At 38.3% G+C, this 46,615-nt stretch carries 40 protein-coding genes and 4 pseudogenes; 10 read left to right on the top strand and 34 right to left on the bottom strand.

Annotated elements, in window-relative coordinates:
- Positions 1-1,162: pseudogene (locus EWZ81_RS08080) on the top strand (outer membrane protein); the annotation flags it as partial.
- A 139-nt stretch (positions 1,163-1,301) separates the two neighbouring features.
- Here the strand turns inward: EWZ81_RS08080 and EWZ81_RS08085 are convergent.
- From EWZ81_RS08085 to EWZ81_RS08205, 24 genes and pseudogenes are all read right to left on the bottom strand, one after another.
- Entirely contained in the window at positions 1,302-2,030 is a 729-nt protein-coding gene (locus EWZ81_RS08085; protein WP_165549612.1) for a TerC family protein, read from the bottom strand.
- 6 nt (positions 2,031-2,036) lie between these two features.
- Positions 2,037-2,993, bottom strand: coding sequence for a magnesium/cobalt transporter CorA (corA, locus tag EWZ81_RS08090; RefSeq protein ID WP_000248511.1), 957 nt, complete (start codon positions 2,991-2,993; stop codon positions 2,037-2,039).
- 15 nt (positions 2,994-3,008) lie between these two features.
- A complete protein-coding gene (locus EWZ81_RS08095) occupies positions 3,009-4,217 on the bottom strand; it encodes a phosphoglycerate kinase (protein WP_000880031.1) in 1,209 nt (402 codons plus the stop codon).
- A 15-nt stretch (positions 4,218-4,232) separates the two neighbouring features.
- Positions 4,233-5,225, bottom strand: a complete 993-nt coding sequence (gene gap, locus EWZ81_RS08100; protein WP_165549613.1) for a type I glyceraldehyde-3-phosphate dehydrogenase — start codon at positions 5,223-5,225, stop codon at positions 4,233-4,235.
- A gap of 87 nt (positions 5,226-5,312) precedes the next feature.
- Complete coding sequence (ung, locus tag EWZ81_RS08105) at positions 5,313-6,014, bottom strand: uracil-DNA glycosylase (RefSeq protein ID WP_165549614.1); 702 nt, start codon at positions 6,012-6,014, stop codon at positions 5,313-5,315.
- Positions 6,011-6,724, bottom strand: coding sequence for a 1-acyl-sn-glycerol-3-phosphate acyltransferase (locus tag EWZ81_RS08110; protein ID WP_000841247.1), 714 nt, complete (start codon positions 6,722-6,724; stop codon positions 6,011-6,013). Before EWZ81_RS08110 ends, ung begins: the two co-directional genes overlap by 4 nt.
- Entirely contained in the window at positions 6,711-7,874 is a 1,164-nt protein-coding gene (locus tag EWZ81_RS08115) for an SH3 domain-containing protein (RefSeq protein WP_165549615.1), read from the bottom strand. The genes EWZ81_RS08110 and EWZ81_RS08115 overlap by 14 nt, the downstream gene beginning before the upstream one ends.
- 6 nt (positions 7,875-7,880) lie before the next feature.
- A complete protein-coding gene (locus EWZ81_RS08120) occupies positions 7,881-9,245 on the bottom strand; it encodes a S41 family peptidase (protein WP_165549616.1) in 1,365 nt (454 codons plus the stop codon).
- 110 nt (positions 9,246-9,355) lie between these two features.
- Positions 9,356-9,718 carry an adenine specific DNA methyltransferase 2 domain protein gene (locus EWZ81_RS08125; protein ID WP_165549617.1) on the bottom strand — a complete coding sequence of 121 codons (363 nt, stop codon included), beginning with the start codon at positions 9,716-9,718 and terminating at the stop codon, positions 9,356-9,358.
- 31 nt (positions 9,719-9,749) lie between these two features.
- Positions 9,750-10,274: pseudogene (locus tag EWZ81_RS08130) on the bottom strand (type ISP restriction/modification enzyme); the annotation flags it as partial.
- Between the two features lie 25 nt (positions 10,275-10,299).
- A complete protein-coding gene (gene nadC, locus EWZ81_RS08135) occupies positions 10,300-11,121 on the bottom strand; it encodes a carboxylating nicotinate-nucleotide diphosphorylase (RefSeq protein WP_165549618.1) in 822 nt (273 codons plus the stop codon).
- Positions 11,121-12,131 carry a quinolinate synthase NadA gene (gene nadA / locus EWZ81_RS08140; protein WP_165549619.1) on the bottom strand — a complete coding sequence of 337 codons (1,011 nt, stop codon included), beginning with the start codon at positions 12,129-12,131 and terminating at the stop codon, positions 11,121-11,123. The genes nadC and nadA overlap by 1 nt, the downstream gene beginning before the upstream one ends.
- A complete protein-coding gene (locus EWZ81_RS08145) occupies positions 12,121-12,924 on the bottom strand; it encodes a phosphatidylserine decarboxylase (protein WP_165549620.1) in 804 nt (267 codons plus the stop codon). Before EWZ81_RS08145 ends, nadA begins: the two co-directional genes overlap by 11 nt.
- Positions 12,918-13,424 carry a DUF6115 domain-containing protein gene (locus EWZ81_RS08150; protein ID WP_165549621.1) on the bottom strand — a complete coding sequence of 169 codons (507 nt, stop codon included), beginning with the start codon at positions 13,422-13,424 and terminating at the stop codon, positions 12,918-12,920. Before EWZ81_RS08150 ends, EWZ81_RS08145 begins: the two co-directional genes overlap by 7 nt.
- A 12-nt stretch (positions 13,425-13,436) precedes the next feature.
- The gene (locus EWZ81_RS08155; protein ID WP_205250261.1) at positions 13,437-13,931 is read right to left on the bottom strand and encodes a hypothetical protein; all 495 of its coding nucleotides are present in this window, start codon (positions 13,929-13,931) and stop codon (positions 13,437-13,439) included.
- Complete coding sequence (gene mqnP / locus EWZ81_RS08160; protein ID WP_240146762.1) at positions 13,924-14,766, bottom strand: menaquinone biosynthesis prenyltransferase MqnP; 843 nt, start codon at positions 14,764-14,766, stop codon at positions 13,924-13,926. The genes EWZ81_RS08155 and mqnP overlap by 8 nt, the downstream gene beginning before the upstream one ends.
- A gap of 70 nt (positions 14,767-14,836) precedes the next feature.
- Positions 14,837-16,150, bottom strand: a complete 1,314-nt coding sequence (locus tag EWZ81_RS08165; protein ID WP_165549623.1) for a ComEC/Rec2 family competence protein — start codon at positions 16,148-16,150, stop codon at positions 14,837-14,839.
- The gene (locus tag EWZ81_RS08170) at positions 16,147-17,607 is read right to left on the bottom strand and encodes a replicative DNA helicase (protein ID WP_000349728.1); all 1,461 of its coding nucleotides are present in this window, start codon (positions 17,605-17,607) and stop codon (positions 16,147-16,149) included. The genes EWZ81_RS08165 and EWZ81_RS08170 overlap by 4 nt, the downstream gene beginning before the upstream one ends.
- A 10-nt stretch (positions 17,608-17,617) precedes the next feature.
- Positions 17,618-19,012: an NAD(P)H-hydrate dehydratase gene (locus EWZ81_RS08175; RefSeq protein WP_165549624.1), complete on the bottom strand. Its 1,395-nt coding sequence runs from the start codon at positions 19,010-19,012 to the stop codon at positions 17,618-17,620.
- Between the two features lie 2 nt (positions 19,013-19,014).
- Positions 19,015-20,217 (bottom strand): copper-sensing histidine kinase CrdS, encoded by a 1,203-nt coding sequence (gene crdS, locus EWZ81_RS08180; protein WP_165549637.1) that lies wholly within the window; start codon positions 20,215-20,217, stop codon positions 19,015-19,017.
- A complete protein-coding gene (crdR, locus tag EWZ81_RS08185; RefSeq protein WP_165549625.1) occupies positions 20,183-20,824 on the bottom strand; it encodes a copper response regulator transcription factor CrdR in 642 nt (213 codons plus the stop codon). The genes crdS and crdR overlap by 35 nt, the downstream gene beginning before the upstream one ends.
- Before the next feature lie 86 nt (positions 20,825-20,910).
- A pseudogene (locus EWZ81_RS08560) lies at positions 20,911-22,182 on the bottom strand (restriction endonuclease subunit R).
- Between the two features lie 15 nt (positions 22,183-22,197).
- Positions 22,198-22,979, bottom strand: a pseudogene (locus EWZ81_RS08710) (DNA-methyltransferase).
- Positions 22,966-23,571: a DNA methyltransferase gene (locus tag EWZ81_RS08205; RefSeq protein WP_341846701.1), complete on the bottom strand. Its 606-nt coding sequence runs from the start codon at positions 23,569-23,571 to the stop codon at positions 22,966-22,968. The pseudogene EWZ81_RS08710 and the gene EWZ81_RS08205 overlap by 14 nt, the downstream one beginning before the upstream one ends.
- A gap of 176 nt (positions 23,572-23,747) precedes the next feature.
- Here EWZ81_RS08205 and EWZ81_RS08635 point away from each other — a divergent pair, with 176 nt between their 5' ends.
- From EWZ81_RS08635 to EWZ81_RS08220, 3 genes are read left to right on the top strand one after another with little or no spacing between them, the layout of a single operon-like run.
- Entirely contained in the window at positions 23,748-25,163 is a 1,416-nt protein-coding gene (locus EWZ81_RS08635) for a DNA methyltransferase (RefSeq protein ID WP_165549639.1), read from the top strand.
- Positions 25,147-26,382, top strand: coding sequence for a DNA methyltransferase (locus EWZ81_RS08640; RefSeq protein ID WP_341846699.1), 1,236 nt, complete (start codon positions 25,147-25,149; stop codon positions 26,380-26,382). Before EWZ81_RS08635 ends, EWZ81_RS08640 begins: the two co-directional genes overlap by 17 nt.
- 10 nt (positions 26,383-26,392) lie before the next feature.
- A complete protein-coding gene (locus EWZ81_RS08220; protein WP_165549626.1) occupies positions 26,393-29,308 on the top strand; it encodes a DEAD/DEAH box helicase family protein in 2,916 nt (971 codons plus the stop codon).
- Between the two features lie 54 nt (positions 29,309-29,362).
- Here the strand turns inward: EWZ81_RS08220 and mreC are convergent, their stop codons facing one another.
- From mreC to fabZ, 5 genes are read right to left on the bottom strand one after another with little or no spacing between them, the layout of a single operon-like run.
- Complete coding sequence (mreC, locus tag EWZ81_RS08225; protein WP_165549627.1) at positions 29,363-30,109, bottom strand: rod shape-determining protein MreC; 747 nt, start codon at positions 30,107-30,109, stop codon at positions 29,363-29,365.
- Positions 30,110-30,112: 3 nt separating this feature from the next.
- Positions 30,113-31,156 carry a rod shape-determining protein gene (locus EWZ81_RS08230; RefSeq protein ID WP_000577744.1) on the bottom strand — a complete coding sequence of 348 codons (1,044 nt, stop codon included), beginning with the start codon at positions 31,154-31,156 and terminating at the stop codon, positions 30,113-30,115.
- A 42-nt stretch (positions 31,157-31,198) separates the two neighbouring features.
- Entirely contained in the window at positions 31,199-32,539 is a 1,341-nt protein-coding gene (gene clpX / locus EWZ81_RS08235) for an ATP-dependent protease ATP-binding subunit ClpX (protein WP_001006283.1), read from the bottom strand.
- Position 32,540: 1 nt separating this feature from the next.
- The gene (gene lpxA, locus EWZ81_RS08240; protein WP_165549628.1) at positions 32,541-33,353 is read right to left on the bottom strand and encodes an acyl-ACP--UDP-N-acetylglucosamine O-acyltransferase; all 813 of its coding nucleotides are present in this window, start codon (positions 33,351-33,353) and stop codon (positions 32,541-32,543) included.
- Positions 33,354-33,355: 2 nt separating this feature from the next.
- Positions 33,356-33,835, bottom strand: coding sequence for a 3-hydroxyacyl-ACP dehydratase FabZ (fabZ, locus tag EWZ81_RS08245; protein WP_165549629.1), 480 nt, complete (start codon positions 33,833-33,835; stop codon positions 33,356-33,358).
- 46 nt (positions 33,836-33,881) lie between these two features.
- On the opposite strand from fabZ, the gene EWZ81_RS08715 reads away from it, so the two are divergent.
- Positions 33,882-34,055, top strand: coding sequence for a flavoprotein oxidoreductase (locus EWZ81_RS08715; protein WP_341846700.1), 174 nt, complete (start codon positions 33,882-33,884; stop codon positions 34,053-34,055).
- Here EWZ81_RS08715 and fliW read toward each other — a convergent pair.
- Positions 34,016-34,405: a flagellar assembly protein FliW gene (fliW, locus tag EWZ81_RS08250; RefSeq protein ID WP_001894961.1), complete on the bottom strand. Its 390-nt coding sequence runs from the start codon at positions 34,403-34,405 to the stop codon at positions 34,016-34,018. The two genes, EWZ81_RS08715 and fliW, sit on opposite strands and share 40 nt — an antisense overlap.
- Before the next feature lie 411 nt (positions 34,406-34,816).
- Here fliW and bamD point away from each other — a divergent pair, with 411 nt between their 5' ends.
- Genes bamD through EWZ81_RS08265 form a run of 3 tightly spaced genes read left to right on the top strand, consistent with a single transcriptional unit; the run spans position 34,817 to position 38,840 of the window.
- On the top strand, positions 34,817-35,479 hold the full coding sequence (gene bamD / locus EWZ81_RS08255; RefSeq protein ID WP_120884274.1) for an outer membrane protein assembly factor BamD: 663 nt from the start codon (positions 34,817-34,819) through the stop codon (positions 35,477-35,479).
- 42 nt (positions 35,480-35,521) lie between these two features.
- The gene (gene lon, locus EWZ81_RS08260) at positions 35,522-38,011 is read left to right on the top strand and encodes an endopeptidase La (protein WP_165549630.1); all 2,490 of its coding nucleotides are present in this window, start codon (positions 35,522-35,524) and stop codon (positions 38,009-38,011) included.
- Position 38,012: 1 nt separating this feature from the next.
- Positions 38,013-38,840 carry a prephenate dehydrogenase gene (locus EWZ81_RS08265; RefSeq protein ID WP_165549631.1) on the top strand — a complete coding sequence of 276 codons (828 nt, stop codon included), beginning with the start codon at positions 38,013-38,015 and terminating at the stop codon, positions 38,838-38,840.
- Positions 38,841-39,122: 282 nt separating this feature from the next.
- Here the strand turns inward: EWZ81_RS08265 and EWZ81_RS08270 are convergent, their stop codons facing one another.
- The 4 genes from EWZ81_RS08270 to EWZ81_RS08575 all read right to left on the bottom strand — a co-directional run bounded on the left by EWZ81_RS08270 (position 39,123) and on the right by EWZ81_RS08575 (position 44,601).
- Positions 39,123-39,971, bottom strand: coding sequence for a DNA/RNA non-specific endonuclease (locus EWZ81_RS08270; RefSeq protein WP_165549632.1), 849 nt, complete (start codon positions 39,969-39,971; stop codon positions 39,123-39,125).
- A gap of 280 nt (positions 39,972-40,251) precedes the next feature.
- The gene (locus EWZ81_RS08275) at positions 40,252-41,964 is read right to left on the bottom strand and encodes a site-specific DNA-methyltransferase (RefSeq protein ID WP_165549633.1); all 1,713 of its coding nucleotides are present in this window, start codon (positions 41,962-41,964) and stop codon (positions 40,252-40,254) included.
- A complete protein-coding gene (locus tag EWZ81_RS08280) occupies positions 41,958-44,516 on the bottom strand; it encodes a DEAD/DEAH box helicase family protein (RefSeq protein ID WP_341846702.1) in 2,559 nt (852 codons plus the stop codon). The genes EWZ81_RS08275 and EWZ81_RS08280 overlap by 7 nt, the downstream gene beginning before the upstream one ends.
- Complete coding sequence (locus tag EWZ81_RS08575) at positions 44,443-44,601, bottom strand: type III restriction endonuclease subunit R (RefSeq protein ID WP_240146763.1); 159 nt, start codon at positions 44,599-44,601, stop codon at positions 44,443-44,445. Before EWZ81_RS08575 ends, EWZ81_RS08280 begins: the two co-directional genes overlap by 74 nt.
- A 116-nt stretch (positions 44,602-44,717) precedes the next feature.
- Here EWZ81_RS08575 and EWZ81_RS08285 point away from each other — a divergent pair, with 116 nt between their 5' ends.
- Together EWZ81_RS08285 and EWZ81_RS08290 are read left to right on the top strand one after the other, a co-directional pair.
- A complete protein-coding gene (locus EWZ81_RS08285; protein WP_165549634.1) occupies positions 44,718-45,566 on the top strand; it encodes a biotin synthase in 849 nt (282 codons plus the stop codon).
- Complete coding sequence (locus EWZ81_RS08290; RefSeq protein ID WP_165549635.1) at positions 45,566-46,444, top strand: YihY/virulence factor BrkB family protein; 879 nt, start codon at positions 45,566-45,568, stop codon at positions 46,442-46,444. Before EWZ81_RS08285 ends, EWZ81_RS08290 begins: the two co-directional genes overlap by 1 nt.
- Positions 46,445-46,615 lie beyond the last annotated feature (171 nt).

Consider the following 46,615-nt stretch of genomic DNA (forward strand, 5'->3'; position numbering starts at 1 on the left):
AAAAACGCTCAAGCCGTTTTAGAAAAAACCAAACAGCTCAACGCTAATGAAAACACCCAAATCACGCAACCAGACAATTTCAATCCCTACACTTCTAAAAACAAGCAATTCGCTCAAGAAATGCTCAATAGGGCTAACGCTCAAGCAGAGATTTTAAATTTAGCTAAGCAAGTAGCGAACAATTTCCACAGCATTCAAGGGCCTATCCAAGGGGATTTGGAAGAATGTAAAGCAGGATCGGCTGGCGTGATCACTAATAACACTTGGGGTTCAGGTTGCGCGTTTGTGAAGGAAACTTTAAACTCTTTGGAGCAACACACCGCTTATTATGGCAACCAGGTCAATCAGGATAGGGCTTTATCTCAAACCATTTTGAATTTTAAAGAAGCCCTTAACACCCTGAATAAAGACTCTACAGCGATTAATAATGGTATCTCTCACTTGCCTAACGCTAAGCCTCTTCAAAACATGACGCATTCCACTCAAAACCCTAATTCCCCAGAAGGTTTGCTCACTTATTCTTTGGATACCAACAAATACAACCAGCTCCAAACCACCGCGCAAGAATTGGGCAAAAACCCTTTCAGGCGCTTTGGCATGATCAGTTCTCAAACCAATAACGGCGCAATGAATGGGATCGGCGTGCAAATGGGTTACAAACAATTCTTTGGCAAAAAAAGGAATTGGGGGTTAAGGTATTACGGCTTTTTTGACTATAACCATGCATTCATCAAATCCAGCTTTTTCAACTCCGCTTCTGATGTTTGGACTTATGGGGTGGGAATGGATGCGCTTTATAACTTCATTAACGATAAAAACACCAACTTTTTAGGCAAGAATAATAAGCTCTCCGTAGGGCTTTTTGGCGGGATTGCGTTAGCGGGGACTTCGTGGCTTAATTCTGAATTTGTGAATTTGAATGTGGTGTAATATCTATAGCGCTAAAATGAATGTGGCGAATTTCCAATTTTTATTCAATTTAGGCTTGAGAATGAATCTCGCTAGGTCTAAGAAAAAAGACAGCGATCATACCGCTCAGCATGGTATGGAATTGGGCGTGAAAATCCCTACCATTAACACGGATTATTATTCTTTCATGGGCGCTGAACTCAAATACAGAAGGCTCTATAGCGTGTATTTGAATTATGTGTTTGCTTACTAAGTGGCGCAAATCCTCTTTTTAAGGGGGTTTCATTGCGAAATGCCCCTATGCGCTTATGAATTTTGATTAAAATTTAGTTACCGGCACTTAAAAAAAGCACAAAAACCTTTTATAAACAATTCATTCAATCTTAAAAGACCTAGCTTTTTTTCATTTTCTTTTCTATGAAAATGTTCAAGCATTCTATGAGCAAGGCAAAACCAATACCCGCATACAAATAATTTTTATCAACATGCAAATGCAAGCCTTCTAAAAACAAAAACACGCCCACAACGAGCAAAAACACAAAGGCTAAAGTTTTGATGCGATAATGCCTTTCAATAAAATTGCCAACGATTTTGGAAAAAAACATCATCACGATTACAGATAAAATAATAGCAAGCGCCATGACTTCTAAGTGTTTAGCGATCCCAATAGCCGTGATCACGGAGTCTAAAGAAAAGACAATGTCTAAAAACATGATCTCTATTAAAGTGATGAAAAAGCCAAACGCTTTTTCTTGGTGTTTTTCTTTAGGGTAGATCTGCTCTTTTAATTCCACTAACGCTTTAAAAGCCAAAAACGCCCCCCCTACAAGCAACACCACATCACGCCATGAAAAGCTCATGCCCGCTATAGTGAATAAAGGCTTTTGCAAATGGCTGATAAAAAACAAGCTCCCTAAAAGCCCTATACGAGCGATCATCGCTAATCCCAAGCCTAAAATCATGACCCTATTTTGCTGGTGTTTGGGGAGTTTATAGACCATCACCGTGATAAAAATGATATTATCAATCCCTAGAACGATCTCTAAAAGCGTGAGCGTAGCCAAGGAGACTATGCCATGCGGTGTAGAAAGAGCGTCTAAGAGTGAGGATAAAAATTCCATAAAAGGCTACAACCAGCCTTTCTTTTTAAAATAGAGCACAGGCAAAATCGTAGAAATCGCCATGACAATCAACGCAAAAAGATACCCGTATTGCCATTCTAACTCCGGCATGAATTTAAAATTCATGCCATAAATCGTGCCAATCAATGTGGGGGGCATCATCGCCATAGTCGCCACAGTGAAGAGTTTGATGATTTTATTTTGCTCCACATTGACTTGAGAAGCGAACAGGTTTTGAATGTTATCTAGGGAGTTGAGATTGACCGTTGTAGACTCCACCAAAGAGCTAAAATCGGTTAAAATGATATTTAAATTATTTTTAGTATCGCTATCCACTTTATTGCTCCTTAGTAATGCGGTGATAATGCGCCGTTTGTCAAAAAAAGAATCCCTTAAAGCCACATTAAATTCTTGCAAATTGGACAAGCGCACTAAAATATCATCATGCGTAGAAGTTTCTTTGAAAATGATGTTTTTGCGCAACAGGCTCGTTTGTTTGTTGATCCACTCCAAACATTCCACGCCTTTTTCAAAATACACTTCAAAGATTTTGGTTAGAATATCAAACCCGTCTTCAAATTTTTTAGGGCTAGCCAAAACCTTTTTTTGGATAGAATCAAAGATTTCTAAAGTCCCATAATAGATCGTGAAAAGAATGTTATTAGACAAAATAAAGGTCGCCATTTCCGTGTGGAAAGTCTCATTTTCATCCTGGTTGGTGAAAAAGGCGTTGATCGTAACGCTGGAGCTGTCTTCCCAATATTTGGTTACTGATGAGACTCGTTGGGAATGATCCGTGTTGTAGTGGATAGCGTATTCTTGGCTTAGAGTGGCCAATTCATTGGGCGTGGGGTTGATTAATTCAAACCATAAAACTTCATTTTCCTCTATATCAAAACCATTAAAATCATTAAAGCGTTTTTTAATGACAAATTTTTGCTGTTTGAAAAACACGTTCACCATAAGCGATCCTTAGAGTTAATGGCGTTTATCCAAAACCTCAAAACAAGGTAAAATTTTGCCCTCTAACAATTCCAAACTCGCCCCCCCACCGGTAGAAATGAAACTCATGTTATCCTTTTCGCCCGCGCGGTTGATCGCATCAATGGTATCGCCCCCCCCAATGAGCGAGAAAGCGTAAGTGTTAGCGATTTTGTGGGCTAAAAAGGTTGTGCCTCTGGCAAATTCTTGTTTTTCATGCACGCCTAAGGGGCCATTCCATAAAATGGTGGGTGCGCTCTCTATGACTTCAGAAAATAATTTCAAGCTCGCAGGCCCTATATCAGCGATCTTGTGCTTAGGCTCAATGTCTTGGACGGGTGAAATTTTAATGTGTTTGGGGTTAAGAATGTCATCAGTGGTTACAGCGTCTATAGGCAAATAGACTTTGACTTTTTTTTCTTTCGCGCTTTGTAATAATTCTAGGGCGTCATTGATTAGAGCGTCTTCCACAGAAGAATCTTGCACATCATAGCCTAAGGCTTTTAAGAAGGTGTTACTCATGGCTCCGGCAATGATGAGCTTGTCGATGAGATCTAAAATGTTTTTTAATAAGGTGAGTTTGGAGCTGACTTTAGCCCCCCCTACAATCAACAATAAAGGGCGTAAAGGGTGGTTAAACGCTTGATAAAACGAATCAATTTCTTTTTTGAGTAAAAACCCGCTCACTTTTATAGGGGCGAATTGTGCCGTGCCATAAGTGCTGGCATGTTTTCTGTGGCTCGTGCCAAAAGCGTCATTCACAAACACATCGCACAAGCTCGCTAAATCTTTAGCCAGATTTTCATCATTTTCTTCTTCGCCTTTTAAAAAGCGGATGTTTTCTAAAAGAAAAATCCTTGTGGGCGCGTTTTCGTTTAAAGCCTGCTTGAGTTGCGCGATATTTTGAGAAAAAACCACTTCATGATTTAAAAGTCTTTCAAGGCGTTTTAAAAAGGGTTTCAAGCTCAATTTTTCTTCAACCCCTTTAGGGCGGCCCAAATGGCTCACTAAAATAATATCTTTAGCCTTATTATCAATACAAAATTGGATGGTGGGCAAGCTCTCTCTAATGCGCGTATCATCGGTAATATTCAAATTTTCATCTAAAGGCACATTAAAATCCACTCTAATAAGCACCCTTTTATGGCTCACTTCCACTTCTTGAATGTTTTTAACGTTTTGCATAAACGACATTTTAGCTAACATGAAAAATCCTTTCTTTTAATTTTGTGCTATATATTGCGCCATGTCTATCAAGCGCTCGCTATAACCCATCTCATTATCATACCATGCCAATACTTTAGCATTTTTTTCGCCTATTGTCATGATTTGATCATCAATCACAATCGCGCTAAAAGGCGAAGAAATAAAATCGCTTGAAACAAGCCTTTCTTCATCAATGCTTACAACCCCTTTAAAGGCATGCTTACTGGCATCTTTAAGTGCATGCTGAACGCTTGCTTTACTCACGGATTTTTTAAAATTTAAAGATAGATCCACTAAGCTCACATTAGGGGTAGGCACTCTAATAGCAAGGCCTGTGATCTTAGAGCCTAAATGCGGTAAGACTAACGAAATGGCTTTGCTCACGCCGGTGCTTGTGGGGATGAGATTAAGACCGGCCGCTCTAGTGCGGCGGATGTCTTTGTGCTTGGTGTCTAAAAGGTTTTGATCGTTAGTGTAGCTGTGGATGGTGGTTAAAAGCGCGTTTTCTACTTTAAAGGCTTCATCTAAGATTTTTAATAAAGGAGTGGTAGCATTAGTCGTGCAAGAAGCGTTAGAAATCACGCTTTCGTTATGATAATTCTTATGATTCACCCCATAGACAAAGGTAGGCGTATTTTGTGCGGGAGCGGAGATGATGACTTTTTTCACGCTGTTTTTAAGATGAGCGCTTGAAGCTTCTAAGGAATTGAATTTCCCGGTGCATTCTATGATGATTTCTGCGTTAGCGACAGAAAAATCAAGCTTGTTAATGTCTCGCTCGCTCAACACTAAAATGTTTTTACTATGCCCGATATTTAGGGTTCTATTGGCGTTTAATTTGGCTTCAAAATGCCCATGCACGCTGTCATGGCGGATCAAATGCAAAAGAGTTTCTAATTCAGCGGTAGAATTGATGGCTACGATTTCTATATCTTTTCTTTGACTAGCGACTCTTATAGTGCACAAACCGATGCGCCCGGTCCCATTGATAGCGATTCTAATTGGCATGTTTTCCCTTTATTTAAAAATTAGCATTTTATCACAAATGCTCTTAAATCAAGGCATTTCAAGGGGTTCTGCCTCATTAAGCATCAATCACAAACTAAAATCAAAATCCTTGCGATAAACCTCTCTATAAGCTTTTTGAACGCTTGTAAAAACTCCGCTCCCTAAAAACCCCCTAGATAATGGGCTGGGGTGAGGGGCTGTGATGATGATGTGTTTGTTTTTAGGGATTAGCGCGATCTTTTTTTGGGCGACTTTCCCTAATAGCACCACGATTAAAGGGGAGATCGTTTCAAAAAGGCGAATCAGTATTTGATCGCTAAAAGCTTCCCAGCCAATATGCTTGTGCGAAGCGGCTTGGTTTTTTTCCACGCTTAAAATGGCGTTCAATAAGAGCATGCCCCTTTTAGCCCATGCGCTCAAATCCCCACAACAAGGCACAGGCACGCCCAAATTCGCATGCAATTCTTTAAAAATGTTTTTTAAGCTTGGGGGAATGGGGGCGTTTTTTTCCACGCTAAAGCTTAAGCCCATCGCCACCGGCAATTCTTGCTCATTTTCTAGGTAGGTGGAATGGTAGGGGTCTTGCCCTAAAAGAATGATTTTAACCGCGCTAGGGGGCGTTAGATTGAGCGCGCAAAACAGATTAGAGCTTTTAGGGAAAATGGTTTTAGGGCTTTTTAGGGCTTCTAGGTAGCGTTTTTCTATTTCTAAGAAATAAGGCTTTTTAAATTCGCTTTGCAAAAACTCCCGCCAAACCAAACTCAAAGGAGCGTAGTCAAAAAGCTTCATGCGTTTAATTCATGGTAGTGTTTTAAATACTCTTTTTGCATGCGTTCTTGTAATTCTTCATACCAGGTGGGCGAGCTAAAATCAGGCGTATAGCTTTCTAGCATGACCAAACGGGTGCGCGCTTTATAGGCTTCTAAGGGCTTGGAATTAAAGATTTTAATGGAATTGATTAACACCATGGGCTGGATTTTGAGCTGGAATTTTTCAGCGATAATCTTAGCCCCTTGCTTGAAAGGGAGGAATTTTTCTCCTCCTTTGCCTCTAGTGCCTTCAGGGAAAATCACTAAAGGGCGGTTTTGATCTAGCTTTTCTTTACACGCTTTCAAAAGGCTCACGATCCCCTTTTTATCCTCTCTGTCAATTAAGATCATTCCGGTATCGGTTAAGGCATGCCCATAAAAAGGGATTTCGCCCAGCTCTTTTTTAGCGATCCAGCAAATATTGCTGGGGTGGTAGGCTTCTAAATAAATAATGTCTAGTAAGCTTTGGTGGTTTAAAACAATGAGTTTAGCGCTCGTGTCAAAGGAACCTATTTTTTCTAAATTAACCCCGGTGAGAGAAAAAAAGCACGAACAAGCCCTACGGCTGGAGCGGGCGTTATTGTTTTTGCGGTTAAAGTAATTGAAAACAATGATAACGGCTAAGCCTATAGCGATCACTAAAGCCCTATAAATCGCTCTTAAATGATTGGACTTTTTATTTGACTTCATCTTTTTTGACCCATCCTATTTGTTCATGCGGGGTTAGGATTTTATAATAATCATCATGCGAGCCTAAGATTTTAATGGGCATTTCATCTTTAGAAAGCCCTAAAATGGTGGAATTTTGCGTGGGCAGAATACGGATTTTTTTATGAGCGAGCAATAGGGCTGACTTTTGCGTGAATAAAAGGTGATACAAAACAAACCCTAAACACAAAATCCCAAGCCCTAAAAAAATGAGTTTGCGCCCAAAAATGAAAAACAGCGCCAAGAAAAACACGCACAAAGCGAGCAACGCCACGTTAGAAAAGACTAAAAAATTGTTTTTAGGAATGAGATCGCTTTGAATACCGGTAGTGTCTTGAGTGGGAATGGCTGAAAAAGATAAGGTTTTAAACTGCCTATTAGAAAGCGAAAAATAATCAAAAGAAAGGCTTTGAAGGGTTTTAGGCAGCACGCAATAATAAAAAACGCTCCCTTCTTTAGCCTTGATTTGGTTTAAAGAGGCGTTATCAAACCCCTGTTTGATCGCTTCTTTAACGTGAAAATCTTCCCAATTAGCCTCTTTGAACGCTAATTCCATCACCAAAATATTATTTTTATCGTCATAGTCTTTAGTTTTGTATTGCACAACTTGTAAATCTTTAGCCATGACATTCGCATAACGAGGGTTTTTGGACAAATCCGTTACTTGCAAAGCAACTTTGGGGGCTATGGAATGATCGATGTATTTGTCTTTGTTGGAAAACGCGCTCACTTCTAAGGACGGGACACTCGCTTTTATGCCCTTAATCTTGTAATAATAAGTCGCTCTAAAAAGCTCTTGTTCCACCTTTTTCCATTTAGGCATCTTGTTTAAAAGCTCAATTTGGGTTTTATCCAACCCGTCTTTGATTTTGGCTTCCAAAAACTCAGCGTCAAACAGCAATAAATCATAAGTTACGCCTATGGTTTGACCGATATAAACTGGGGTGTTTTCTAAATCTTCTAATTGGGGGATTTTCACATAAGCCACTTTAGCCTTGATCTCTTCTGGCTCATGAGTGTTTTCAGCAACCAAAAAAGCCGCCAAAAAGCTTAAAATCAAACTGATGATTTTAAGGATTTTGATTGGATGAGCGAAAAAACCCATTAACGATTTTTCAAATAAAAACCCCATGAGTTTTTATTTCTTCTTAGGCGCTTTTTCATCCATTTTCTCATCCACGATAGACCAGGTTTTCAAGCTGTCAATAGCGGTTTTTAGCTGAATATCAGCGTTGATCATTTTAGGAGTAACCTCTTTTTCCTCTTCGTTTTTCTTGTCTTTATCCGCCTCTTTGGAATTAGGGGTTTTATCATCAAGTTTTTTAAGCTCTTGCTCTAAATGGTGTTTTAGATCCGCTTCTTTCAAGCTGAATTTGTTTTCATTTTCTGGCACTTTACCCGGATAAATCACAATATCAGGCGTGATCCCCTTAGCTTGAATGGTGCGCCCGCTCGGCAAATAGTAGCGTGCGGTTGTGATTTTAATGGCTTCGTCTTTATTGACAGGGAGCAGCATCTGCACGCTTCCCTTACCAAAGGTTTTTTCACCGATAATGATGGCTCGTTTGTGATCTTGCAAAGCCCCTGCTACGATCTCGCTCGCGCTCGCTGAACCGCCATTGACTAACACCGCAATAGGCAAATTGGTATAAGGGGCTCTGCCATTAGCCTTGTATTCTAAATTTTCTTCTTTATTTTTGCCTTTTTGAGAGACTAAAACCCCCTCTTTAATGAAGAGGTTAGACAAGCCTACCGCTTGGTTTAACAGCCCTCCAGGATTGCCCCTTAAATCCAACACGATCCCCTTAGTTTTAGGGTTAGCTTTCAAGCCGTCTAAAACCGATTTGGTAACATTCTTATCAAAACCACTCACTCTCACATACAAATAATGGGTGTCTTTAATCTTTTTCACAGAGACAGAGGGGATTTTGATGATGTCTCTAATGATATTAAACACCAAGGGTTTTGGCTCGTTTTTTCTCACAATGGTGATCTGGATAGGGGTCTTTGGCTTGCCGCGCATGAGATTGATCGCATCATCAATGCTCATGCTCAGCGTGCTTTCGTTGTTGATTTTTAAAATGTTATCGCCCGCTTTAACCCCAGCCTTGTAAGCTGGAGTGCCTTCTAAAGGGGCAATAACGGTTAAAACGCCATCGCGCATGCCCACCGTGATCCCAAGCCCCCCAAATTCGCCCTCGGTTTGGGCTTGAAATTCCTTAAACTTCTTTTCATTCAAATACGCTGAATGCGCGTCCAAATTAGAGAGCAAGCCTTCAATCGCTTTAGTCATGATCTCAGAAATACTGACTTTATCCACATATTTTTTTTCAATTTCTGTAACCACATTAGTGAAACGATTGAACGCTTCCACCCTTTTAGCCGCTAATTCTTGCGGATCTTCTTTAACCGGCTTGACCGGCTTTTTTTCCTTAACTTCACCGCCATGCAAACTCACAGCAAGAGAAACCGCCAACAACCCTTTAAAAAGTCGTTTTGTCATTGTTAATAACACCACCCATTTTTGAGATTAGAAAGAATCACCTTTAAGGTTTTATTCAATTTTTTGCGTTTATTCTATCTAAAATTTAGATAACATGCCCATTCATTCACTCATTTTGAGCCTAAACGATACAACAAAAACGCGTAACTCCCCGATCCATTCAAATGCAAATCACAAAGCATGCTCGTTACAAAAACATTAGAAATGGGGCTTACTTTAGAGCCTCTATCGCAAATGAGAGCGAGATTAAGCAATACAGAATAAGGGGAAAGCCGATCCTCCGCCTCTGCGATAGATATTGTTGTCGCTTGCTTCTTTGCTGATGAATGCGGCATCAAAGTCAAAATCTCCGATGGCTTTGGCTTGGCGCGATAAGATAAGGGCGATATTGGCATTAAATGGGGGGGGGGGGGGGGGTTTTGCAAGATTTCTTGTATTAAGGCTTTGATGGCATTCCCTTTTAAATGGGGCAAATCGCTCGTTAAAGATCCAAGCGTTTTTTCAATACCTGGTGGGCACGCTTAAATGCGTTGCGAAATCTTTAGCGTTAGTGATAGGGGCTGCTTCGTGATTGAAAAAGCCTCTAAACAATTCAATCAGATCGCGCTCGGTTTGCGGATTGGGTTTTAGGGGTTTAGAGAGTTCCTCAGGGCTAGCGATAGAAATTTTTCTTTTAATTGAAGGCTCATTATTTTCATCTTTCCCTACCCACACGAAATTAAGGTAATCGGTGAGCATGAGGTTGGGGTTTAATTCTAAATATTTAAGGATTTGATCGCTTTTTAAGAGCCGGTCAAGATCAGTCCCTACCCTTTTATTTTCTATATAGCCGATGTTTAGCCCTTGATGAGAAATGCGAAAATCAGGCTGACCCCCTTGTTTGTCTCTGTTAGGCTCATGTTCAATCTTAAATTCTTTCTTAAAATCGTTTTTTAAATTTTTAAGCAAGTTGTATAAAGAAGGGCGGTGCGTGTGTTCATTACTTTCAGGCGTGATGTTTTTAATGCTTTCTAAATATTCTTTTAGCATGCTAATAACCCTTTTTTTAAAGTTTTTAAGCCATTTTCATGTGCATATCAATAAAAGTGGCTTGATGGATTAAAGCCCCTACGCTAATGGCATCCACGCCACTTTTACCATAAGCGTTGATGCTCTCTAGCGAAATGTTCCCGCTCGCTTCTAGTAAAACAAAGGGATAATGCATATCTCTATAAGCGGCAATTTCTTTAGTCTCTAAAACGCTCAAATTATCGCACATCACAATATCCGCTCCCGCGCTCATGGCGTTTTTGGCCTCTTCAAAGCTCTCGCATTCAATTTCAATTTTAGCCGTGAAAGGCAAGTTTTTTCTGGCATGCGTTAAAAAGCTTTTGAGATCTTTCACATGCTTTAAATGCGTGTCTTTAAGCATTAAAGCGTCATCTAGCCCTAATCGGTGGTTGCTCGCCCCCCCATTAAGCACGGAATATTTTTCAAAGATCCTTAAAAGGGGTCTGGTTTTTCTCGTGTCCAACAAACGCACCTTGTGAGAATTTAAAGCTTCTACAAAACGGCTCGTTAAAGTGGCGATCCCACTGCTGTGTTGCAACAGATTTAAAAGGGTGCGCTCAATCTTTAAAAGCATGCTAAAATCCCCCCTAATCTCCATTAAAGTGTCTTTAGGCTTGAAACGCTCTTTATCTTTAATGGTTTGAGTGCATTCAATGCCGGTCATTTCCAACAACTCTAAAGCGTATTTTTCGCCTGAAAACACGCCCTCTTGTTTAGCCCTAACAAACGCTGTGGCTTTAAAGTCTTTTTCTAACACCCTTTCAAACAAATCCCCATGCCCTAAATCTTCTTTTAAAGCGCGTTCTAAAAAAGTTTTTACCTCCATTAGGACAACTCCATCATTTTAGTTAAAGCGAGTTTGGCCAAACGCGCCACCTCATCTTTTAATTCAATCGTATTATAAGCCCTGTGGTTTTTATAAGCCTTTAAGACTTCAAACAAATCTTTTAAAGTCGTTTCATTCATGGTAGGACAAAGAGCGAGCGTGCTAGAAAGAATGAAAGTGTTTTGATGGTGGCGCTTGGCTTTCAAGCGGTTAACCAAATTGCTTTCAGTGCCTATGGCGACTTTTTGATCGGGACTTAGCTTTTCTACAAATTCTATGATCTGACTCGTTGATCCGCTAAAATCAGCGTTAGAAACCACGCTAGGCTCGCACTCTGGATGGACAGCGATTAAAATATCCGGGTATTTTTGGCGGTAAAATTCAATGTCTTCTAATTTGAAAAGCTGATGCACCGAACAAAAGCCGTTATAACAAACCACATCAGCGTTTTTGATTTCTTCTTGGCTGTTTGCGCCCAAAATCGCGCTTTTTAAGCCGTTTTCTAGGGCTAGATTTTCCCCCAAGCATTTATCCGGTAGAAAAAAGATTTTTTTATTTTGTTTTAAGGCGTGATTGAAGATCTTAGAAGCGTTCCTGCTGGTGCAGACCACGCCATCATCTTTGGCGACTTTGGCTTTCACTTCAGCGTTAGAATTGATATAAGTGATAGGGTAAAATTCTTTAACGCCGTATTCTTTCAATAAATGAACGCTCCTATCGTAGTAATGGCTGTCTATCATTCTTGCCATAGAGCAGCATGAGAGTTTGGGCATGATCACTTGTTTGTTAAAGGCTAGGGCTTTCACGCTCTCACCCATGAAATGCACCCCGCAAAACACGATGAGATTTTTATCGCTCTGGCTTGCGATTTTAGCTAATTCCAAGCTATCGCCTGTATGGTGGGCTAACTCTACAATCTCATCTTTTTGGTAAAAGTGAGCCACTAAAAGCGCGTCTAAATCGTTCAACAATTCCACAATAGAAGTTTTTAAGTCGTTGTCAGTTGGCATGAAATTCCCCTATACTTTCCCCAAACTTCACGCTTTTTTCTTTCAAATCTTTAAAAGCGGTGTTTTGAATGAATAAAACGATAGTAGAGCCCATTTCAAAATTCCCTAAATTATCCCCCTTTTTAACCTTAATGGGGGGGTTGTAAGAGTAGGTTTGCGTGAAACGGGCTTTAGCGTTAGTTTGGATATTCTTATCAAAATTAAAACGCATTTTACCCACATTTAACGCCCCCACCGCCACAAAATACAATTGATTGCCTTGAATGTCTCTTGCAACAAGCGCTACCCTTTCATTGCCCACAAACAGATTGTTGTTTTTGTGTAGTGAGGGCTTATTGACTGGTAATAATTTCCCCGCAAAATAACGAGTCTCTAAAATTTCTAAATCGCAAGGAGCGTGGTAGTGGTGGTAATCTTTGGGCGAAAGGTAAAAATTCACATAGAAAAAAGAAGGGCTTAAGGGGTTGATTTCGCCCACTAATTCATGCGCTTTATAGGGCATGCCTTTAATCTGTAAAGCGGTATCGTTGTCTAAAAAAGCGCATTCGGTGATCAAAGCGTCGCAAGGCGCGATGCAAATATTAGGGGCTTTGTCAAAGGGGCGTTCTTTTTTCAAAGAGCGCGTGAAAAGGGCGTTCAAACTCTTGTAATTTTCCAAAGGCTCAAACTCGCTCAAATCAATTTTAAAGATCTTAATGTAAAGGGCGTTGATGCCTTTTTGGATAAAAGAAGGGAATTCATAGCCAGCCACAGAGCCAAAAACCCTTGAAAGAGCGTTGCTTAAAGCTACCATTTTAACCCTGCCATGTTCAATATAAATTCCACCTCACCCTTACTCACTTTAAATTCTTTAGAAATAGAATCCACGCTATAACCCTCTTGATACATTTTCAAAACCTGTTTTTCGTTGATCTCATCGCTAGCGGCATAATGCCCCATGTCTTTGAATTTGTTTTCTAAAATAATGATTTTTTCTTCTAAATAATCGCGCTCTTTATCCATGGATTTTTGGATTTCTTGCAACTGGTTATAAAGGTGTGAAAGAGTCGTTTTTAATGAGCCATCCTCTTTAGCGCTTTTTTCTAAAGAAATGCCTTCCAAACGCCCCTCTAATTCTTGCAAACGCTTAGAATAAATATAATTTTCTTGATAGGATTCATCTAAAGTTTTTTCTAAACGCCTCATTTTATGGTAAAACTCTTTTTCTTTAAGATACAAATACCCCACCAAGCACACCAACACCAATAAAATCGCCCCCAAAACGACCATAAACAAATCATTAGAAGATAACATGATTGCTCCCGTTCATAATTTCAAGCCTTTCCTTTCGCTTTGGACAATGAAAGAATCATAACGCTTGATGTCTAAAGCGTGCATGCGAGTGATTTCTAAAAAATCTTTATCCCTAGCCACGCCAAAAAAGGCTAGGATTTTCCCCTCTAACACGCAACGCCCATAGTAAGTTTGAGGCGCTATCAGGCTTTGTTTTTTTAAGCAAATAAGCCCATGCCCTAAAGCGATGATGCGGTTATTTTGCTCCAATTCAAGCAGATTTTCTTTTAAAAGCAGGCTTTCTAATTTTTCTAATTTGAAATACAGCGCTTTGAGCAATTCCAGAGTGTCATTTTCAACGTTCAAGCGTGAAAAATCAAAGCCAGAATTTAACCAATCAAATTCTTCTAACACCGCTAAAGAGCGTTTACTTTTAGAAATAAACCTTTCATAAGAAAACGACAAATCGCACTGGACTAAGCGCGTTTCAAACCCTAAAGCTTGGGATCTTAAAACCAACTCATGCATGCTTAAACCCCACATCAAGGACGATAAAAATAAAAAACACCACCCCCAAATAGCCATTACTCACAAAAAAGGCTTTAGGGATGTTTTTATAATCTCTAGCGACTAAAATCTGCTCATAGAGTAAAATCAAAGCCGAAACCCCTAAACCTAGATACGCAAAAAGCCCCCCATGATAGCATTTCACAAAAAAAAGCCAGCAGATTAGTGCTACAAGGTGCGAGAGCCTTGAAAGATTCAAGCACCATTTTTCCCCTAATTGGCTAGGAACGGAAAACAAGCCCCTTTCTTTATCAAACTCCATGTCTTGTAAAGAATAGAGCAAATCAAACCCAGCCACCCATAACATCACCCCTAAAGCCAAAAAGACATTCCATAAAGGGATCGCTCCTAAAACCGCCACGCTTCCTGCAATGGGGGCCAAACCCAAAGCCAAACCCACGATGAAATGCGCCAAAGAAGAGAAGCGCTTGAAATACGAATACCCCCCTAAGATGATCAAAAAAGGTAATGAGAGCTTGAAAGCTAAAGGGTTGATAAAATAGCTCACTACCACGAATAAAAGAGCGTTTAAAGCGCTAAAAATGACCATGCCTTTAACGCTGATCCTGCCATCCACGCTCGGGCGGTTTTTCGTCCTTGGGTTATCCTTATCAATGTCTCTATCCACTAAGCGGTTAAACCCCATAGCGAAGTTTCTTGCCCCTAGTAAGGCCAAAAAACAAAGGATTAAGGTTTCTAAGCCAAAAAAGAGCGTTTGATTTTTTTGATAGGAGCTTATGACCATAGCCATGAGTAAAAACATGCTAGAAAATATCGTATGCTCCAAAGCGACCAATTCGCTTAAAGCTTTGATTTGGTGCGTGATTTTTTTAAGCAATTATTTGATCCCTAATAAAATGACTTTTCTAACCTACAATTAAGCTAGGCATTATAATATATTGATAGCAACAATACAAGAAAAAGCCTGCGCTTAAAACATTCATGCTTAAATAAACCTTAAAAAAACGCGCACTCAAAATCGTTAAAAATAAATGCACCCCTAAAAGCCATAAAGGCGAAGGGATTGAAATCGTAGGGATTGTTAAAGGCATGTTTAAAAGGTGATCCAATAAAGACCCCAAACCCACCGCATGCAAGAACAAACTCAAAGGGAAAAACACGATAAAAATCAAGCCTAAAGGAATGCTAAAGAGCTGGTAGGGCGAAAACATAGGGAAAAAGGCATGCACAATAATGAGCATGTTCAAAAACACCAGCGCGCTTAAGCTTATGGCTTGAAAAGATCGCGCCAAAAAAGAAGAGGTTTTAAAAAAAATTTGAGTGTGTTTTAAAAATAAAAAGATATACCACACCCCACAAACAGAAAGCAAAAACCCCACGCTAAAAAGCAATTTAGGGAGTAACGCTATGGCGATACAGCACGCTAAAACCAAAAGTTTAAAACTCAAAATCCTTACCCCAAAAAAGCATGCCAAAAACCCTAATAAGCCCATTAAAAACGCCCTGAAAAAAGAGGGTAAAAAATCTAATAGTAATAAATACCCCAGCAAAAAAACCCACACCAAAACCCCTATATCATAAAAAGCGTTCCTGTAAGGGAAATAGCGTTTTTGTAAGGGGGTATAAAAAAGAGAGAAAAGAAAATACACGCTCGCGCTCAAAATCCCTAAATGAAACCCGCTAATGGCTAGTAAGTGGTTGATCCCTAGCGCGTTGGCTTTATCTCTTAAATCCTTATTCAAGCTATCCCCTATGAATAACGCTCGATACAAATTGCCCACTAAAGCGTTGGAATGGGCACTGTCAATGAAATGGCGCCAATGCGATTTAAAATTGTGTTTTCGCGTTAAAGAAAAAGAATAAGTTTGAAAAAAGCATGATTTTAGAGACTCTAAGAACGAGCAAGGTTTGATTTTGCCAAAAAATTGCGCATGGCGGTATTGGAGGTCTTTTAAAGGCTCTTTAATGGTGGTGTAAAAAATCATGCCCTTTGATTGGAGTTTTAAGACAAAATAGGTTTTTTGATCTTTAGTTTTAGGGTATTGCAATAAGATTTGAGCACTCAAGCTTGTAGGTTTTGAAAAATCAAGCTTTTGGTAATTCAAGTATTCTAAATAAAGATTGATCGCCAACAAAAGGCTTAAAAACACCCCACACCATAAGTATTCTTTGGGGGTTGCAAGAAGTTCAAACGCCCCCTGAAAAGTTTTATCTTTCAAGTTGTGGGTATTTCAAATTTAGTTTCTTGTCCCTCCTCTAAATGAGAATCTATGGGCATGTCTTCATAGCGCGTGAAAGGAGCGTTAAAGCGCGTATAAACCGTTCCTGTAGCCCCATTCCTGTTTTTAGCCACAATGATTTCAGCCTCTTCAATACTGCCATTTTGCTTGTGGATACGCCTTTCTTCATTAACTTTTAAATGCAACTCTTGCGCCTCTTCAATTTTGCCTTCTTTTTTGAGCTTGTCTATTTTGTTGTCTTCAGCCCTCATTTGATAGATATAGCCTCTATATAAAAATAAAACAATATCAGCGTCTTGTTCAATCCCCCCGCTGTCTTTAATATCCGAAAGAATGGGCCGTTTATCGTCCCTATTTTCTAGGCTGCGGTTGAGTTGGACTAGCGCTATGATAGGGATTTCTAACTCTCTGGCTAAAGTTTTAAGCTCCCTTGAAATTTCAGCGATTTGCTCATGGCGCTCTTTAGTGGCTTTACTCCCTGACATGAGCTGCAAATAGTCAATAAAAGCGATACCCAATTCCTTGTGTTGGGATTTAAGCTTTCGCAGTTGCAAGCGGATTTGCTCTATCCTCACATAACTTTTATCGTAGAAAAAGAGTTTTTTGCAAGAAAGGTGATCGTAGCATTTGGCTAAATTTTCCCATTGATCATCATCAAGCCTCCCGCTCTCTAAATCATGCATGTTAATAGAAGTGAGATCCGATAACGCCCTTAAAGCGAGTTGCTCTGCGGACATTTCCAAACTAAAAACCGCTACCCCCCTATCGTCATTGAGCGCAGCTAAGACCATGTTCATCATCAAACTGGTTTTACCCATAGACGGCCTTGCCCCTATAATGACTAAACTCCCCTTATTAAAACCGCTCGTATAATTATCCAACTGGACAAAGCCAGTCGGTATGCCAGTAACTTCCAAACTCCCTTTTCTTTGGTTTTCTGTAATAAGATCCATTGCGCTTTCAAGCACTTCTTTAATGCTCCTAAAGCCCTCTATGGTGCTGCCATTCAATAACGCATAGACTTCTCGCTCCACAGCGCCTAAAATATCGCTGGATTTTTGCGCGCTTTCTAGGGCTTGCTCTCTAATGGTGTTAGCCAAGCCAAAAAGTTTTCGTTTAATGGAAGCGTTTTTGATCTCTTCCACATAGGCTTCAATATTATCTATGGGGCTTGCCGCAAAAATAGCGACCAGATCTTCTTCTTTGATCTGCTTGTCTTTAGGCATTTTTTGGCGGATAAAATTCTCATCAATGGGGCAATCTTCTTCATGCAGTTTTAAAGCGATTTCAAAAAACAAGCCGTTAGGCGGGTAGTAAAAATCGCTAGGCTCTAAAACACTATGGACCTCTTCAATCTTATGATTGGCCAACACAATGCCTGAAAGCACGATCCTTTCAATGTTTTGCAATTGCTGCAAATGCTTTAAATGATCCATTTTTATCCTTTTATAATCGTTTGATCTTTTCTATCAGATCTAAGGGCGTTAAAGCGTAATTATTCTTAAATTCTAAACCCGCTAGGGCGTGCGCTAAACTTGCGTTAATAGCGGCGTCTAAAGGCGTGTAGTTTTGAGAAAGCAAGCTTAAAATAAGCCCCGCTAACACATCGCCACTGCCTGCTTTAGCCAAAGCCACGCTCCCTAAATTGTTGATAAAAGTTCGCCCTTGATGAGCGATTAGGGTATTAGCCCCCTTTAAAAGCAAAACCACCTTAGGGTATTTTTGAGAAAAATCCCTTGCGATTTCTAGTTTATTGTCTAATAATTCTAGCATGCTTATATTGATCCCCACTAATTTTAACAACGATAAAAACTCTTTAGGGTGAGGGGTTAAGATCACTTCTTTTTCTAAGGCTTGCAAGACCTCTTTATGATAAAAAACGCCCGCATCTAAAACGCATGGGGCTAATCCAAGCCACTTGTTAAAATCCTTTGGAATATTTTCTAACCCCATGCCAAGAGCGAACGCGCTGAGCTTTTTAGGGAAATTTTCACAAAAAACCAATTCTAAAGGCTTGTTATTAGAAGTTATCTCGCATTCTAACGCTTGAACGCTCACCACTCCAGATCCAAAACTTAACGCGCTTAATGCGCTCAATAACCCCGCCCCACTATGCTTGCCTAAAAGAACATGCGCATGCCCGTAATCGCCCTTATGAGCGTTTTTTCTATCCCTTAAGGGCAGTTTCAAATCGCTTTTTTCCAGTAAAAAAGTGTCTGTTGGGATCTCATAGATTGGATTAAAAACCCCTAAATGCCCCACCTTCAATTCCCCTATATAGTCTTTAGCCCTATCGCTTAATAAGCATGATTTGATAGCGCCCATGCTGATAGTCAAATCCGCTTTAAACGCTCCCTTATCCACCCTGCCTTTAGAATCTATCCCGCTAGGAATATCGCAAGCGATTTTAAAGCGTGCTTTTTGAGAAAGGCTTTCAAAGTCTAAAAACGGCTCTAATTCGCCCTTAAAAGCGCTCCCTACCACGCAATCCACTAAAACATCGCATTCTAAATCTTTAGGATTGTCTTCCCATGCTTTGATGACTACCCCCACTTTTTTAGCCCTTTCTTTTTGCAATTGGCACATGGGGCTTTTGGCTAATTTCATTTCAAAAACTAGCACTCTAAAACGCCCCACTAAACGCCTAGCTAACGCATAGCCATCGCCTCCATTATCCCCGCTCCCACAAAGGATAATGACTTTAGCGCCTAAAGAAGCGTTTTGTAAAACCGCCCTTTCTAAAGCCATAGCGGCGTTTTCCATTAAAATGTCTTCGCTTAAAAACAATTCTTCAATCGCCCTTTTGTCTAGGGCATTCACTTTTTCATACACTGAAAGCATTTTTATCCTTGAAAATGAATACAGAACGAATTTTCGTAAAACGATCCTTTTAAAGAGGGTTCGCTATGAATTTCTAAACGCATTTTATACTTTTCGCACACTTTTTTCACTAAATCTAACCCTATACCATAACCCAACACGCTAGAATTGAAACGCGCATAACGAACGCTTAAATCTTTAATCTTGTCTTTAGGGATTTCATACCCTAAATTTTTCACTTTCAAAAATTCAGGCGTTAGCTCTATGTGGATATACCCATGCATGACGCTGTATTTGATCGCGTTCATGAGCAAATTGCTATAAAGCGAAAGGAAATCCTGCTCTTTAGCCTTAAATTCCACTCCCACTAAATCGCTTTTAAATTCCAGCTTGTGGTAGTCTATCATCTCGCTAAAAAGCGTGTTTTCTTTGATGATTAGGGCTTTTAAATCTAAAAGCACAAAAGATTCGCGTTCAATATCTTGCATCACTAAATAAGAGAGCGAGCGGTATAAAAAACTCATGCGCTGGATAGCGATTTTAATGCGGCGGTGTTGTTGGTTGTCTTCTAAGGTTTTTAAAGACAAGACTAAAGCGCTCATGGGGGTGTTTAATTCATGCGTGGTGTTTTTTAAAAAATGATCAATACGGGTGATTTCATTCCTAATGGGCTTTAAAAACAAACGCCCCAAAAACACAGAAACCCCTATCACGCATAAAAACGCTATGACAAACACTAAAACAATGTTGCGATACAAAGAAGAAAAATGAAGGGGTTTAGAATTTTTAAAAAGCATTTTAGCCACGCCTAAATGAGCGAAAGTTTCATCGCTGAATAGGTAATATTCCCCCTTAAAACTAAAAAAACCCGCCTCTTTATGGTTTTTAATCAAATCCGTGCTTTCAGGGATATTAGAATATAAAACACGCTTGTTGCTATCAAAAAGGGCTATGGAAGCATCTTTATAGCGTGATATGAGAGTGTTTAAAGCGTTGTGATAATCCGCATGCGTTTGCATGTGCAAGGCAACCACTTCACTAGCGATCTTAGAAGCCATTTTGTCCATGTCCATGCGTATCATTTTGATTTTTTCGTTTTTTTCATAGTTAAACGCTAAAACGCTAATCACTAGCATTAGCACAAACGAAGAGCCCAAATAAGTCCCTAAAAAGAGTTTGAGGGATTTTTTTTCATAGTGGGTTAAAGCGATAGCCCACCCCCTTATGCGTTTCTATGCAATTTTTACCCAAAAGCTTGCGCAACACTTTAATGTAAGTGCGCAAGGTGGAATCATCAATAGCCTGCTCCCATAAATTGTTTTCTAACGCTTGAGAGCTAATGATTTGCCCTTTATGCTCTAAAAAGTATTCTAAAAGTTGGGCGGTTTTGGGCGCTAGGATTTCCTTTTTCCCTTTAACGTTCAAAGCGTGTTGGTGGTAAAAAATGTTAGGCATGATTTCTATCGGATCGTCATTGAAAAACCTTTTAATGCGCGCTTCCAATTCGTCTAAATCAAAGGGCTTTTTCAAATAATCGCTCGCCCCTAAATTAAAGGCGTTTTTTAAGGTAGCGTTATCCTGTAAGGCGGTGATAAAAATCACAGGCGTAGAGATTAAAAAATCGTTTTTGATGCGCTTAAACAATTCCAAGCTATTCATTTCAGGCACTTGCACGTCTAAAAGCAAGAGATTGAAGCGCTTAACAGAGAGCCTTTCATAAGCCTCTTTCCCATTAAAAGCGCAAAACACTTCATAGCCCAAATGCTCCAAAAACTCCTTGATACTCTCGCTTAAAAGGTAATCGTCTTCTAGTAAAAAAATCTTTTTTTGCATGGGGGTATTGTAGCGCTAATTCTATAGCCTTTATGCCAAAAGCGTTATGAAAAACGCTCCCTTAAAAAAGACACTGCTTTATTTTATCAGCCGTTTTTAGAATGCAATAAATCTTTATTGTATTCCAACATGGCATTTTGTAAATCAAGTTTATATAACACATTTTCAATGTAAGTCAAATAAAGGCTTTCTTGTTCTTCTTTTAAGTCTTTAGATAAAATCACATCGCCATTTTCAAAATACAAACAAATATGTTTATTTTGCGTTTGAGATATTTTCGCATGGTTAAAAGCGTCAATATAGATTAAATTTTCCCATTTATCCAAAAGATCAAACTCTTCTATGGAGCGAGCCAAACATAAAGGCACAATATGATGCAACTCAAAACCCTTTTCTTTATTTAACACCATGTTTTTCAAAATAAAGGGCTTTTTCTTTAATGGAGCGTTTGAGCTTTTTATCGTTTTGTTTGTTTTCTTCATTGAGCGTTTTTAAAATAAGCCTCTCTTTATTGGTTTCAAAAAACACGCTTTGTTCTAGCAAGCTAAAAATTTGTTGGGCTTGATTTTTCCAATTATGATAATCTCTTTTGTCTAACTTGTTCCCGTTAAAATGGTTAGGGTTACAATAATTTTGCACTAACTCTTTTAATTTTTCTTTTTGGATACGGCTTAAACTCCTATACTCTCTAACATATTCTATAATTTCACTTCTAGTAAAATTTTCAATATTTAAAAATGTAACAAAAAACATCATTTCTTCAATGTCTAAATAATGATTGTCAAGCTCTATCATCACCTCTCTGCATTCTGCCCCAAAACCCTGTAAAAGATTTTCTAAAGCTTGCGTGTAACAAAAATTTTTTCTTAACAAATCTTGCGCGTTTAAAAATTCTATAGCTAAGGGAGTTAAACTGATATATTTATATTGCTTTGAATGTAGGGGTTTGTAGGTTCCTTATTTTTATTGTAGCGTTCAATCAGCCCCATTCTATGCATATCTACAAAAAGATTTTTTCTCAAGCTGTCTTGGGTTACTTGATTCTTTTTTCCTGAATTATCTTGAGGCATTTCAGACTTGCAGATACTATCCACCACTTTTGCATAAACCTCTTCGCCTATGGTATTGCTAGGGCGTTTGCTCATATCGGTGGTGCGGATTTGCAAAAAATCCTCTCCCACTTCATTAAAAATAGCTTGAATAATGGTTTTAATCTTATTTTGATCGTAACGATTGTGTTGGGATAAGTGTAAGCCCCTATAATCAGAGCTTTTTATGCGATTAGCCAAGAATTTCAAACACTCTTTACTAGGGTCAAGCTGCGTGATTTCTAGCAAAATTTCTTCTAATTTTGGCATGTTAAATATCCTTTTTTATTCGCATTTAATATACTTAAACATTTCCAAACTCTCATGCACATATTCAGCATGGCTCTCACACCCTATAAAATTACGCCCCAAACTTTTAGCCACTAAGCTAGTCATGCCACTGCCACTAAACAAATCTAAAATCAAATCGTTTTCATTGGAGCTAGCCTTTATCATGCGCTCAATGAGTGCTTTAGGTTTGATGCTGGGGTGTTTGGGCTTAAGGATTTTACCCTTCTCTTTTTCAACATGCCTTTGTGAAGCGATTTCCCACACATCAAGGCATAATTTGCCCTTAGGGTTGGGGAATCAGCGTTTGTTGTTTTTTAAAATCCCCTTACTTTGAGCATGTTTGATGCGTTCAGCAGATTCATAAGCAATGCGCACTTCATCGGCATTAAAGGTGTAGTTTTTCTTGTGCATGCTATAAAATAAAATGCTTTCTTGCGCGTGGTTATAACGCTTTTTGGCGTTGGCAAACCCATCTTTTTAACCCAAGTGATAAAATTTAAAAAATGCACTTTTTTATGGCGCAAATACGCTAAAAATAAAGCGCAATTAAAGGGGGTATTAAAGATATAAAAACTCCCTGTATCTTTAAGTTTGGGCAGCATTTTATCAATCCAAGCGTAAGAAAATGTTAAAAACTCTTCATCATTTTTAAAACTATCCCATGAAGCAATTTTAAGATTGTAGGGGGGATCAATAATGGCTAAATCAACGCTTTTATCTTCTAATTTGTCTAAAAATGTGAAAACATCTTCTATATAAATCTTATTTAAAATCAAACAAATTTCCTAATTTTTGCTCAATCAAGGGCTTATAATTTTCATAGAGTTCATAACCTATAAAATTTCTTTTTAAAAGTTTTGCTTCCCTTAAAGTTGTCCCACTCCCGCTAAATGGATCTAGCACCACATCGCCCACGCAACTATACAATCTAATCAAACGCCTTGCTAATTCAGCCGGCATTAAAGCCGCATGCTTACCAAAAGCAATATCGTTTTTATTAGGGATTGGGATTTCCCAAATTTGTTTGGTAAATTCCACCCATTCCTCTTGAGTCAATTGGCTTTGTTCTTTTTGTTCTTCTGTGGGTTGTTTGGGCTTGCCGTCTTTGACAAACACGCCGATAAATTCTATAGTGTTTTGCGCATAAAAATTTCTAGGATAAGGGTAGCTCCCAAACATCAATCTTTTAGTAGGATTTGCACGTTTCCAAATATAGACATCTAGCAAGAACATTTTAGGCTTGTTTTCTAGTATGTTGTTTAAATCATGCAAAATGGAGTGCTGGATATCAGCATGCAAATCAAAAATATGGCGGTTGTAGTGCGTGTTTAAAACCTTTTTAAGCATGGGCATTAAAGGCGCATTGATGCATAGCTTACCATTGGGTTTTAACGCTCTGTAGCACTCAAGCCAAACTCCCTAACGCTCTCGCTCAAAAGGTAATCGTCTTCTAGTAAAAAAATCTTTTTTTGCATGGGGGTATTGTAGCGCTTAATTAAAGGGCTTTGTTATAATACTTCCTATGTTTTTTAAGGAGCGTGATGATGAAAACGAACGAAGCGCAATTTTATGAAGTTTTAGAAAACCTTTTCATAGGCGTTAAAATTGAAAACAAGCAAGAAAGCCTTTTAGATCCTAGCCCTAAAGCGCTGAAAAATGGCATGATCAACCTCATGAAAGCTAAAAGCCAGTATTACCACCATAAAAAACAAGAATTAAAAAAACTCATTGATTCAAAATGCCAAGACAACAACGATCTCAAAGAAGAATTGTTTGACAAACTCTATAGCTTTTTCAAGCGTTATTTCAGCTCTAATGGAGGGATTTATTTCAACGACACGCCCCTTTATGACAGCCTTTATACCAAAAGCGATTATGAAAAATGCTCCCTTAAAAAAGACACCGCTTTATTTTATAAAACCAAAGATCTTTATTACGTGAAAAGCGAAACGATCTATAAGGATTTTTGCTTTGAATTAGAGGGCATTCTTTTTAATTTTGACACTTCTTTACTAGAAAGCAAAAAGTATAATGAAAAAGTGGATTTAGTCTTCACTTTAAAAGATACAGACACAAAAACTAACACCCTAAATTTTAGCGTTACTCTTAGCAGCAAGGGGAATCAAACAAAAACGAATGAAATCCTAAAAGAATGCTCCAATCAAGGCGTCAAACTTGATGAAGAAATCTTAAAAAAAGCGTTTGTGAAATTCAAAAAGCAAGGCAGCATGGATTATTTCATCCATAAAAACGCGCAAGGGTTTTTAAAAGAGCAATTGGATTTGTATCTGTTTGAATACCTTTTTAAAGAAATGACCGCATTTGATGCTAAACGCCTTAATGAGATCAACACCATTAAGGAAGTGGCGTTGCAAGTGATTGTATTAGTGAGCGAATTTGAAAACGAACTTTGTAAGATTTGGAACAAACCCCGCTTTGTAATCAACTCGCATTTCATCGTAAGCCTAGACAAACTCAAAGCTAAAAATTACGATTTGAACAAGATCACAAGCCACCCAAACTACCCCAAACAAGTTAAAGAATGGCAAGACTTGAATTTAAAAACCGCAGACAATCTTTTAGAAAACGAGTTTTTGCCCCTAGACACCCTTTATTTTAAAGATTTAGAAGAAGAGGTTAAAAGCTTATTCAATGAAAATGAAATCAACGGCACGCTCATTAAAAGCGAAAACTACCAAGCCCTAAACTCCCTTAAAAACCGCTATAAAGAAGCCATTGATTGCATTTATATTGATCCGCCTTACAACACGCAAAACAACGAATTTGTTTATGCGGATAATTTCAAGCGCTCCAGCTGGCTCGCTATGATGGAAAACCGCCTGGAGCTTGCGCACGCTCTATTGAGTGATAAAGGCGTGATGTTTGTGAGCATTGATGATAACGAACAGGCTTATTGTAAAGCTTTAATGGACGAAGTGTTTAATGGGGGGGGGGGGTGATAACTTTGTAAATTGCTTATCAGTAAAATTGAAAAATATTGCAGGTGCGAGTGGTGGCGGAGAAGATAAAAGAATTAAAAAAAATATAGAATATGTTTTGATTTATGCTAAAAATTATGAAATATTAAATGTTTTTAATCCTGTTTATGATTCAAGAGAGTTGTATTCTCATATTTCTTTTTGTAATGAAAATAATATTAGTTGGAAATATAATTCCATTTTAATTGACAAAGGAGATAAAAAGCTTTTAGGGGTTACTTATGATGGTAATGGAGATGAAATTAAAATCTATGAAAGGTCAAACTACATAATCAAATCCATTAAACAAGTAGCACAAGATGAAAATTTAACAGAAAAAGAAATTTATTATAAATATATCAATCTAATCTTCAGAACTACAATGCCCCAAAGCTCAATTAGAGTGAGAGTTTTAGAAAAATTAAAAGAATTAAAACTTAACCCTTACCTTATTTCAATAGAATATACACCAAAGAGTGGTAAAAATAAAGGTATTGTCTATGAACAATTTTATAATGGTGATAAATTAAACCTGTTTGCTTGGTTGCTTGATGTTGTAAAAATTGAACCCAAACAAATCTTAAAGCAAGAACTTATAGGGACTTTATGGGATTTTGCTTTTTCTATGACAAATTTAACAAAAGAAAGTGGGATACCATTTCCAAACGGACAAAAACCCGAAGCCCTACTCCAACGCATTTTAGAAATTTCCACAAAAGAAAACGATCTCGTGTGTGATTTTTTTGCCGGGAGCGGGACGACTTGCGCAGTGGCACACAAGTTGAAAAGGAAGTATATCGGTATTGAAATGGGGGAGCATTTTGATAGCGTGATTTTGCCACGCCTTAAAAAGGTTATAGGCGGTTTTAAAAGCGGCGTGCTTAAAGAATTTAATGGAGGTGGGGTGGTGAAAGTTTATGCGTTAGAAAGCTATGAAGAGATTTTAAGAAAAATCAAGTATGAAGACAACGACAAACCCCTAGCTTATGAGGAACAATACAGCGATTTAGTGGAATGCAAAAACGAGTCTTACACGCTCAATGTAGAAGCGCTAGAAAAAATGGGCGTGGATATTAAAGAGACTTTAGAAAATTTACACGGCGTTGGAGTGGAGTTTTTCAACGAAAAAGTGGTGAAATTTAAAGGGAATGATAAAGAAGTAGAGATCTTAAAAGCCTTAAAAGAAGCGCTCATTTGGTAAGGAGAAAATCATGGCAAAGAAAAAAGATTTAACCACCGATAATGAAATTTTTGTCGCTCAAAAACTCGCTGAAGACGAATTGAACGCTAACGAGATTAACGAGCCATTAGAAATGCTAGACTTTAAAAGCTTTGATAGTCATAAGGAGCTTTTAGATTACCAACAGCAAGCTTTAATCAACGCTTTTAGAATGCTTGTTGCTTATTTTAGGGATTTCAAAGAAAATAAAAAAGAATTTTATGCGTTTTATCAAAAACATTATTCATTCGCCAATTGCGATTTCGCTAAAAAGAAACTCAATCCTTTGTTAAAGAGCCATTTTAAGGTGGAAAATCATTGCGTAAAATTTGAAAATTTTATCAACCGCTTAGCCTTTTACATGGCCACAGGGAGCGGTAAAACGATTGTCATTATTAAGCTTGTAGAGCTTTTAAGCGTGGCTATAAGAATGGGTTTAATCCCTAAGAAAAATATCATGTTTTTTAGCGCGAACGAGCATTTGATCAAGCAATTTGAAAAAGAAATTGAAAAATACAACCGGGGTAAGGACTATTTTAAACAAATTGATTTCAAAAGCCTTAAAAGCGTTACCAATAAAGATTTTCATCACGCTCCAAAAGGTTCTTTCATAGAAAAAATCGCTCTTTTTTATTACCGCGCGGATTTAATGAGCGATGAAGAAAGCAAGGAAAACCTTTTAAATTATAAGGATTGTTGGGATAATGGGGAAAATTATGTGATTTTAGATGAAGCGCATAAGGGGAACAAGACTGAAAGCAAAAGACAGGCTATTTTTAGTCTGTTATCTCAAAAAGGGTTTTTATTCAATTTCAGTGCCACTTTCACCGAAGAGAGCGATCTCATCACTGCGGTGTATAATTTGAGCGTGGGCGAGTGGGTGAAGCTTGGCTATGGTAAAGAGTCTGTTTTATTGAAGAAAAACAATTTAAACGCTTTTAAGGAATTGAAAGATTTAAACGATAGGGAAAAAGAAATCGCGCTTTTAAAAGCGTTATTGCTTTTAGGCATGCAAAAACGCTATAAAGTAGAAAGCTATTTTCATGACCCTTTAATGCTCGTGTTCACGCATTCTGTGAACGTGGAAAACAGCGATGCGGAAATCTTTTTTAAAACTTTAGCACGCGTGATTGAAAACGACGATGAGAGCGATTTTTTAAAGGCTAAAGACGATTTATTGGAGGAATTAAGGGTTCCGGAATTTCTTTTTAGCGGCAACAAAGATAAAGATAAAAAATATAAAATTGAGGTTTTTAAAGAGAGTTTAAAGGGCATGGATTTTAAAGGCTTAAAAGAAGCCGTTTTTTATGCCAATAACGGGTATATTGAAGTCATCATTAACCCTAAAAACAACCAAGAAATCGCTTTCAAGCTCAACACAAGCGATAAAGTCTTTTGCTTGATTAGAATAGGCGATATTACCGAATGGATCCGTGAAAAATTAAAGAGCGTGAAGGTGGTGAGTAAGAATTTGAGCTTTAAAGAAGAGAGCTATTTCAGCCAGATTGATAAGAGCAGTATCAATATTTTAGTGGGGTCTCGCGCTTTTGATACCGGGTGGGATAGCACAAGGCCTAGCGTGATTTTATTTTTAAATATAGGGCTTGATGATGACGCTAAAAAGCTGGTGAAACAATCTTTTGGCAGGGGCGTAAGGATTGAAAGCGTCAAAAACCAACGCCAAAGGTTGGCGTATTTAGACATAGATGAAGCCGTTAAAGAAAAGTTGAAACCAAACGCTGCAATGCTAGAAACGCTTTTTGTGATACCCACCAACCATGCAAGCCTTGAAGCGATTTTAAAGTTCCAAAAAGAGAGCGAAAATAAGGGTGAGAATAGAGGCTCATGGCGTGAAATCAAATTAGAAAAAACGCCCATAAAACACGCCTTATTCGTGCCTTACTACCGAAAAGAACAAACAAGCATTCTTAAACTTCCTGAAAGCGCTTCGTTTAAAATGAGCGAAAAAAATTTTAAGGATTTAAAAGAGTATTTTCATTTAATGAGCGAAAAACATTTTATTTTAAAGCATGAAATTTATAACCCTAAAGATTACGAGCTGTTAAAAGAAATGATACAAACAGCGCATTTTAAAAAGGTATCAACTTGGCATTATAAAGATTTAGATCACATGATTTCTGAAATTAAAGGCAAGCTATACCCCAATCAAAAAGTGCCTAAAGACGAGTTTAACGCCCTAGATAATGAGAAAATCGTGCATTTTAAAAGGGTTAAAGTTAAGGCAGATAAAAAAGAAAAATTGATTCAAACCATCCAAGAAGTGAAAGAGTATGCGCCTTTGGATAAAGAAACTTTAAGAACAAAAATCGCACAAGGCGAGATCGATCCTTATGATACAGAAAAACACAAACAAGACAGAACATTCAAAGTTGATGGCGCCGAGCTGTTAAAACTCAAAGAGCATTACTACACCCCTTTAATTAAAGCCAAAAACTGCGATTGGCTTAAGCATGTGGTTAAAGTAAAGAGCGAGAGCGATTTTTTAGAAGAGTTGTTAAAGATTACAGAAATGCTGCAAGAAAACTATGATTTTTGGGCGTTCAGCAAGATTGATGAGTATTTAGACAATTTGTTTATCCCCTATATAGACAACGGCGCTACAGAAAGGCGCTTTTTCCCTGATTTTATCTTTTGGCTAGAAAAGAGCGGCACGCAGATCATTTGCTTCATTGATCCTAAAGGGAGCAAACACACTGATTACGAACATAAAGCAGATGCGTATCAACTTTTTAAAGATAAAATTTTTAACCCCAAAAACGATCCCAATCTCAAAATCAAAGTGGTTTTAAAATTTTATGGGGATAAGGATGATGTGGGGGAGCGTTATAGGGATCTTTGGATTGAAAAAGGGAAACTAGAATATTTTTTTCTGGATTTAAAGGATTAGCCTGATTTCATTGAAAGGGGTTAAAAACGCGCTTGAATAGCCTTGAATAGAGTGCTAGTTTTTCACATCGCTTAAAAACACATGCCTTAAAAGTTTGGCTTCGCTTAAAAAAGCGTTTTTCAATACCGCGCTTTTATAAGTGTAATGATCTTCAATGCTTGAAACTTCACCCACAAACACCCCCGCTCCAAAAATCCCATCTAGCCCGCTCGTTAGCACTTGATCGCCTATGTTGATTTCAGCGCTTGGGACAATGAAATCCACGACTAATTCTTGCCTAAAATTAGATCCTATAAAGCCTAACACTTGATTTTTGCCTACCATCACGCTATAAGCGCACCGCTTGTGGGCGTTCAAAAACCCGTTCAAGCGCCCTTTTTCTAACACCGCAATGCCTATGGCTTGATTGTGAGAGACAAGGCCATAAATCTTGTTTTCTTCTAAATTCACAATAGGGTTGAGAGAAACGCTGTGCGTGTCTTCTAAACTGATGAATGAAGTCATAAAAGTGGGGGTATAAGTCATTTTTGGATTTTCTAAAGGATAGACGCTACTCAAACGCTCTTTCAAATCGGCGTTTTCTAGTTTTAAAGCTTCTAAAATCAAGCGTTCTTTTTGAAATTCCTTAATGTTTTGGGCTTGAAAAAAATACGCTTGAATGTTGTCTAATAAGCTGTTTTTAGCGCTCATCAAGGCGTTTTTAATCCGGTCGCTGATATAAGAAGAACTGCCTTTAATGTCTAAAAAATAAAAAATAAGAAAAATCCCTAAAAGCCAAAGGAATTTAAAATAAAAGCGCATGCATTATTCACTAAAACCCACACGGCTGAGTAAATCCAAATCTTGTATGGCTTCCCCTGTGCCTTTGGCTACCGCTAATAAAGGCTCATCGCCCACATACACAGGGAGTTTTACCATATCGCTTAAATACTTGTCTAATCCCTTAATCAAAGCCCCACCGCCGGTAAGCACCACGCCATTTTGCACAATATCTTTCGCTAAATCCGGCTTCACCTCTTCAAGCACGCTCCTTAAAGCGCTAGAGATTTCTCTCACCTGATCTTTAATGGCTTCAAACACATCATCGGAACTCAATTCAATCGTGTGCAACAGCCCGCTCACTTGATCCCTCCCTGACACTTCCATCGTGAGAGGCGGATCTAGTTTGATCGCACAACCGATTTCAATTTTAATCTCTTCGCCGGTGCGCTCCCCTATCAATAAATTGAATTTCTTGCGGATGTATTCCACGATGCTTTGATCCAATTTATCCCCAGCCACTCTAATGCTTTTAGAAATGACTAACCCCCCAAGACTGATCACGCCAATTTCAGTCGTGCCTCCGCCAATATCTACAATCAAACTCCCTTGCGGCTCTTTGACTGGCAAGCCTGCCCCGATCGCGGCTGCCATAGGCTCTTCAATCAAAAAGACTTCTCTAGCCCCAGCACTCAAAGCGCTCTCTTTAACCGCATTCCTTTCCACGCTCGTCAATCCATAAGGCACGCACACCATGATGCGCGGGCGGATCCATGTTTTTCGTTTGTGCGCTTTTTCAATAAAGTAACGGATCATTTTAGCGGTAATGTCATAATCGGCAATCACGCCATCTTTCATGGGGCGAATCGCTCTGATGCTGTTAGGGGTTTTGCCTAGCATTTCTTTAGCCTCGCTCCCCACTGCCAAAATATCATAAGCTTTAGAATCAAACAATCCCATGCGCACCGCCACAATAGAAGGCTCATTGATAATAATGCCCTGCCCTTTGACTAACACGATCGTGTTAGCCGTGCCTAAATCTATGGCAATATCATGCGAAAACAAACCGATCAATTTGCTAAAAATCATGCCCTTTCTAATCCTTTATCGTTAAATTTATAAGCGTGTCCCTTAAGGAAGAATTTTAGAATGCGTTTTAGCAATGATCAAAGGTTCAGCCTGTTTTAAAACACAATCTTTAGTGATACGCACTTCCGATCCCTTAAGCTTGGGTAAATCAAACATAATATCCAAACAAAAATCTTCAATGATCGCCCTTAAGCCCCTAGCCCCGGTTTTTCGCTCTAATGCGAGTTTGGCGATTTCTTTAATGGCTTCTTCTTCAAAAATCAAATCCACTTCATCCATTTTGAAAAGCTGCTGGTATTGCTTGATGAGAGCATTTTTAGGTTTTTGTAAAATATCCACCATCGCTTCCAAACTGATGCTATCTAGTGTGCTTAAAACCGGCAAACGGCCAATAAGCTCAGGGATAAGCCCATAAGTTACCAAGTCATGGGTTTGGACTAAATGCAAGATCGCTTCTTGCTCTTTTTTGCTCATCTTTTCTTGAGTGAAACCCAACACATTCTGCGTGGTGCGTTTTTTAATGATTTCAGCTAACCCGTCAAACGCCCCGGCGCAAATGAATAAAATATCGCTCGTGTCAATTTGAATGAAATTGCCCTCAGGGTGCTTTCTGCCGCCTTTAGGGGGGATATTCACTAAAGAGCCTTCAACGATTTTCAATAACGCTTGCTGAACGCCCTCGCCAGAAACGTCTCTAGTGATGGAGCGGTTTTCTGACAAACGGCTGATTTTATCAATCTCATCAATAAACACAATGCCTTTTTGGGCTTTTTGGACATTCCAATCGCTCGCTTGCAACAATCTTGTGAGGATATTTTCCACATCTTCGCCCACATAACCTGCTTCAGTCAAGCTAGTCGCATCGCTAATGGCGATAGGAATATCCAAATGCTTGGCGAGAGTTTGCGCCATTAAAGTCTTGCCTGAACCTGTAGGGCCGATCAGTAAAATATTAGACTTGCTCAACTCCACTTCTTCTAAATGCTCCAACTCCACATTGCTGTCTTGGTTGTCTTGTTTTTTGAGTTTTTCTTTAAAAGATAAGCGTTTGTAATGGTTATACACGGCTACGGAAAAAACCTTTTTAGCCTGCTCTTGCCCTATCACATAATTGTCTAAAACCGCCTTAAGCTCTTTAGGGGCTGGAATGTGAGAGAGTAAAAACTCTTCTTCATATGCGCTGGATTCCATTCGCCTCAATCGGTCTCTTTTGAGTGCTAATAAAGAATTGTCGTATTTGTGCAATTCCCCATGCATCACATCTATACAATATTCGCACACGCACACATCTTTATTCAGGTTGCTCGCAAAAATAATGCGGCGTTTTTTGGGATCTCTGGATTCTGGTTTTTTGCAAAAACTGCAATAAAGCGTTTCGTTCATGTTATTCCTCTTGTTTTTCTTCGCTAGAATATTCGCTTGACTTATACGCCACGCCCCTAGAACTCTCTAAAATAAAAGAGCAAATCTCTTTCACAAAAGGGTTATTAGCATGCTCTTCTAATTCTAATTTAGCGCTCTCTCTTAAAGAGGGGACAGGGCTAAACAACCTTTTATAAAGCGCATGGATGAAATCAATGTCCTTGCTTTCTAATAATTGGCGCATCCGGTGGCGGTTTAACCCCCTAATAAAAGCGCGATTGCCCTCTACGGTGCAATAAGGCGGCACGTCTTTGCCTAAAGCGCTCTTACCGGCTATCATGCACCCTTTAGCGATACGCACAAACTGATGGATTGCGGTAAGACCGCCGATATTGACATAATCGCCTATTTCAATATGCCCTGCTAAAGTTACGCCATTAGCCAAAATGCAATGATTACCGATCACGCAATCATGGGCGACATGCACATAAGCCATGAGCAGGTTTTTATCCCCAATAAGGGTTTTTTTAATCCCCCCTTCAGTGCCGGGATTTATCATGCAAAATTCACGAATAAGGTTGTCTTCTCCAACAACCAATTCGCTGTATTCGCCCTTGTATTTTAAATCTTGAGGCTGTGTGCCTAGCACGGCAAAAGGGAAAATTTCAGTGTTTTTCCCGATGAAAGTATGCCCTTGTAAGGTTACATTGTTGTGGAGTTTCACGCCTTCATCTAGCTTGACGCCATCTCCAATCACGCAAAATTCCCCAATCTCTACGCCCTTATTAATCTCTGCTTTAGGAGAGATAATGGCTGTTTTTGCAATCTTACTCATTTTTATTCTCTCTCTGCGATCATGGCTTTCAATTCGGCTTCAGCGACCACTTTGCCATCCACTTGAGCCGTGCCACCCACTTGCCAGATCATGCCTTTATGCTTTAAGACTTCTAAATGGTATTCCAATCTGTCGCCTGGGGTTACGGGAATGCGGAATTTAACCTTATCAATCGTCATGAAATACACGATTTTTGTTTTGGCTATTTCAGGGTCAAACCCCCACAAGCTAGTGAAAGCTAAAAACCCTCCGCTTTGCGCCATGCCCTCTACGATCAAAACGCCCGGGAAAATGGGCTTATTAGGGAAATGCCCATTAAACACGTCTTCATTAAAAGTGATATTCTTATAAGCGACAATTTTTTTATTGGCTTGTAACTCTGTAATTCTATCCACTAAGAGCATGGGATAGCGGTGAGGTAGAATTTGTAAGATATGCTCTATAAAAAATTGAGATTGTAAGTTTGGATGGCTTTGTTCCATAAAATAAACTCCTTGTTTTGGTTCAACTAAAGCGCTATTTTTAGCGTTGGTTATTCTAAAAAATAACCGCTATTATACCATAAGAAAACCGCTCGCTTGCATTTGCAAAAACACCAATGCATTGCACCATAAGCTTAAAGAAACGCTTTATTCAGATACCACTCATGCACCGCTTATGCATCATTCATGCGTGTGGCTTAGAATATTCTCTCTTAAATGATAGTGTGGGTATTTGTTGGAATCCAAAACCACTTGCCCCATGAGCTGCTTGTCCAAATTGAAAATTAAAGGGGCTAAATAATTCACGGTGGAAAGCTCAATGGGGGTTTGAACGACCATGATATTAGCGACTAGAACGCTCTTGGCTCCCTCTAATTCTAAAAGGATTTTTAAGGGGGTAGGCACTTCAAATTCGTATTTTCTTAAAGCAAAGGGATTGACCAGCGTGAAAGACACCACGGAATTGTCTTCTGCACTATTCAAACGCAAAAAGATTTCATCAATCTTTTGCAAGTGCATTTTATGAATGGTTTCAAACCCTAATATAGGCGCTTTCACATCAAAAATCATAGGCGATTGCATTCCCTTTAAAAAAGCACAAAATCTTCTCCTTAAAGAATAAAAGACCGCCTTAAAACCAGCGCTCAATGATTTCTAAACTAAAAATCTGTATTATATCAAACAATTTTGGTAAAATCAATTTTTGCTAGTTTTGGGTATAATCCCAATAACTTAACCATGATGGAAGTTTAACTGAATCATTATAAAATATAACAAGGAGCAAGAAATGAGCAAGATAAAACCACAAATCAAGAAAAATAATCCTAGCAAATCTAATTATAGTAATGGGTGGTGCCCGGTGTGTATGATTGGAGAAATGGTCTTTAAAATATACAACGGAATTAAGAAAGCGAATAAAAAATAAATTTGAGCGTGATGAAAGTTATTTTTAAAAAATTTAATCTTTACAAGATAGGTGGCATGCGTTTAAAACATTTTAAAACATTTTTCTTGATCACAATGGCAATTCTTGTGATAGGCACCGGTTGCGCGAACAAAAAGAAAAAAAAAGACGAATACAACAAACCGGCGATCTTTTGGTATCAAGGGATTTTGAGAGAAATCCTTTTTGCTAATTTAGAAACAGCGGACAATTACTATTCTTCTTTACAAAGCGAACACATCAATTCCCCCCTTGTCCCAGAGGCCATGCTAGCTTTAGGGCAAGCGCACATGAAAAAGAAAGAGTATGTTTTAGCGTCTTTTTACTTTGATGAATACATCAAGCGCTTTGGGACTAAGGACAATGTGGATTATTTGACCTTTCTAAAATTGCAATCGCATTATTACGCTTTTAAAAACCATTCTAAAGACCAGGAATTTATCTCTAATTCTATTGTGAGTTTGGGCGAATTTATAGAAAAATACCCTAACAGCCGTTACCGCCCCTATGTAGAATACATGCAAATCAAATTCATTTTAGGGCAAAATGAGCTCAATCGCGCGATCGCGAATGTCTATAAAAAACGCCACAAGCCTGAGGGCGTGAAACGCTATTTAGAAAGGATAGATGAGACTTTAGAAAAAGAGACTAAACCCAAACCATCGCACATGCCTTGGTATGTGTTAATTTTTGATTGGTAGGATATTTCAAAACCATACAAATTTATAACAGAGAGATGAAAAATGACTGAAGATTTTCCTAAAATTCTGCCTTTATTGGTAGAAGAAGACACTTTTTTATACCCCTTTATGATAGCCCCTATTTTTTTGCAAAATAACGCGAGCATTAAGGCGGTGGCTTACGCTAAAAACAACAAATCATTAGTCTTTATTGCATGCCAAAAAGACAAATTGAACGATAATGAAGCCCCTTATTATGATGTGGGGGTGATAGGTTCGGTGATGCGTGAAGCCAACATGCCTAATGGGCGCGTGAAATTGCTCTTTAATGGCATCGCTAAGGGGCGTATTTTAGAGCCTGCCAAAGAAAACGAGCAAGGCTTTTTAGAAGCTCAAATAAGCCCTATTGAATATTTAGAATACGATAAAGAAAACATTCAAGCGATCGTGGAAGTCTTAAAAGAAAAGGTGATCACTCTAGCCAATGTCAGCTCACTCTTTCCTCCGGATTTGATCAAGGCTTTAGAAGACAATGACGATCCTAACCGCATCGCTGATTTAATCGCAGCGGCCTTGCATTTGAAAAAAGATCAAGCGTATTTTCTTTTTGCCAACAACAACACCGAGCAGCGCTTGTTGGATTTGATTGATATTGTGATAGAAGAGACTAAAACCCAAAAACTCCAAAAAGAAATCAAGTCCAAAGTCCATCAAAAAATGGAGCAAACCAATAAGGAATATTTCTTAAAAGAGCAGCTCAAACAAATCCAAAAAGAGCTTGGCACAGACAAACAGCGAGATGAAGATTTAAACCAATACTACCAAAAACTAGAAAGCATCAAGCCTTTTTTGAAAGAAGAAGCGTTTAAGGAAATCAAAAAGCAAATTGACCGACTGAGCCGAACCCATGCGGATAGCTCTGATAGCGCGACTTTACAAAATTACATTGAAACCATGTTAGATGTGCCTTTTGGGCAATATGAAAAAAAAGTGCTTGACATTAAGCATGTCAAAGAGCAACTAGATAACGATCATTATTCCTTAAAAAGGCCTAAAGAGCGTATTGTAGAATACTTTGCCACCATGCAGCTTTTAGAAATGCGCCACAAGAAAAAACCAGAAAAAAAAGACAAAACTAAAGGCACGATTTTATGCTTTTATGGGCCTCCTGGCGTGGGTAAAACGAGTTTGGCTAATTCCATCGCTAAAGCGATAGAGCGCCCTTTGGTTCGGATCGCTTTAGGGGGCTTAGAAGATGTGAATGAACTAAGAGGGCACAGGCGCACTTATATAGGCTCCATGCCTGGGCGCATTGTCCAAGGGCTTATTGAAGCTAAAAAGATGAATCCGGTCATGGTTTTAGATGAAATTGATAAGGTGGATCGGAGCGTTAGGGGCGATCCAGCGAGCGCTTTATTAGAGATCTTAGACCCTGAGCAAAATACCGCTTTTAGGGATCATTACGCGAATTTCAGCATTGATTTGTCGCAAGTGATTTTTATCGCTACCGCTAATAATATTGACAGGATCCCAGCTCCTTTAAGAGACAGAATGGAATTTATCAGCGTGTCCAGCTACACGCCTAGCGAAAAAGAAGAGATCGCTAAAAACTACCTCATCCCCCAAGAATTAGAAAAGCACGCCTTAAAGCCTAGCGAAGTGGATATTAGCCATGAGTGTTTGAAACTCATTATTGAAAAATACACCAGAGAAGCGGGCGTTAGGGATTTACGAAGACAGATCGCAACGATTATGCGTAAAGCGGCTTTAAAATACCTAGAAGATAACCCACACAAAAAAGGGCGGACCAAAAAAGGCGAAGATAAAAAAGGCGGAAATGAAGAAAACGAAAAAAGAGGTGAGAGTAAAGATTTTTGCGTCTCTATCACGCCTGATAACCTTAAAGAGTATTTAGAACGCATGGTGTTTGAAATTGACCCCATAGATGAAGAAAATAAAATCGGTATCGTCAATGGTTTGGCATGGACTCCAGTGGGCGGTGATGTGCTTAAAATTGAAGCGGTCAAGATCAGGGGTAAGGGGGAATTGAAACTCACCGGGAGTTTGGGCGACGTGATGAAAGAATCCGCCATTATTGCCTTTTCTGTTGTCAAAGTCTTGTTGGATAACGAAACCTTAAAAGCACCCAAAATCCCTAGCGAGGCCGATGCAGAGAATAAGAAAAAGAAAAAAGCGCTGAAAGTTTATAGTGCTTATGATTTGCACTTGCATGTCCCTGAGGGGGCTACGCCCAAAGACGGCCCAAGCGCTGGGATCGCTATGGCGAGCGTGATGGCGAGCATTTTATGCGACAGGGCTACAAGAAGCGAAGTGGCAATGACGGGCGAATTGACTTTGAGCGGGGAAGTTTTACCCATAGGAGGGTTGAAAGAAAAATTGATCGCCGCTTTTAAAGCCGGCATTAAAACCGCTCTCATTCCCGTTAAAAATTACGAAAGGGATTTAGACGAGATCCCTGCTGAAGTGCGAGAGAATTTAAACATCGTTGCGGTGAAAAACATCGCTGAAGTGTTAGAAAAAACCTTACTTTAGAATGAAAGCAGGCATTATTGGTTTAGGGCTTATGGGGGGGAGTTTAGGGCTAGCCTTACAAGAATGGGGGCGTTTTAAAAGCGTTATAGGCTATGATCACAACGCTTTGCATGCTAAATTGGCTTTGACTTTGGGGCTTGTAGATGAGTGCGTGGAATTTGAAAAGATTTTAGAATGCGATGTGATTTTTTTAGCCATTCCAGTTGAGGGCATCATTGAATGTTTGAAAAAAATGACTCCCGTTAAAAAAAGTGCAACGATTATTGATTTAGGGGGGGCAAAAGCGCAAATCATTCGCAATATCCCTAAAAGCATCCGTCAAAATTTCATCGCCGCGCACCCCATGTGCGGGACAGAGTTTTATGGCCCTAAAGCGAGCGTTAAGGGGCTGTATAAAAACGCTTTGGTGATATTGTGCGATTTAGAAGATTCAGGGACCAAGCAAGTAGAGATCGCTAAAGAAATCTTTTTAGGCATTAAAGCGCGCTTGATTAAAATGAAATCTAGCGAGCATGACACCCATGTGGCTTATATCAGCCATTTACCCCATGTTTTGAGCTACGCTCTAGCCAATAGCGTTTTAAAGCAAAACGATCCAGAGGTGATTTTATCCTTAGCGGGTGGGGGTTTTAGGGATATGAGCCGTTTGTCTAAAAGCTCGCCTTTAATGTGGAAAGATATTTTCAAACAAAACCGAGACAATGTCTTAGAAGCGATTAAAAAATGCGAAAAAGAAATCGCACAAGCTAAGGCTTGGATAGAAAATAACGATTATGAAAGCCTTGCAGAATGGATGGCGCAAGCGAACAAGCTCCAGGAGTTCATGTAAAATAATTTAAAATTTTGTATATTGTTGTTTTTAGGGTTGCATGGATAGATGGATAGCATGGATTTACCCAGCAAACCAGCAAACAACCATAAGAGATTATCTTAAACCCAGATCTATTGTTGTGTTTGCCATAATTGTAATAATAATTCATCTCATTCCTCCAACGCCTATAAAACCCTTATCGCTTCCAACAAAAAACCAATTTTAGCCGTTTAGGGATTTGATTTCTTAAACCTTTTTATCAAAGACACCGGTGTTTTTACGGGCATTTTAAGGGCGGTTTTAATACTTCTTAGCGTTGTTAAGATACTTAGGCAATTCATTCAACTCAGTGTTTTTATTGTTCTTAAAAACCACCTGCTTTTCAACCCGCTCATATTCTTTACAATCTTTTCTCATTTCTTGTAAGGGATAGTTTTGGTTGTCATTAGGGATATAAAAGCATTCGCTTTTAGCGTTTTCATAGCTGTCCGTTAGGCTTGTATCATAGTGGTACCAAAATCCGCTAGGGATAGCGATATTCTTAGAACTAAAGGTTCTATAACCCTGCTTGATGATGGTGAGTTCTTCTACTAAAACTTGATGGTATTTCTTAGCCAAATTACGGCCCTCTTTTTCCACTAATAAAACAGAATGCCTGTTGGTGTTTTTGGCTTCAGGGGTGATATTAGTCATTCTGTAAGTCTCTCTTAAAGGGTTAGAGGCAAAATCAAAAGAAGCGTCATTCGCCACAAAATGCCCCCTATCAAAACCGCTTCTGGTGTAATCTTGTGTAACGGCTTGTTGATACTCCGCTAATCGTGTGTCCGGCTTAAACTCATAGCGTTTTTCAATATTGTTTTTATCCACTAAATCCCCAAACAACACGCTCACGCCATAAATAGGGTTTTTTAACTCGCTAGAATAACACACCGAATAGAAGTTATTTTTTAAGACCTTACAATCAATGTTAGTGAGAATGCCATTAGTATAGGTCTTAGTGGGGTTAGTGCTATTGGCTTGATCCTTGATTTCATTAAGCTTTTTAGTGGTGTAGCTGTTAATAGCCTTAGTGAAATTATCCAACATGTCCGCTTGGAGCCAACTCATAGCGATCAGGCTAAAACAGAGCCAGTTTTTAAAAATTTTCATGTTTCACTCCCTTTTTTGATTGGCTTGAATACTACAACAATATTTTTAATAGTTTATTTTTAAGGATCTTTTTTATTTTATAGCGAGTTTGTAGCGAGCGGATGCTTACTGCTAGCGGATTAGTTATCCTTATGTCAAACAAAGCTAAAATTTTTTAACCCAAGCGTTTTAAATTCCTCTAGCTTTTAAACTATATTGTTTATTCTATATTGTTTATTTTTGCCCACTAAATAGGCGTAGCGTTTTGATGCGTTAAGTGGTGCATGTTGAATGATCAAACTTAAGAATAAAAAATTTCATTGTATTTTTTAGTGCTTTCATCTATCCCCCATGCGTCTTCGTCAATATCGCCCAAGTTCAAATAATCTTCGTTAGAGTCAAAAAGAGTGCAATAAATCCTTTTTTGCTCATTGAGAGCTAAATTTTGGAACTCTTCGCTATCAATTTCATCAATCTTACAATCGGTGCGTTTTAGAAAACGCTCGCTAAGATCGTTAAAGATTTTTAGGCATTCGCTCTTACTTTTAGCGTTAAGGATTTGTTTTTTAATTTCTAAATTCACTTCTTTCAATTCAGCATAGACAAAACTCCCGCCCCCTTTAAAATCGCATTTTTTAGAAATGCCCCCTTGCTCGCCCTCTATGACTTTTTTTAACCTTTCTTTGGTGATCGTTTCTATATAGTCCATTTGCTCGATGCCAATGTAGCGGCGTTTCATTTTGTGCGCCACCGCACAAGTTGTCCCGCTCCCAGCAAAAAAATCTAACACGAGATCGTTTTCGTTGGTAGAAACCTCTAAAATTCTTTGGATTAAACTTTCTGGTTTTTGACCTTTAAAATTTTCGTCATCAATTGCTATAGTTTCATCAACTCTTGAAACTGAACTATCAATAGCAATTGAATTTAATTTATCCCACTTATTACTATTCCATGTATCTTCTAATGGATATTTTTCACCTCTATTTTCATGATTTATAAAAGTTAAAAAATCATCTACTTTTTCTTGTGGAAAAGAAAATTTTTTAAACGCATTTTGCACTTCATTTTTTGTTAATAGCTGTAAAAAATCTTTATTTTCTATATAAGTCTTATTAAAAAGATAATTATCACTTTTAGAATAAAATAAAATTGTATCATGGTTTCTTATATATTTTTTTGCAGCCGTTTTGTAGCCCGATAAAAAACCCATTCTCCATATAATTTCACTTCTGAAATTTTCTCGTTTAAAAATTTCGTCCATTAACACCTTACAATAATGCACTTCATTATAATCTAAATTAATATAAATACTCCCATCATCGCTTAAAAATTCCCTAGCCGCTTCAAGCCTGTTTTTCATAAACACTAGCCAAGAGCTGTGGTTGAAATTATCGTTGTAATTAAAGCTGTCATTACCGGTATTATAAGGGGGGTCAATGTAGATGCATTTCACTTGTTTAGCGAATTTCTTTTTTAAAGAATGAAGAGCGATCAAATTATTGCCTTTGATAAGGTAGTTTGTGTTCTTGTCTTTTAAAGCGCTTTCTAAATCGCCTTCTCCATGCATTTCAAAACGGCACAACGCTTTTTTATTTAAAAGCGTGTCAATTTCTTTTTTATGCAATATTTCATGGTAAAAAAGCTCGTTAGATTTGGTGTTGTTATCTTTAGCGTTACCCAGTAAAACATTGTCTTTAAAAGGGAAATTCAAAACGACTAACTCGCTGGATTTTATCAAACCCCCTTGCGAAAATAAGCCTATTTTATTTTTAAATCGTGTGAAAGATTTTTCTAATTCTTTTGTTTCTAAACATTCCAATAACGCTTTTTCATTGAATACGAGCGAATTAGCGATCGTTTTAAAAAAGTGTTTTTTATAGTCGTTAGCGTTTTCATGCTCAAGCATGAAAGTTAAAAGCTTTTCATCATGTTGTAAGATTAAAGTAACTAATCGTTCTTTAGTGAAATGGTTGATTAAAGCGTCTAGTAGGGTTTTGAGTGGGGTTTTTAACATTCTTTGTCCTTAAAAGTTTGATGGAAAGCTTCAACAAATTCTGCGTTTAGCGTTCTGTTGTTGTTTGTGAAAGTGAAAAACGGCAAGCCTTTTAAATTGAGTTTTTTGTTATGGCTTTTAAGCGTGGCGTTTTCTAGCATTTCTAAAAATTCTTCTTTCCAAGCGTTAGAAGGCTCTAAATGTTCGCCTTTAGCTTCCATATAACAAGTGAAGCCTAAAAATCCATCTTCATGCGTTTGGGCAAAAAGGATAAAATCCGGCTCAAAACCTTGCGCGTAAAAAGGGCTATTTTCTATATTGCAAAAAACTTTTAATTCAGCGAAATGGTCATTCCTTAAAACGCACCATTCTTTGAATTTCTTGTCTAAAGCCTCTTTATTATCATTGATGAAATCTAAAAAATCCTTTTCTAAATCGCTGTCTAGTTTTCTCATGTCTTTAAAAAGCAGCCATTCATAAAAGGGAATGTCTTTTTCCAATTCGCTAGCGCTAAGGCTTTTATTATGCGTTTCAAATTCTTTCAATTCTAACGCGCTCACCTCGTATTTATCTTGCTCTTTTAAAAGCGTGTCTTTTAAGTTTTCAATGATATAAACAGCGAGTTTTAAAAGGATTTTGCTATCGTCAAACTTTTGGTTTTTATGAAAGTTTGTTTTTAATGGAGAAATATATTGCTCTATAAATCCCACTTTATTGTTAAAGGGATGTTTTTTAAAGGCTTTTTTAAGCGTTTTGAAATCCAGGTTTTTTAAATTAAGGGCTTTTAAAAAATAATTTAGGGGGATTTTATCCAAGGTGTGGGGTATATAATAAGTTCTATCGCCTTTATTTTCTTCTTTAAAATCCACTTGCTTTTCACGCACGCCAAAAGCAAATAAGGGGACATGCAAACTTTTGAGTGTGGCTTCAACAAGGTCTGAATAATCCATATTGAATAAGTTTTTCTTTTTGTCTTTTGTGTTGCTCGCATAGTAGCATTTGAAACGCTTGGTAGGCGTTAAAGGGATAGTTGTTTTTTCCTTTTCAATGAATCCTAATCCTAACTCTCGTAATTCTTCTTTTAATTTAGCGATAAACTCGCTGTCATAAATGGCATGGTAGTCTAACCTTTCTAACGCGCTTAAGGGGTTAGAAAGATCAAACTTGCGTTGGTAAAACTCTATTTGGCTTGGTTTTAAATCGTTATAGCTAAAGGGGTAGTATCTCGCTCCTCGCCCTATGAGCTGGGCGTCTTTGGTGGTGTCTTTTTGACTCGCTTTATTTTTAAGCCTGACAATGTCAAACAAATTTAACACATCCCAGCCTTCATTGAGCTTATCCACGCTAAAAATCACCCTTTTAGGGTTGTCTCTGTCTTCTAGGGAGTTCAATAAAAGCATGCTCTTTTCTAATTCTTTTTCGTTATTGGTGTTAATCTGGGTGCTTTTTTTGAATTTCGTTTGCAATAATGCGGTAAGGTTAGGGGTGTAATGTTGCTTGTCAAAAAAGTTTTTAGCGTCTTTAAAAAAATCGTTGCAGCTGTGATTGAAAAAATTTTCTAAATCTAAAGGGCTTAAATTTTCTAAAAAGGCGTTGAAGCGCTCTTGATTTTCTTTACTATCTTCAATCCTCTCGCTTTTAAACAAAATGCATGGTTTAAAGTTTTCAATATTATGGTGTTGGGCTAATAATTCTTTATACAAACTTGAAACGCATGCCCCTAAAAAGCGCGTTTCTAATTCTTTATTTTCATAAGAAAGGGAGTAGATGTTTTTGCAAAATTTATCCTCGCTAAATTCTTTTAAGGTGTAAGTGATCACCTTTAAGTTTTTATATTTGTCTTCAACGCTTTTTTCATTGGGGATAGTGGCGCTAAATTCTAGCAATAAATTGTCCTTATTTTGTTCTAGCGCTAATTTCACAACGCTTTCCCAGTTGCGTTTTTCACTGGATTCTGCATCGCTTAATTTCTTTTTAGTCTCTGTGTTTAAATGGTGCGCTTCATCCGCTAAAAAAACTAATTTTTGATCTTTTAAATTCTCTATGCTGATAGCGTTTTCTTTAGCTTTAGTGAATAATGAAAACAAGCCTTGAATGGTGCTAAAATAAATATTGATAGCGCTTGCTTGGCTCTCGTTTAAATTATTGATGCTTTTAATTTCTATATTTTCATCATTGATATTGATATTTTCACTAAAAAGGTATTTTGATGAGGCGCTGTCTGTAAAATTCAATTTCGTTTTTTCTAAAATGCTGGTGCTGTTTACAAAAAAGATGAAGTTTTGATAGCCTTGCTTGTAGCATTCTAAAATCAAAGCCGCCATCACTAAGGTTTTGCCGCTACCGGTTGCCATTTCAAACATGAAATGCTTTTGAGTGGGGTTAGATTGGCGTTTTTCTAAATAACTATATATCGCTTGCTTTTGGTAATCTCTAAGCTCTTTTTTTAAATTACTGGTGATGTGGGTGGGTAGCTCTATTTCTTTATTATTGGGCGCGTTATTGGGTGTGCGATCTTTTATTGCTGATTGGGGGGGGGGGGGAACCTTGAGTGAATAAATCTTGCATAAAATCCCTTAATGAAAAAGTGAGAAAATTATAGCGTAAAGTTTTGAGATTGACTTTAGAGGCGCTAGCAAACAATTGAATTAAAATCAAATAAAGTTTTAGCTTTAATATTTAATGGAATAAAGCCCTTAAAATCAAAAGCGCTTCTTTTTCTTTGCTATAATCAGTCTAAAAAAACCAACTTTTTTAAAAACAAAGGAATGATTATGCAAGAGATTTTTTTATGTTCTATTTCCAATGTGCGCAGTGGGGATTGCAAAGAAGATTGCGCTTATTGCACGCAAAGCTCACACCATCAAGGAGCGATCAAGCGCTATAAATTTAAAGATGAAAAAGTGGTTTTACAAGAAGCTAGAGCGTTAAGGGAATTGGGGGCTTTAGGGTTTTGTCTGGTTACTTCAGGGCGCGAATTAGACGATGAAAAATGCGAATACATCGCTAAATTAGCAAAAGCCATCAATCAAGAAGAATTGGGCTTGCATCTAATCGCATGCTGCGGGCGCGCGGATTTGGAGCAATTAGAGTTTTTAAGAGATGCGGGCATTCATAGCTATAACCACAATTTAGAGACTTCGCAAAATTTTTTCCCTAAAATTTGTTCCACGCACACATGGGAAGAAAGGTTTATCACATGCGAAAACGCATTAAGGGCGGGGTTAGGCTTGTGCAGTGGGGGGATTTTTGGGCTTAATGAGAGCTGGGAAGATCGGATTGAAATGCTCAGGGCGTTAGCTTCACTCTCCCCGCACACCACGCCGATTAATTTTTTCATTAAAAACCCGGTATTGCCCATTAATACAGAGACTTTAAGCACGGATGAAGCCCTAGAATGCGTGCTTTTGGCTAAAGAGTTTTTGCCTAATGCTAGGCTTATGGTGGCTGGGGGGCGTGAAGTGGTGTTTAAAGATAACGACAAACAGGAAGCCAAGCTTTTTGAATACGGCATCAATGCGGTGGTGTTAGGGGATTATTTGACCACCAAAGGCAAAGCCCCTAAAAAAGATATAGAAAAACTGCTCTCTTATGGCTTGACAATGGCGACAAGCTGTCATTAATGAGAGAACTTTTTAAAAGCGTTAGAGGGTTTTTGCACCTTCTTAGAATGATTTTCCCCGAGTGCTTTCAAAACGCCTTTTTGGGCTTGAGCGAATTGTTTTACTACGCTTCCAGCTTGAGTTTTTATACGATTTTGTCTCTATCGCCCATTTTGTTGTTTGTGTTTAGTCTTTTTGTGTCTCATTACATGCAAGCACACAGCGGTGAAATGGAAGCCTTGATTTTCCCTAACGCCCCTAAACTCATTGGCGCGATTAAGGATTTTTTAGAAAATTTTAAAAAAACAGACATGACTTTAGGCACGCTTGAAGAGGTGTCTATTGTGGTGGCGTTGGTGCTTTTTTGTGAAAACTACCGCTCCATCGCGTCAAAAATTTTTGATGCAAAGCCCAGAGATTATGTGCATTTTAAGGGTAAAGAAATCTTTTTATTTTGGGGTTTTGGCACGACTTTAGTGTTTTTATTCGCTCTGCCTTTGGTGGTGTTTTTTGATATTAAGATCCAAGTGTTTTTTGAAGATAAAGATTCAAATTTGTTGCATGTTTTAAGATGGATAGGCACTTATGCGTTTTTTTTGATCCTTTTTACCATTCCCACGAATAAGGTGTTTAAACATTATTTTTGGGTGTTTTTATGGGTGTTTTTTACGAGCGTTTCTTGGCATGTGCTGAAATGGGCTTTCACTTATTATGTGCTGTATAATCGCACTTACCATGAGCTTTATGGGAGCGTTTCTATTTTGTGGTTTTTGATGAGCTGGGTGTATGTGAGCTGGCTTGTGATTTTAATTGGCATGTATGGGTGCAAGGTGTGTGATGCATTCGATCCTAAAGAAGTGTTTAAGAAATTTTTAGGCTTTTTTAAAAAAGAAACTTGATGAAAAAAGTTTTCTTTTAGATCGGTTCTAAAAATCTAAACACAAACCCCACAACACCCCAAACTAAAACAATTTAAAAACAAAAGAAATAAAAAACAACACCAGCGGAAGAATTAAAGAATTAAAGAATTAAAGAATTAAAGAATTAAAGAATTAAAGAATTAAAGAATT

The organism is Helicobacter pylori, from assembly GCF_011140715.1.
Taxonomy (GTDB): Bacteria; Campylobacterota; Campylobacteria; order Campylobacterales; family Helicobacteraceae; genus Helicobacter; species Helicobacter pylori_DA.

Excerpts from the sequence above, each read along its gene's own strand:
- clpX (WP_001006283.1), bottom strand. The coding sequence starts at position 32,539 with ATGAACGAAACGCTTTATTGCAGTTTTTGCAAAAAACCAGAATCCAGA.
- lpxA (WP_165549628.1), bottom strand. The coding sequence starts at position 33,353 with ATGAGTAAGATTGCAAAAACAGCCATTATCTCTCCTAAAGCAGAGATT.
- EWZ81_RS08145 (WP_165549620.1), bottom strand. The coding sequence starts at position 12,924 with ATGGTAGCTTTAAGCAACGCTCTTTCAAGGGTTTTTGGCTCTGTGGCT.
- EWZ81_RS08120 (WP_165549616.1), bottom strand. The coding sequence starts at position 9,245 with ATGACAAAACGACTTTTTAAAGGGTTGTTGGCGGTTTCTCTTGCTGTG.
- EWZ81_RS08230 (WP_000577744.1), bottom strand. The coding sequence starts at position 31,156 with ATGATTTTTAGCAAATTGATCGGTTTGTTTTCGCATGATATTGCCATA.
- gap (WP_165549613.1), bottom strand. The coding sequence starts at position 5,225 with ATGCCAATTAGAATCGCTATCAATGGGACCGGGCGCATCGGTTTGTGC.
- EWZ81_RS08220 (WP_165549626.1), top strand. The coding sequence starts at position 26,393 with ATGGCAAAGAAAAAAGATTTAACCACCGATAATGAAATTTTTGTCGCT.
- nadA (WP_165549619.1), bottom strand. The coding sequence starts at position 12,131 with ATGCCAACTGACAACGACTTAAAAACTTCTATTGTGGAATTGTTGAAC.
- EWZ81_RS08270 (WP_165549632.1), bottom strand. The coding sequence starts at position 39,971 with ATGAAAATTTTTAAAAACTGGCTCTGTTTTAGCCTGATCGCTATGAGT.
- EWZ81_RS08640 (WP_341846699.1), top strand. The coding sequence starts at position 25,147 with ATGGGGGGGGGGGGTGATAACTTTGTAAATTGCTTATCAGTAAAATTG.
- EWZ81_RS08285 (WP_165549634.1), top strand. The coding sequence starts at position 44,718 with ATGCAAGAGATTTTTTTATGTTCTATTTCCAATGTGCGCAGTGGGGAT.
- EWZ81_RS08275 (WP_165549633.1), bottom strand. The coding sequence starts at position 41,964 with ATGTTAAAAACCCCACTCAAAACCCTACTAGACGCTTTAATCAACCAT.
- fabZ (WP_165549629.1), bottom strand. The coding sequence starts at position 33,835 with ATGGAACAAAGCCATCCAAACTTACAATCTCAATTTTTTATAGAGCAT.
- mreC (WP_165549627.1), bottom strand. The coding sequence starts at position 30,109 with ATGCGCTTTTATTTTAAATTCCTTTGGCTTTTAGGGATTTTTCTTATT.
- bamD (WP_120884274.1), top strand. The coding sequence starts at position 34,817 with ATGCGTTTAAAACATTTTAAAACATTTTTCTTGATCACAATGGCAATT.
- EWZ81_RS08150 (WP_165549621.1), bottom strand. The coding sequence starts at position 13,424 with ATGTTATCTTCTAATGATTTGTTTATGGTCGTTTTGGGGGCGATTTTA.
- EWZ81_RS08635 (WP_165549639.1), top strand. The coding sequence starts at position 23,748 with ATGAAAACGAACGAAGCGCAATTTTATGAAGTTTTAGAAAACCTTTTC.
- EWZ81_RS08110 (WP_000841247.1), bottom strand. The coding sequence starts at position 6,724 with ATGAAGTCAAATAAAAAGTCCAATCATTTAAGAGCGATTTATAGGGCT.
- crdR (WP_165549625.1), bottom strand. The coding sequence starts at position 20,824 with ATGCAAAAAAAGATTTTTTTACTAGAAGACGATTACCTTTTAAGCGAG.
- corA (WP_000248511.1), bottom strand. The coding sequence starts at position 2,993 with ATGGTGAACGTGTTTTTCAAACAGCAAAAATTTGTCATTAAAAAACGC.
- EWZ81_RS08095 (WP_000880031.1), bottom strand. The coding sequence starts at position 4,217 with ATGTTAGCTAAAATGTCGTTTATGCAAAACGTTAAAAACATTCAAGAA.
- fliW (WP_001894961.1), bottom strand. The coding sequence starts at position 34,405 with ATGATTTTTGATGTGAAAGCGCCTATATTAGGGTTTGAAACCATTCAT.
- lon (WP_165549630.1), top strand. The coding sequence starts at position 35,522 with ATGACTGAAGATTTTCCTAAAATTCTGCCTTTATTGGTAGAAGAAGAC.
- EWZ81_RS08265 (WP_165549631.1), top strand. The coding sequence starts at position 38,013 with ATGAAAGCAGGCATTATTGGTTTAGGGCTTATGGGGGGGAGTTTAGGG.
- nadC (WP_165549618.1), bottom strand. The coding sequence starts at position 11,121 with ATGGAGGTAAAAACTTTTTTAGAACGCGCTTTAAAAGAAGATTTAGGG.
- EWZ81_RS08175 (WP_165549624.1), bottom strand. The coding sequence starts at position 19,012 with ATGCTTTCAGTGTATGAAAAAGTGAATGCCCTAGACAAAAGGGCGATT.
- EWZ81_RS08115 (WP_165549615.1), bottom strand. The coding sequence starts at position 7,874 with ATGGGGTTTTTATTTGAAAAATCGTTAATGGGTTTTTTCGCTCATCCA.
- EWZ81_RS08085 (WP_165549612.1), bottom strand. The coding sequence starts at position 2,030 with ATGGAATTTTTATCCTCACTCTTAGACGCTCTTTCTACACCGCATGGC.
- EWZ81_RS08155 (WP_205250261.1), bottom strand. The coding sequence starts at position 13,931 with ATGCATGAGTTGGTTTTAAGATCCCAAGCTTTAGGGTTTGAAACGCGC.
- EWZ81_RS08290 (WP_165549635.1), top strand. The coding sequence starts at position 45,566 with ATGAGAGAACTTTTTAAAAGCGTTAGAGGGTTTTTGCACCTTCTTAGA.
- ung (WP_165549614.1), bottom strand. The coding sequence starts at position 6,014 with ATGAAGCTTTTTGACTACGCTCCTTTGAGTTTGGTTTGGCGGGAGTTT.
- EWZ81_RS08170 (WP_000349728.1), bottom strand. The coding sequence starts at position 17,607 with ATGGATCATTTAAAGCATTTGCAGCAATTGCAAAACATTGAAAGGATC.